The following is a 53,161-nucleotide window of genomic DNA, read 5'->3' on the forward strand; positions in this document are numbered from 1 at the left end:
CCGGCAATGTGCAGCCCCAGCGGCTTTTCGGCGGGCGACGCGGCTAGGCGCAGAAAATACTCATCCTGCTCCTCGCCTTGACGCGGTCTGCTTCCCGTTTCGGGAACATGCCTGGGCGTACCGGTGAGTCCTCGCCCGCCCTAGAAAAGCTGCTTCATCGCTTCGATGGTCCAACTCCACTCGCGACCCGTCGGAGCCTGCGGTCCTGCGATGCGGCCATTGCGATCGGCAAGACGGTGTCAGGGCCGGCTTGCCCCTTCCTCCGGAACCACCTCGAACAGATCGCCATGGTCGTCCAGCTCGATCTCCACGATCCAGCAATCCGGATCGAAGCGGATTTCGCCTGCGAGCGCCGCATCGACCCGCTCAGTATCGCTGTCGCGCAGCCTCACTTCGAACTTGCGGCCGAGCGCGACTTCGTCGTCGAAGAAATTCTGCGGCGCCGGGGCAAAGAGCGTCTCCGTGCCGAGCCGCGTCCGCTGGCGGATGAAGATCGCACCGGCCTCCTCCGCTCCCTTGCGCAGCACGGCCGCATAGCCGCCGAGCGAAAACGCGCGGCGCAAGAGGGACGAGACGAAGATGTGAGACTTCAGGCGCATGAAAGGCTGATACACGCGCTGGACGGCGCAGGCAAATCGGCGGCGCGGTCAAACCCCACTGGCAATCAGAGTGCGCCGATTTCCTTGAGCTTTTTCAAGACCTGGGCATTCGGTTCACCGGTCTGCGGCAGGCGGTAATGTTTCTCGAAATGGCGGATCGCCGCCCGCGTCTGCGCTCCGGCGACGCCATCGACCGTCACATCCGCATAGGCGAGGTTGCTCAGCCCCTTCTGGATGTTCAGCACCAAGGCGCTCGAAACCGGGATTTCGGCACGCGGAACGAAATTGCTCTCCTTCTCGGAGGAACGAATGGCGGCAGCGACCGGATCGATCTCAACGCCACTGCCCTTGGCCTCGGCGAGAGGTCTTCCCGCCGGCATGACCTGAGCAGCCTGATCGCCAGGTGCCGCCCGAAGTGCCTGCAGCAACTCCGTACTGGCCGAACCCGTCTCGGCGCGGCCGGCCTGCGCTTCGAAGCGCAGGATCGCGGCCGCCGTCCGTGGGCCGCTGCGCCCGTCCGGCGCGCCGTCATAAAGGCCGACGCGGTTCAGTTCCTTCTGGATGTCGGCAACGAGCTTCGAGGTCGCGCCACCGGGCACGCTTGCCACGCGCTCAGGCGACGGTTTTTCCGTCGGCAGATCCGCGGAAGCCACAGCTATCACGTCCTCGACATTGTCCGCCTTGGCCTCGCCCTCGCGCTCGATGACGAAGGTGGTCACGTTGCGCGGCTCGATCTCTTCGCCCTTGGCGATGGCGATCCGCTGCGCGGTTTCGGCGCTGACGAGCGGCACGCGGGTGCGCATCAGCGGTGACGGGTGCACACCGTGCTGGTACCACATGGCATTGGCGGCAACGAAGGAAAACACGACCAGGAAGGCGGCCGAGCCGCCAGAGACCAGGGGATGGCGCGCCATCAGCCGGCCGGCAAGCCCAACACCCTGTCCGGCAAGAGCCAGCCCGCGCACGGCCAGGCCAGGCGCACGCCGCGCGGCCTTCTTCCGTTCAGGCTGTTTTCGCTTGCGCGGCGCCATATCCCCGTTCCTCGTTCAAACCAACGTCTTCGGACCGCCCTCCTTCGGCGGCCGGCCTCGCCTCTCCGTCGCGTAGGCGCGGCGGAAATTCCACCGTCACCGACGAACGCTGCTCTTCTTGCTCGGCAACGGCGATGCCGGAGCCGTCGCGCGGTATCGTCACGACGATGACGGTCCCCTCACCCTCGCGGCTGCGAATCGTGAGGTCGCCACCATGAAGGGCAACGAGGCCCTTGACCAGCGAAAGGCCAAGACCCGTGCCTTCGTAGCGGCGTGTATAGTCGTTCTGGATCTGGACAAAAGGTTGACCGAGCAGCTCCAGCTTGTCGGCGGCAATACCGATGCCGGTGTCGCTGACCGAGAGCTTCAGCATCGCACCGTCCACTTCAGCGTCGATCGTCACGACGCCGCCATGGTCGGTGAACTTCACGGCGTTGCCGACCAGGTTGATGAGAACCTGCTGGAAGGCGCGCTGGTCGGCATTGACTTCGCCAATGCCGCGGGTGACGCGGCTGACGAGCTTGACGCCCTTTTCCGCGGCCTGGTGCGACAGCATCGCCTCGCAGGCGGCAACCGCCTCGGCGACGCGGAACGGCTCGGGCATGAGCTCGTAGCGTCCCGCCTCGATCTTGCTCATATCGAGCATGGTATTGACGACGGAGAGCAGATGTTCGCCCGACTTGTGGATGAGGCTCACATACTCGCGCTGGCGATCGTTCTCGAGCTTGCCGAAATACTCGCCGCCCAGCACGTCGGAAAAGCCGAGGATCGCATTGAGCGGCGTGCGCAGCTCGTGGCTGACGGCGGCGAGGAAACGGGTCTTGGCATCGTTCGCAGACTCCGCTTCGGCGGTCCGGGCCGCCGCCTCGGCGCGCAGGCCTGCCTCCTGAGAGACATCGCGCGACTGCGCAAGGATCGCCGTCAAGTTGCCATCGCGATCGCGCAAGGGCGCCAAGTCGCAGGACATGTAGACGAACTGTTCGCCTTCGATCGGCAAGGTCCGCCGTTCGATACGGATATCGACCGTCGCCCGATCGCCGCCCTGGCGAAGGATGTCGATCGCGCTCAGGAACGTAATGCGGTCGGAGACGTGAATCTGCTCGATGAAGCCGCGGCCCGCCGGGTCGCGCATCAGCGTCAGGTGCTCGGCGGCATCGCGCCCATGCACGGAAAGGACATTGCCGCGCAGGTCATGCACGGTCACGAGGCCCGCAAACAGGTCATAGGCTGCCGAGAGGTCCCGGAGAACGGGATCGGACGGAGCCGGCGCAGCAGTTTCCGGCGCTCGGCCGCGAGCGATCGCCACGGCTGCCGCCAGTAGCGAAGCGGAAGCCCAAAGAGCGGTTCCGAGCGGTAGGGCCGAGGACACGGGCATGGCGAGCGACAGGGCGAGCGGCGCCACCGGCAGTGTCGTCAAAGACACGGCCGCAACAGTGCGCAAACGTTTCGTGTCGCGGCGCCCGGCGGGCGAAGAAGCCTCACGACGGGGCAGCCACAGGGCCGCGATCTCGTCCACGCGGGACGCCCATCTGCCAGCCATGTTACGCAATACGCTCACGCTTTACCCTGCTACATTTGTTGTTCTTGCGAGGCTGGCGCGACCGATTTCCCCTATTTGGAAACCGCGATTCAGACCGCCTCGTGACATGTCGGAATCTCGCATCCCCGGCTTAATGAAAGAATAAACGCGCCCGTGCCGGAACGGTGCGAAACGGCCGAAAAATCCCGTTTTGGAGCAAATTGAGCGACCTTCATTTCTTGTGGTTAACGGGGCGTAAGCAACGGATTTCTGTGCATTTTCTGCACAGCGTTAACGATTGTGGCGAGCCCGCCGGCACGCCATTGCCGACGCTTCCGGGCTTCGCACACAGGGTCCCGCCACGAACCTTAACGGCGAAAGCTAAAATGCGACACAAATGCGCGGCAAAGCACTCGACGGCGGCATTTCATTAAAATTTGAAGCAAATGCCGCTCGTTTTGGAAAAGCCGTCTTGTGAATCCCGTCCTAATGTCGGTGTCAACAAAGGGACGGACGCTGCCTCGAAGGCAGCAGCTCCCCGAGGAAACGACGGCAGCGTGAACGGGTATCAGGGGATACGACGGCGCTGCGGGATGCCGAAGGCACAAAAGCCGGCTAGAAGACTGGCGAGCTCAGGCAGCTGAACGAAGGATGGGCAGAACATGTGGTTTCTCATCAAGGCGACATTCTGGTTTTCGCTGGTGCTGGTGCTGCTGCCATTCCTCGATCCGTCGAGCTCGCAGAAGCTGGAGCACGCTCCCAAGGTCGAGCTTGGCGACACCTTCGCCGCCGCCAATGAGGCCTTCCAATACATCAGCGCCATCTGCATCCAGAAGCCTGAGATTTGCGAGAAAGGGGCAGAGACCTTCGTCGCCCTCGGCCACAGGGCCCGCGAAGGCGCTCGTATCGCCTATGAGTTCCTGGATACCCAGTTTGCCGAAACCGATGCGGCCCAACCCGATGCCAAGGTGATGACCGGAACGGTCACACCGGTCATGACCGGCACGGTCAAGCCCGCTGCCGATGTGGCAGCACCCGCCACCGAGGTCAGCACCATCGATGCAGAGCCTGTCTTCAAGCGCACGCCGGTTCCGGAAAAGCGCCTCGATCCCAAGGCCGCGATCATCCAGTAGTCATGCCAAGCCCTCGGTCGAGACCGGCGGGCCACCCATTCGCAACTTAACTGCCTGACTTGCCGCCCTGTCGTGGCCGCCGCGAGGATCCCATCCCCTCGCGGCGTTTTCTTTTCAGGCGCAACCTTTGATCGCCAAGAGCCAGCCACGCACAAGTCGTGGCTGCTTAGGTCCGCCGCACGGCAAGCGGAGGCACCCAATGCAGATCTACGGGCTTTTTTCGAATGCGGGCGTGACGCGGCCAGCGACAGCCGGCACATCGACCGCCGTCGAAGGCAAGAGCCCGGCATCGGCCGCATTGCTCCTCGGCACCGACGAAGACACTGCCGACCGCGCCGCCGCAGCAAAGAAGAAGCTCGACGACATCAAGGAACAGCTTCGCATGCTCCGGTTCTTTGCATCGGATCCGGAAACGCTCGCAAGGCTCGCCAAGCAACTCGCTCAGCAACTCGGCAGGGCAGCCCAGCAGTTGGCCGGCGCAGACGGTGCCGGAGCGATAAACGGTGTTGCCTCCGCTGCGGCCGTGGCCGCCTTGGCAGATGCCGGCAGTGCGCAAGTGGAAGGTGCTATCCCCGGAAACGATGCAGCCACGTCCGCAGAGCCGACAAGCTTCGCGGAGCGCGCCTATCGCGAATTCAGCGACGATGACGGTGAGTCCGGCGCCACCGCGAAAGTGGCCGCCGAACTCAAATCGCTTGCCGAGCAGATAAAGCAGCTGTTGCGAAAGGCCGAGCAGGAGTTGCGCACCGAGGGATCTGCCCGTAACGCTGACGATGCGCGCGCGGCCGGCCATGCCTTGTCGGCGGCCGTCGGCAAACTCGGCGGGATCGATGCAGGCGCCGGAAATGCCTTCATCTTCCCAACAAGCGTTTCGATCTGACCGCGCCGGCGAAATGCCGCCGATGCCCAAGGTAACTGTTATTGACGGTTCTCAATGGGCTTGCCATCCCCTATATGAGGGCTGAAAACCTGCATGCCTGATGGGAAAGGGCATGAACAGGGACGAACCTCGTTCGCGGCAAGGACCGGCGGGCGTATAATCTCCTGATAACTGGACCCGGACCATGACGACGCTTGACCAGATCATCGACGATTTCGCCTTCCTCGACGAGTGGGAGGATCGCTATCGCTATGTGATCGAACTCGGCAAAGCTCTGCCGGACATGCCGGAAGCCAAGCGGACCCAGGAAAACAAGGTTCAGGGTTGCGCCAGCCAGGTCTGGCTCGTCACCCAGGCGGCCGGCAATCCGGAGGACCCTGTCCTGACTTTCGAAGGTGAATCGGATGCGCATATCGTGCGCGGCCTGGTCGCAATCGTGCTCGCCATCTATTCCGGCAAACATGCCTCGGAGATCGCCAAGACCGATGCGATCGATACCTTCGGCAAGATCGGCCTGATCGAGCACCTGTCGACGCAGCGCGCCAATGGCCTGCGCTCGATGATCCGCCGCATCAAGAACGAAGCCGAGCTTCGGCTGGCCGCCTAAAGCGCGTCGCGATCTCTCAGGTTCGCGCCTTGCGCTTTAAGTTTTATGATATTTCGCATGTCGTTATCGCAAAACCGCTGCGCACGTTTGCGCGAAAGGCTTCAAGGCGCCGTCAGGACCTGCCGCAGCGACCGCGCTGCTGACAGTACAAAACACAAGAGCCGGACGCTCAGGCCCGGCCCTTGTGTTCAAACCAAATGCCGTCAGGCAAATTGCAGCAACCAGCCGCAAGGCTTCACCAGACGGTTGAAGTCTTATTTGCCACGGCGCTTGCGGCGCTGGCCGAGGCCCATTTCCTTGGCGAGACGCGAGCGTGCTTCCGCATAGGCGGGCGCGACCATCGGGTAGTCGGTCGGCAGGTCCCATTTCTCGCGATATTCTTCCGGCGACAGATTGTGGTGAGTCATCAAGTGGCGCTTCAGCGACTTGAAGGTGCCGCCACATTCGAGGCAGGTGATCTGGTCGTCCTGGACGGACTTGCGAACCGACACGGCCGGCTTCGGCTTTTCAACGGGGATGACGACCGGTGCCGGCGCCGCGGTGTTGTTGAGCGCCGAGTGCACATCTGCGATCAGCGTGGAAAGCTCGGCGACGGGAACCACGTGATTGCTGACGTAGGCGGCAACGATTTCCGCCGTCAGCTCAACCAGAAGTTCATGGCTCGCGCCAAGCGCTGTTTCAGTCATTTCTTTCTCCTATCGGACTTCAGCACAACCCGAAACGGCGTCTCGGGGGAGGAACGCTTGCAAGAGCCGCCAGGAAGCCTTCGCTGCCTTGGGATGGACCATCAAACGCGGCAAGGACAAACGCCGGCCACGATATCAAGAGTAGGAATTTTGATTACGAAACCTGCTGCCGAGTCACCGGGACGACCGAACTCTCAAAGCAACAACCAACATTCACAACTCAAGCTGGAATTTCAGATCAAAGTATTTCCACGACGACACTTTACATTTACTCGATTAACATCGATGCGTGAAATGTCCAAACATAAATTTGCCGACAGTTAGCAACTTTATCTCCGAATTGCTAAAATGGCCACACTGCATCGCAAAGTTCTGAAATACAGATTCAGAAATGTCATCGATCAGCGATGACGTGGCTCTACTTTTGTGGAAGCTGATCTACAACTGACAGCTTCGTAAGTTTGTAACCGGCCTGATGTGCGGCTTTTGCCAAGAGATGAGCCGAGATTGGTGCAGTCAGAACGAAGAAGAAGAAGCCTGCAAGCGCCCGAATCAGTATCGCCGCATCCAGAGAATGAACGCCCGCAGCCAGCAGCAACAGGCCTGAACCTACGGTGCCGGCCTTAGACGCTGCATGCATACGGGTGTAGAGATCGGGAAAACGCAAGATGCCAATTGCCGCAAGCAGCGAAAAGATCGCGCCGACGATCAACAGAGCGGCAACCAATACAGCAACGGCCATGTCCAGGACGGGGTTCATCGGCGCCCTCCCTTATACTTGCGACGGACCGCATTGGATCTCGGTGCGGACGCGCGCTTTGATTCCGGCGAGCTACGCTCAACGTTGGCCGTCTCTGGCGAAAGCCCGCGAGCCAGGATGAAGCGGGCAAAGGCGACGGTCGCGAGGAAGCCGACCAAGCCAAGGGCAATGGCAATATCGATGTAGAGGTTGAAACCGGTGCGGATCGCGACGACGGCAATCAGGCCAATGGCGATCGCCACCAACATGTCGAGGCCGAGCACGCGGTCCGGTAAGGTCGGGCCGCGGATGATGCGCCAGACAGTAATCAGAAGGGCAACAGACAGCGCGATAAGTGCGAAGCCCGTAGCGAGGGCTTCGATCTGGTCTGGCAGGCTCATTCGAAAGCCTCCTTTATCCGCCGTTCAAAGCCGTTGGCGATATCGCGCCTGAGGCCGCCGGGATCGGCGCAATCGAGCGCATGGACGTAGAGCGTCCGGCGGTCGTCGGAAACGTCGACCGACAAGGTCCCAGGCGTCAGCGTGATGAGATTGGCGAGCAACGCGATTTCGAAATCGCTCCTGACCGTCAAGGGATAGGCAAAGATGCCGGGCTTCAGCTTCATCTTCGGCTGGATGACCATGAGCGCGACCTTTGTGGCCGAGATTGCGAGTTCCTTGAAAAAGAGAGCGGTCAACAACAACAGTCTGAGCGGACGCACCGGATAGGTGATGGGCTGGAGCTCGCGGCGGATCAGCCATAGAGACAGCGCTCCAACGGCGAAGCCGAGGATCAGATTGGCCAGCGAGAAACTGGCGCTGATCGCACCCCAGATCGCCGTGAACACCAGGTTGATGGTTAGGAACTTGGTCACGGGGCACCTCCCGGGAAAACCGAGTTCAGATAGGCCGAGGGCTCAGCGAGCGAGGCAGCAGCGCTTTGAATGGTCGAAAGCAGTGGCTCCGGGTAGAGACCAATCGCCAAAGCCAGGATGACCAGTACGGTGAGCGGCAGCAGCGCCGCCGGCGAGATCGTCGCGGAAGCGGTCGTGACCTCCCCGGCTGCCGCATCGCGCCAATAGGCCAGCAGGAAGAAACGCCCGGTGACAACAGTCGTCAGGAAGCCGGTGAAAAGCAGGGCCGCGGCCAGCCACCAGGCGCCGATATCGAGCGCCGCCTTGACCAGCATGACCTTCGGCCAGAAGCCGGAGAATGGCGGCAGACCGGAAACGGCGAAGGCCAGCATGAGCGTCAGCGCCGCGAAACCGGCGTGGCGACGATAAAGGCCTGCCAGCGACGAAAGCGAGAAGCTGCCACCGAGCTTGGCCGCAACGCCGGATGCGAAATAAAGCGCAGTCATGACGAGCATCGAGTGCAGCGCGTAGAAGATCGCGCCGCCAATGCCGCCCGGCCCGCCGACCGCAATCCCGGCGAGGATCGAGCCGATGCCGGAGACCACGAGATAGCCGAGCATGCGGCGGAAATCCGATTGCGCCAGCGCCCCGAAGGCACCGACGAGCATGGTGAGCGCGCCGGCAAGGGCAATGACGAAGCTCAGTTCCTCGCGCTGGAGCGGCAGCAGCATGACGGTGACGCGGATCAGGGCGTAAATGCCGACCTTGGTGAGCAGGCCGGCGAAGAGCGCCGACACCACGACGCGCGGCGTATGGTAGGAGGCCGGCAGCCAGAAATTGACCGGGAACGCCGCCGCCTTCATGCCGAAGGCCAGCACGAAGAGCGCCGTCAGCGTCATCAGCGGCGCCGTGCCGGCAAGGCCTCCTGCCTTGCGGGCGATATCGGCCATATTGAGCGTGCCAAAGCTCGCATAGAGATAGCCTGTCGTGATCAGAAACAGGGTGGTCGCGACCAGATTGAGGAAACCATACTTCACCGCTCCGTCGATCTGCTCGCGCTCGGAGCCGAGCACGATGAGGCCGAACGACGAGATCAGCAGCACCTCGAACCAGACGTAGAGGTTGAAGATGTCACCCGTCAGAAATGCACCCGAAACGCCGGCCATCAGCAGCATCAGGAACGGGTAGAAGCCGTAGCGCCGACCGCTGTCGTTGATATCCGCGAGCGAATAGATCCCGCCGGCGAGTGCCACCACCGAGGCGGTCAACGCAAAGAGAGCGCCCGTCAGATCAACGGTGAAGGCAATGCCGAAGGGCGGCAGCCAGCGTCCCATGACCATTGTCACCGGACCGCTCGCAAGCACATGCCGAAGCAGGAGAATGTCTATCAACACGAGACCGGCCAGTCCGAGGACAGCGATGTAAGGGTGCCAATCGATCTTTCGGCGCAGCATGACAAGCAGTGCGCCGATCGCCAGGCACCAGGCGACCGGCAGGATCACCAGCCAATCGGCAGAAGCGACCGGCTCGAGAACGAGTGCGGCGGAAAGATCTGCGTGGGGAGAAGTTGAAGCGGCCATGGGTCGGTCAGTATCCAAGCGGCGGAGCCGGCTCGTCCTTCGGCTCGGCGACGCGCATCTCGTCGGTATTGTCGGTCTGCAGCACCTCGTAGGCGCGCCACGCGAGAACCAGCAAGAAAGCGAAGAAGGAGAAGGAGATCACGATCGCTGTCAAGATCAGTGCCTGCGGCAGAGCGTTTGCCGCCGGTCCCGTGAGCGCGTCCTGGTGGCCGGGGACGACCGGCGGCACGCCGCGCGTCAGCCGCCCTCCGGTGAAGATCAGCAGATTGACGGCATTGCCGAGAATGGCAACACCAAGCAACACCCGGATGATGGATTTCGACAGCAGCAGGTAGACGGCAACCGTGAAGAAGATACTGACGAGCAGCGCGAACCAGGCTTCCATCACTCGCCTCCCCGCTCTTCGAGCGAAAGCGCAATCGAGCTGATCGCCCCGACGACGACGAGATAGACGCCGCAATCAAACAGCATCACCGTCGAGAACGGGACTTCCAGGCCGAGAACCGAAGGATAGATCCAGAGACCGGTCATGAAGGGGACGCGTGCCGCAATCGAGATCAGGCCGGCGACCGTCGCTGCGAACAGCCCCGCGCCGGCAATCGTCATCGGGTGAAAATAGATTGCACGGCGCACCGTCTCGACGCCGCAGGCGATGCCGTAGATCGCCAGCGCCGAAACCGCGATCAACCCGCCAATGAAGCCGCCGCCGGGCTCGTTGTGGCCTCGCAGCAGCACGAAGATCGAAAACAGCACCATCAGGCTGGTGAGAAAAGGGGCGACGGCCCGGAAGATCACCGACATCATGCGCGTTCCTCCGCATCCGGATCATTGTCGGCGATGCGGCGGAGAGAACCAGCCCTCAAGCGGACCAGCGACAGGATGGCAAGACCGGTGACCATCACCACGGCGATCTCACCCAGCGTGTCCGTACCGCGGAAATCGACGATGATGACGTTCACCACATTGGCGCCGTGCGCGATCGATTTCGAATAGAGATTGAAGAATTCCGTCAGCGCGGAGTCAAAGGGAACGCCCGTCGTCTTCAGTAGCATCAGGCCGAAACCCAAGCCGCAGGCGAGTGCAATGGCAAAATCCGGGACCTTCTGGGCAAGCGGCCGATGGTCGGACGGCGAGAGCCTGAGGCGCGTCATCACCAGTGCCAGGACGACGACCGACAGCGTCTCGATCATGAACTGGGTGAAGGCAAGATCCGGCGCACCATAGAGCAGGAAGATGACGGCAACGGCAAAGCCCTGGATGCCGAGCGAGACGATCGCTGTCAGCCGATCCGGAGCGAGCACGACGGCAACGAGACCGATGACCGCGATGGCCATGATCGCAAGCTCGTGCAGTGGCACGTCGGGTGCAAAGAACGGCGCGCGCGGCAGTTCGCCGTAGGTGAGCGGAACGACCAGCAGCACGCAGGCAACCAGGATGAAGGTCGCCGTCATGTAGACGTCGAGGCGGCCGGATTGCAGCCGGCGCGTCAGCCCGACGGAAAAACGAACGAGCCCGCGGATGAGCTGGTCGAAACCACGGTCCGGCCCCCAGCCGATATCGGCAAGGATTGCGGCGATGAAACCACGCAAACGATCGAGCTTCAGGTAGAAAACGATCCCGATCAACGCGGTCGCGGTCGACATGGCCAGCGGCACCCCGACATGCGGAACGACGGACATCGTGACCGCACGCGGTTCGCCTGATATCGCCGATGCCATCGGCGTCGACACGAGTTCGTGGGTCAACCCCGAGAGCAAGGCGGCGGAAAGCCCCTTGGCGGCAAGCAGCGCCGGCCCGAGCCAGAGCAGCACCGGCGCCTCGTGCGCCGCCTTCGGCGTCTCCACCTTCGCACCGATGAAAGGCTTGAGGGCGACGGCAAAGGCCACCGCGAACATCAGAGCATTGCCAAGGATCGCGATTGCCGCAAAGACCACGGAGCGCCGGTCGAAGCCGGAGAGCGCGTAGTAGATTTCCTCCTTGGCGATGAAGCCGAAGAAGGGGAACAGGCCGCCCATCGAAAATGCGGCTGCAAGCGCAATGACGAACGTAAGCGGCATGGCGGAGCGCAAGCCCCCGAGCCTGGTCACGTCACGCGCGCCGGTCTCATGATCGATGATGCCAGCAACCATGAACAGGGCACCCTTGAACAGGGAGTGTGCGACAAGATAGAGCGCCGCCGCCTCGATCGCGTGCGGGAAGCCGAGACCGGTCAGCATGACCAGCAGCCCGAGCGAGGCCATGGTCGTATAGGCGAGCATCAGCTTCAGATCGGTCTGGCGGCAAGCAAGAGCTGCGCCGATGACGAGCGTGGCGCCGCCGAAGAGCGGCAGCAGGATCTGCCATTCGGGCGTGCCGCCGAGCACGGGATTGAGCCGCATCAACAGATAGACGCCGGCCTTCACCATTGTCGCGGAATGCAGGTAGGCCGAAACGGGAGTCGGTGCTTCCATCGCGTTCGGCAGCCAGAAATGGAACGGAAACTGCGCCGACTTGGTGAAGGCTCCACCGAGGACGAGAATGAGCGCGGCCAGATAGAACGGGCTCTCGCGCATCTCCGTACCAAAGGCCATGAGCAGCGAAAGCTGGGTGACTCCGCTGACGTTCCAGATGATCAGAAGTCCTGCGAGCAGGAACAGGCCCCCTCCTCCGGTCACGATCAGCGCCTGAAGGGCTGCGCGCCTTGCCGCTTCGCGCGAATGATCGAAACCGATCAGCAGGAACGACGTGATCGAGGTCAGTTCCCAGAAGACGAAGAGCATCAGGAAGCTGTCGGACACGACAAGCCCGAGCATCGATCCCATGAACATCAGGATGAACGAGAAGAACCGTCCCTGCTGTGGATGGCCTTTCAGGTAACCGCCTGAATAGAGCACGATCAGCATGCCGATGCCGGCGATCAGCAGGACGAAAGTCAGCGACAGGCCATCGATCAACCAGGAAAAGCTGACATTGAACGACGGGATCCAGGCATAGCCGCCGGTGACCACCTCGCCTTTGGCCACGTCCGGCCAGAAGCGGGTGAAATGCAGGACAATGGCCGCCGGGAAGAGTGCCAGAACCCAGGCCGCATTGTGCCCGAGGAGGCGCGTGAGCAGCGGCGCGACCAAAGCTCCCACGAAAGGGAGTGCGAGAGCCAGAAATGTCAGGGCCGCAACATCCATCGTCCTGGCCTGCTCCTTTATGTTTTCACGATACAATCAATCGAAGACCCGACATAAAAGAAGGGTTGTGGCGCCTCAAGCCTTATCCAGATAAAATCGACGTTATGTGCCGTTAAGTCGCTTCGGAGATCGGACGCAGCAGTCCAAACACTATCAGATTCGTTCGTTTCGTGCGGAGGCGGCCGACAACAATTAAAATGCTGTTAGCATAATATTCAGTTGTCGTCGCAGCAGGATCGAACGTCCTAGAATCGGGACAATAAGACGTGGTAGTTGTACGTAAAGGCTTCTTCAATTCAAAATAATACGAAGCCTGGATCCGCCTGCCGGCGGAAACCAACGGCTGCTCGGAACGTCTGCCTTCGACGATATCTGTGAACCGCAAGGCGCCGGCTCATCGACCGTCTTTCTGCCGCAAGCAGCATGAAACGGAACAACACAACGATCACGGGCGAGGCCTGCTTGGAACGATCTCGCATAGTCGTCATCGCCAGTATCCTGGCTGCACTCGGCGCGATCCTGCCGATGATGGCGGCCTATTATCTTTCCTGGTCGATCGCGGTGCGCAGCGAGCAGACACGGCTTTCCCATCTTGCCGACTACGCCATCATGCGCGCCGATGCGGCGCTCGAGGAAGCCTCCCGGGCGCTGAAAGCCGCCGACCGGTTTGACATGCCGCCCTGTATGGCAACACATATCGCAGCGCTGCGCTCCCTCGTCGTCAATACGACCTCCATCGAAGACATCGGCTATTTCGAAAACGGGCTGCTCAGGTGCACGTCGTGGGGCTATCCGCCGCGCCGTCTCACCCGCTCTCCGCCCGCCGATTTCTTCGCGAGCAACGGCGTCGAAGTCATCCCGCGGATGTACCCGACGATCAGTACCGGCGCCCCCATGACGGCGTTTCGCTATCGTTCCTACACCGTACTGACCAACCCGGCTCGATTTGTCGACGTGATTGCGGAGCCCGGCACCCGGCTTGCAGTCGCCACGAAAAACGGCGTCCTGATCGGCACTCTGAACAATCCTGACGCGTCGCTTACGGCCCGGCTCGCCGAACTTCCCGAAACCGGCAGCAACGCCGACGATCTGTTCGCAACCTCCCATGGCGCAAACTGGATCGCCGTCGCGAGCGCCCCCAACATCGCCATTTTTAAGGACATGGACCGGGAGCGCCTGCTGCTTCTGCCGGTCGGCGCCCTGGTCGCAGCGCTTATGGTCGGCCTCGTCGTCTGGCTGTCGCGGCGCCGCCTTTCGCCGCTCGGAGAGCTCTCCATCGCCGTTCAGCGGCGCGAATTCATCGTCCACTATCAACCGCTCATCGAACTGAAGACCGGCATCTGCGTCGGTGCCGAAGCGCTCGTACGCTGGCGGCGGCCCGACGGGCAAATGGTCCGCCCCGATCTCTTCATACCGCTGGCGGAAGAGAACGGCCTGATCGAAGAAATCACCGACCAGGTCATCTATGCCACGATTGCCGAGCTGAAAACGGTCCTCCTTGCGGATCGCTCGCTGCACATTGCCGTCAATCTTGCCGCCGACGACATCAAATCGGGGCGCATCCTGCCGGTGATCCAGGCGGTGCTGGAAAACACCGGCATACTGACCCAGCAGATCTGGCTGGAAGCGACCGAACGGGGCTTCATGGATGTGAAATCGGCCCGCGCAACGATCGAGGAGGCCCGCCGGCGCGGCCACTCGGTGGCGATCGACGACTTCGGCACCGGCTACTCAAGCCTGCAATACCTGCAGGAGCTTCCGCTCGACGCACTGAAGATCGACAAATCCTTCATCGACACGATCGGAACGGACTCTGCCACCAGTTCGATTACGCCGCATATCATCGACATTGCCAAGTCGCTCGATCTCTACATCGTCGCCGAGGGCATCGAGCGGCAGGAGCAGGCCGACTATCTCATCGAACGCGGTGTCCAGTATGGCCAGGGCTGGCTGTTCTCCAAGGCGTTGCCCGCAGCGGAATTCATCGCCTTCTACAACAACAGCAAGCGCCGGCGCGGCGCCGGCCCGACCGTAATCCGCCGCGAGATCGCCTGACGCCACGCCGTCGACCGCAATGCCGGGCCGCGACGTGAATTGCGCGCTTCCGGCGGCATTCCTATATAGTCGCCGCAACGACAGGAGATCTTTCATGACGACCGTTAAGACGCCCAAGGTGGTGAAGACCGATGCGGAATGGCGGGCCATACTCTCGTCGGAACAATACCGCGTCACCCGACAGCAGGGTACCGAGCGTCCGTTCACCGGCCCTTTCCTCAACAACAAGCAGACTGGCACCTATGAATGCGTCTGTTGCGGCCGGGCCCTCTTCCGCTCGGACACCAAGTTCGATTCCGGCTGCGGCTGGCCGAGCTATTTCGCTGCGATCGACGACCAGGCGATCCGCGAGATCGAGGACCGCTCGCACTTCATGGTGCGCACGGAGATCCGCTGTGCCGACTGTGACGCCCATCTCGGTCACGTGTTCCCGGACGGCCCGCCGCCGACGGGGCTTCGCTATTGCCTCAACGGCCATGCGATGACGTTTACCGAGGATTGACACCGGCGCGCGGAAGGAGTGGCATGGGGGCTGCTGTTCCATTAGGAACAGGCCCTGCACCGAAGCCGCGCTATCTAGACTTTGGGTCGAGCAAGCGAGAGGAGGTCCCGCATGCTGCGCATCCTGACAGCACTCACGCTCCTGCTTTCGTCTGCCGTGGCAACCTCGGCCGCCGACGATTGGCTACCCTATGCCAATGCGCGTTTCGGCTATGTGCTCGACATTCCGCCTGGCTTCGAACTGCAGAGCCAGGGCGACAATGGCGACGGCGCCAGCTTTCATGCCAACGACAATGGTGCGACCCTTTCGGTCTTTGGCAGCACATTGCTGGATGGCGACTTCGAGACCGACGTCAACGACCGCATCGGGATCGAGCGCGAGGGCGACTGGCGGATCGCCTATGCGCGGGTGACGGCAGCCTGGGCAAGCTTTTCGGGCGTCCGTGGCGAAGAAGTGTTTTATACCCGTGCCATCGCGCTCTGCGACGGCAGCGCCGCCTATTTCCGCCTTCAGTACCGCAAGAGCCGGCTCACCAGTTTCGACGGCGTGATCTCGCGGATGGCGGAGGCCCTCAGGCCATCGGAAGGCTGTCAGCACCCGCCTGTCGCTGCGGTTGCGGGCGAAGCGCCGAACTGACCGCCGCTCAGGCTGCGGCGCTGAAGCAGCTCAGCACGGCCGAATAGTGAACGGCCGCACCGGTCACAACGAAACCGTGCCAGATCGCGTTCTGGAAGCGCAGCCTTTCCCAGACATGGAAAATCACGCCGGCGGAATAGATGATGCCGCCGATCAGGATCAGCACCAGTGTCGTTGCCGTCAGCGCCGACAAGAGCGGCCCGACAGCGAGCACGCCGCTCCAGCCCATGGCGAGATAGAGCAGGATCGCCAGCCGGTCGAACCGGCCGGGGAAAAGACATTTGATCGCAACGCCAAGGGCCGCAATCGCCCAGATGCCAATCAGCATCACGAACAGGAACGGGTCTTCCAACCCGCGCTGCAGGAACGGTGTATAGGTCGCGGCGATCAGGATGAAGATCGAGGAATGGTCGAAGCGGCGCAGGAACCATTTGGTCCGCGAGATCGGATAGAGATTGTAGAGAAACGAGATCGACAGCGTCGCGAGCAGCCCTGCCCCGTAGACGGCGGCGGCAGCGAGTTGGCCGCTGGTGCTCCAAAGCGTCGCATAGAAGATCAGTGCGGTGACACCGACGAGCGCGGCGGCAAGACCGATGCCGTGCACGATGCCGTCGGCAATCAATTCCGAGCGGTCATAGTTCCATTTGACGCCAGCGAATTCCACGCGATCCCTCTCCCGGGTCTCTGTCTTTTTCTCGGGCACGCTCGTAGCTGTCGCGCCATCATCGCCATCCTGCCACAGCCCTGGGCCGCCGCAAAGATATGGTGGCGTGGCGAAAGCATCAACTTTTGCAACGCATTACAACAATCGCATGACATATCTGCTGAGTGCGCGGGACCTTGTTCGCAGGCGCGGCGATGACCACATGCGCTCACAAGATTACGCCGATCGGGAGGAGAACCATGTCGAAGTTGCGCACCCCTCAGCCGGAACTGGCGGCCGCGCTCAGCGACCTTTGCCTGCGATCGAAAGCGGTATGGGGATACGACGCCGCCTTCCTGGAGGCCTGCCGTCCGGCGCTGACGCTGACGGCCGAGGACTGGAAGGATTCGGACCTGCAGATCGCCGTCGATGGCGAGCGGATCCTCGGTCTGGCGCAGGTTCGCTCCGATGGCCAGATCGCCGAACTCGACAAGCTCTTCATCGATCCGGACGCGCGCGCCACTGGCATTGGCCGCAGCCTTTTCGCCTGGTGTGTCAAAGCAGCGCTCAACCGCGGCGCCACGGTCATGACGATCGATGCCGATCCGGGCGCTGCCGATTTCTATCGCCGCATGGGCGCGGTCGATGACGGCGTCATCGCATCGACCGTAATCCCGGGGCGCTTTCTGCCGAGACTGAAGCTGGAACTAAGATAACCATCCGAAGATCGCCGCTGCGGGCACGGCGGCGATCGCTCGATGGTTCATCTTCCGCCCCGGGCAACCTCCGCCGCACATTCCTGACAGAGCGGCGCATGGGGAACAGCTTGCAGGCGCGCTGACGAAATCGGCAGGCCGCAGCGGACGCAGGTGCCGAAGGTGCCGGCGGCGATCCGGTCGAGTGCCGCGTCGATCGCGCGGATCTCTTCCTGCCCGGCAAGCCCGAGGCCTTCCAGAACCTCGTCGCCTTCCCGCTCGGTCACGCGATCCGGCACATCGGCGTTCATGGGCTCATCGAGATCGTGCTCGATCTTGACCAGCCGCCCCTGCAGCTCCTCCTTGCGGTGGGTGAGGCGGCTGCGAAAATCGTCAAGCGCAAACTTGTCCATCTGAAGACTCCTCGGCGGTGGCGGCGCAGGATCGCGCCGCAGCCGCTCTTATTGTTGGTGGGTTACCGGTCGACGAGTACGGCGCAGGGGCAATGGCTGACCACGCGGCTCGCGGTCGATCCGATGAAGTAATCGATCAGGCCCGGCCGGTGGGAGGCGATGATCACCAGATCGGCATTCTCTTCGCTCGCGCAGGCGTTGATGGTGCCGGCAGCACCGCCGGTGCGAATTTCAACACGGCCGTTGATCCCGTGCTTGGTCTTCATGTCCTCGAGCGTCTTTTTTGCCTGCTTGCGGGATTCCTCGACCATCTCCAACGGGAAATCGACGATCATGTAGCCCTGCGCATAGGCATTCAGATCTTCGACAACGTTGAGCAGGACAATCTCGCCCCCTTCGTCGATCAGCTTCTCGGCGATGCCCAGCACAGATTCGCCGTGCTCGAGCTGATCCATGGCAATCGGGACGATGATCTTCTTGTACATGCTGTACTCCTTCTGTTGCCCTCATGGATCGCCGCGCCAGATGTGGCGGGCCAATCCCTCGTCTGGAGATTGCGCCTCGACCGCTTTCCCGGCTTTGATTGAAATCAAATCGAAAGCGCCGCGCTCGCGTGACCCTACTCAAATGGAGGTAGGGCGACGGCAACCACTGTCAACGCTCATCGAACACAACATCAAGCGACTGACGGGCTTCCGTGAACGGGCGAGCCGGCCCATATTCCGGGTAACAGTTTCAACGAAACTGGGCCGGCAGACCAGCCACAGTTTCGACGCCCAAGGAGGCAGACATGACGGATACCCCGACCGAACACGCCCTCGCCATGCCTGCGCATGTCGACCACGCACATCTGGTCGTCCAGGATCTGCCCGTTGTTTCGGCCTGGTACCAGAGAATCATGGGCTTGAAGCCGATCGAAACGAGCAAGAGCGGCGAAACGCTCGGTGTTGCCGGCCGCCCGCTCCTCAGCCTGACAACCGAGGGCAACGCTGCCAGGGCACCCCGCAATGCGCCGGGTCTCTTCCACAACGCCTTTCTCGTGCCGAACCGTGGGGAGCTCGGCCGTTGGCTGGCCCACGCCGCCCACAACAACATTAGGCTACAGGGCGCTTCCGACCATCTGGTCAGCGAAGCAATCTACCTCGCCGATCCCGAAGGTAACGGTATCGAGGTCTATCGTGACCGGCCGCGCTCCGAATGGAGCTTCAAGCCCGACGGCACCGTCGGCATGGACACGCTGCCGCTCAATCTCCAGGCGCTCTATGACGAAGCACCCAAGGACAATTGGGACGGCATGGCTGATGGAACCGCCATCGGCCATATCCATCTGCAGGTCTCCAACATCCCCGAAGCCGACGCGTTCTTCCGCGACGTGCTGGGGCTCGGGCTGATGGCACGCTATCCGGGCGCGAGCTTCTTCGGTTCGGGCAAGTACCACCACCATGTCGCCGCCAACATCTGGAATTCGCGTGGCGCACCGAAGCGCGAAGGCCATATGACCGGGCTTTCGGACTATACGATCCAGTACAAGGACCCGGCCGAACGCGCCGCGGCGCTTGCCAAGCTCGATGCGCTGGAAATTCCGGTCAACCGCGCCGGCGATGGCTACAGCCTCATCGACCCCTGGGGCATCGGCCTCAAGCTGGTCGCCTGACCCCTTTTCTCCCTGGCTGCAGACGAATGATGTCTGCGGCAACTCGTCGGCCGCAGCCGCCTCAGGCGCTGCGGTCGTATTTTTGCTGCGCCTCCAGCACCGCCTCGATGTTGTCTTCGGCCCAGCGCGTCAGGGCGGCGACGGTCGACGTCAGCGTGCGGCCAAGCGGCGTGATCGCATATTCAACGGTCACTGGCACGGTGGCATAGACGCTGCGGCTAACGAGACCGTCGCGTTCCAGCTTCTTTAGAACCTGCGACAGCACCTTCTGCGAAATGCCATCGATCTCGCGCTTCAGCTGATTGAAGCGCACCGGCTGTTCGTCAAGCTTGCCGAGCACCAGGACCGCCCATTTGTCGGCAAGCCGGTCCAGCACCAAGCGGGTCGGGCAAGTCTGGATATAAACGTCGTATTCCATCAGGCACGCCCCCACGGCGGTTTCCGGCCGGAAACCATGTCACCAAAAACTGCCTCCTTTACAGCATTTTTCTGGGTTTATATCTAGTATCCATCCGCAATATGGTTTCATTTTGATACTAAGGAGCATGACGATGGCAGGCAAGATTCTGGTTCTCGGGGCAAATGGAACGATCGGGAGCAAGGTGGTGCGCGCGTTGATCGCAGCCGGGGAAACGGTCAAGGCAGCATCCCGCAAAGCGACGCCGGTCGAAGGCGCCGAAGCCGTCGCCTTCGACTACCAGGACGCCGCGACCTTTGGGCCTGCGCTAAATGGCGTCGACCGCATCTTTGTATTGACGCCGGGAGGTTACCTCGACCCGGTGAGCCTGCTCGGCCCGATCGTCACCGCTGCTGCCGCACGCGGCATCAAGATCGTGCTGATGACCGTCATCGGCGTCGACGCGGATGACAAGATCCCCTACCGCCAGCTCGAACTGCTTGTCGAAAAGACCGGCGCGCCCTTCGTCATCCTTCGCCCCAACTGGTTCTCCGACAACTTCCAGACCTACTGGATCGAGGGCATCCGCCATGGCGCGATCGCCGTGCCGGCAGCCGAGGGCAAGACGAGCTTCATCGATACGCGCGACATCGCCGAATGTGCGGCAGCCGCCCTCACGAGCGACGCCTTCAACGGTCGCGCCTACAATCTCACCGGCCCGGAAGCGCTGAGCTACGACGAAGCCGCCGCGATCCTGTCGCGCGTCACCGGCAAAGCGATCGCCTATGCACCGGTCGACGACGATACCTTCGTTGGCATTCTGACAGGGGCCGGCGTGCCGGCGGACTATGCCCGCTTCCTCGCCTCCATCTTCTATCCGGTGCGCGAGGGCTGGGTTGCCAAACCGACCGGCGACGTGAAGACGATGACGGGACATGAGCCGCGCAGCGTGGAGACTTACGCCAAGGACAACATCGCGGCGCTCAAAGGCTAACCACTATCTGATCGGTCCCGCCCGCCGACTGGCGGGCGGCATGCCGACAGAGAACTATATATTCCTAAAGTTGCGGATGAAGCTTTTTGAAGTCCTGCGTCAACACGTCGCTGGATAGCCGCTGCTTCGTCGATCAATAAACTTGAGTAGTTTACTCACATATCTTAACCGCATGTCCAAGTGGCCTCGCCCAAGGCCACATACATGCGGAGTTAATGATATGAAAAATAAGAATATTTTTATAGCTGCCCTGGCAAGCAGCACCCTGCTTTCAAGCCCTGCCCTGGCCGTTGACTTCCGCCCCCAGGCGGAGATCGAAGGCGGCTTCTTCAGCGGTGGTTCGGGTGCCAGTGGCGGCTTTTTCCTGCCCTTCGTGCTCGATTCGGGCAATGCGATTTTCATCGATACACGCGGCGCGATTGAAAATGACTCCGTCCGTCAGGGCTCGATCGGTGCGGGCTATCGCTTCCGCGCCAACGATCAATGGGTGATCGGCGCCTTTGGCTACTACGACTATCTGAAGAGCAGCTACGGTAACTCCTTCAGCCAGCTGTCCTTCGGCCTCGAAGCGTTGAGCGGCGACCTTGAAATGCGCAGCAACTTCTATCTGCCGCTGACGGGTGCCAAATCACTCAGCGCGTTCAATACGGCCTATGTGCGCGATCATGTACTCGTCTTCCAGGAAGGCAGGGAACGGGCGCGGCGCGGCATCGATGCCGAAATCGGCGGCCGGCTGCCGGTGTTCGAGGACGACTCCAAGGTGCAGCTCAAGGTCTTCGGCGGCAGCTACTGGTATGGCGGCCGCAACCTCGACGACATGTTCGGCGCCAAGCTGCGTGCGGAGCTGACCTTCGCCGACCTGCCCGGCCTCTCCGAAGGCTCGACGGTTTCGCTCGGCGTCACCGGCACCTATGACAACGAGGACAAGCTCAAGGGCGCCGTCATGGCCCGGCTGCGCATCCCGTTCGGCGCGACCGGTTCGACAGCTGATGCTTTCGACCCGATGTCCCAGCGCGTCGAACGCTCGACCCGGATCCGCACTCATGCCGGCGCCACCGGCGACGTCGAGGCGGCGCTGTTCGCCGACAGCGGCCGCAACGCCGGCAGGGTCGTCAGCGTTTCCTCGGCCTCCGGCAATGCCGATGCCATCAATACGCTGATCGGTTCGGCGGGGACGAGCGCGCTGATCCTTGCCGACGGCGACCTCGGCCTCGACCGGACGCTGGCCCTTCAGAACGGCCAGACACTTCTCGGCGGCGGCGGTGCGCTTGCCGTGCGCGGCGCACGAAGCGGCGCGACGGCCACCTTCGTCAATGACGGCGCGGCCACGACGATCACCGGCTACAATCCGGCCCAGGACGTGATCGCCATGGCCAGCGGCAGCACGGTCTCGTCGCTTGCGGTCCGCGGCGGTCTCGCCGGTATCTCGGCGACCGATGCAGCGAACGTGACGATCGACAACGTCGATATTTCCGCTACCAATCACGACGGCATTCGCTTTACGCGGGTCAATGGCGCGCTGGTTCAGGACAGCCGTATCCACGATCTCTTCATCTGCGAAAACAACACGACCTGCGAATTCTCGATCTACAATCCGAACAAGGCGCCCTTTGCCGCCGTCAGCTCCGTCGGCAGCCGCGACGTGACAGTACGCGACACCTCGATCGACAAGGTGACCTACGGCGTCTTTGCCGGCGGCGAATTCAGGAAGGTCGGCCGGACAGACTATGAGCTGGTCACCGGCACGGAAAACGTCACGATCGACAACGTGACGATCAGCAACTCCCGCCGCGAAGGCGTGCTGCTCGTCGCAGGCAAGGATGTCAAACTCGATCGTGTCTCGGTCGACAATTCCAAGCAGGATCGCGACATGGATCTCGTGGTGCTCCAAGGCACTTCGAATGTCGCCATCAACGACATGCGGCTCATGGGCGGCATCAACGGCCTGATGCTCGTTTCCAGCCCGAACCTCGATGCGACGACCACCGACGTCAACGTAAAGGGCCTGACGGTCGACGGCACGCGCAATGCCGGCATTTTCTTCAACCCGGTCTCGGGCATCTCGCTTCAGGACGTTGCCGTTACCAATGCCGGCACCTATGGCGCCTATATCTACGGTAACGAGTACGAGTTCCTGGGAGGACCGGTGCGCGACATCGTGTTGAAGAACATGACGGTCGACAAGGCCGGCAAGGCGGGCCTCTACTTCTCCGGTCCGACCGAGGACATCACGGGCAATGTCAGCGTGACCAGCGCGCCGAAGGATTGCCTGCTCGACAACGGCTGGTCGGCCGGAACGATCACCCAGTCGCCGGGCTCCTTGCTGACAGTCAACAGCACCAAGCTCGACCAGGGCAACGCCGCGGCCCGTTGCCACTAAAGCGCAAGCCACGCCCGGACAGCTGGGCGTGGCTTCTCTTTCCTCCGATCGGGTGCCTATTCCGGTCGGCGGCACTCGAAGGTGACCACGTGGTCACCGGCGATGCAGGGGACCGCCGTCCCGGTTTTCCGGGACGGTGCCCTGTCAGGCCGGCAGGCGGCAGACTGCGCCGACGAGCCTGGCAACCAGCGGTCGCACGAGAAGCACGCAGATGAAGGCGACGGGCATCGCGAGCCCGTAGGAGCTGAGTACGCGGGCCGGATAGCCGGCATCGATGCCTGTGTTGGCGCCGACGATGACGCAGCACATCAGAAACGCCATGATCGCCGACATGAAGAAGGCAAAGGCGATGGGCGCCGCTCGGGGCGGCAACTTGCGGCGACGCGCGATCCGCGGAGCCGATAGGGTGTCTTCCATCAGAAGCTCTCCTGAGATGACCGAGGGGACCACCCCCTCGCTTCGGACCGAACTATACGGATCGCGCTGCGGCGATGTAGGCCATTGCAGCCTCCTTCAGAAATAGGCAAAACCATCGAATAGATACCAATATTCGATGGATGGGATTATGGACACGCTGCGCGGGGTGGAGAGTTTCGTCAGAAGCGTCGAAGAGGGCAGCATCGCCGCGGCCGCGCGAAAGCTGGGGATCACCCCCGCATCGGCAAGCCAGAACATTGCGCGGCTTGAACGTACGCTCGGCAGTCGGCTGCTCAGCCGGACAACCCGCCAGCTCGGGCTCACCGAGAGCGGCAGGATCTATTACGAGCGGGTACGCGGTGTCGTTCATGAACTGGAGCTTGCAGCCGCTGCCGTCTCGGCGCTCAACGCCGAACCGCGCGGACCGCTCAAGATCGCTTCATCTGTCGCCTTCGGCCGCCATGTCGTGGCACCCCTGGTGCCGTCCTTCGCTGCCAAATATCCTGATGTCTCGATCGAACTCGTCGTCACCGATCGGGAGATCGACCATATCGGCGAAGGGATCGACATCAGTGTGCGCTTCGGTCTGCAACTGGAACAGGGCTTGATCGCCCGCAAGCTTGCTTCCGTGCCGATGATCATCTGCGCCGCGCCATCCTATCTGGAGCGGCGCGGCCGTCCGCAACGGCCAGAAGACCTCATCCACCACGATTGCCTCGTCTATCGCTATGCCGGGCACGGCCGCATCTTTCGCTGGGCATTCACCCGCGACGGCCTGCGCTTCGAGCCGGAACTGAAGGCGACGATCGTCAGTAACGACATCGACACGCTCGCCGAAATGGCGATCGCCGGCGCCGGCATCACCCGCCTCGGAGCCTTTATCGCAGCGCCGCTGATGGAGCGCGGCCTGGTCGTGCCGCTGTTTGGCGGCGCACCTCGCGAAGGCGTTGCCAACACCGACCACGAGCCCTTCGACTTCTATGCCTGCTTTGCCGATCGCCAGGCGGAAACACCGAAGGTTCGGGCCTTCATCGACCATGCGGTGCAGTCGCTCAAGGGCCGGTGGTAGCCGTCACAATCGCCCGGTAGCCACGCTATAAGGCGGGCACCGCCTGCGGGACATTCTGCCGGTCGGCTTCCTCCGCGAGCTTTGCCTCACGGCGAAGCTTGAGTTTATTGCCGACTTCGACGATCGCATGGATCGCCGGCACGAATTCCTCACCGAGGTCGCTGAGCCTGTATTCGACCGAAGGCGGTGACGTTGGCACGATCCGCCGTTCGATCGCGCCTTTCTCCTCCATCTCCTTCAGTCGCGTGCTCAGGACCTTCGCCGATATCCCGGGGATATCAATCTTGAGCTCACTGAAGCGACGCGGACCGCCGCTCAGATACCAGATGATGTTGGGCGCCCAGGCGCCGCCGAGCATGACCATGCACTCGCCGACCGGGCAGGTAGGCGGCAAGGGGGCGGCCCTATTCTTTCGAATTTTCAAGCTCATGGGCAAAATTCTCCAGTTACCGCGGGGAAACCGGAAACATCGGTAACATAAAGTTATCTCATATACAAAAGTTATCGCCTGAGGTTAGGTTCCGCCCGTCTTCGACAGAGACCACCATTGCACCCCGGCGCCTGCTCGCTCTCGCCCCATATCAGCCTGCGCGAGGCCGGCGTCGATTTTGAGATCGTCAAGGTCGACACCACGACCCACCTCACCGAAGGCGGCGCCGATTTCAAGGCGATCAATCCCAAAGGCTATGTGCCGGCGCTGGTGCTGGAAACCGGCGACGTCGTCACTGAGGGTGCGGCCGTCGTGCAATATATTGCCGACCGTCTTCCTGAGGCCGGGCTGGCGCCCGCCAACGGTACGCTGGAGCGCACTTGCCTGCAGGAGCAACTGAACTTCATCGCTTCCGAATTGCACAAGGCGTTCTCGCCACTGTTCAGCAAGACGGCGAGCGCCGACGCAAAGGAAGCCGCCGCAGCGCAGGTCGGCAAACGCCTCGGCAACGTCGAGACGCTGCTATCCGATGGGCGCGCCCATCTGCTCGGAGACGCTTTTTCCGTAGCCGACGCCTATCTCTTCACCGTCGTCAATTGGACGAGCGTCACGGGTATTTCGCTTGGCCCTTGGCCCCACCTGACAGCCTATATGCAACGGGTCGGCCAGCGCCCGTCCGTGCAGGCGGCAATGCAAGCCGAAGGGCTGATCGCGGCATGAGCGGCTCATCGAACGATCCGCGCTTCGGCGCCGTCATCGAGGTGCTGCAAGGCTACTTCGATGGGCTCTACCGGAGCGACACCGGCCTCCTCAGGCAGGTCTTCCATCCGAAAGCGCTCTACGCCACGGCGACGGATGGTTCCCTGTTCGAGCTCGACATGGAGCGATATTTTCCTGTTGTCGACAAGCGCCCCTCGCCCGCCAGTCGTGGTGAGGTGCGTGCAGACCGGATCCTTTCCATCGAATTTGCGGGACCGGTGGCGGCACTTGCGAAGGTTCAATGCGCTATCGGCGAAAAGGCCTTCACCGATCTTCTGTCTCTTGTCTTCGTCGAAGGACGCTGGCAGATCATCGCCAAGGTCTTCCACTACGACATCAAACCCGCGAAGTAAGGAGGGGCATATGCCTTACGTGAACATCAAGATTACCCGCGAGGGCGCGACCGCCGAGCAGAAGGCCGCCCTGATCAAGGGCGTGTCCGATCTGCTTCAGACCGTACTCAACAAGGATCCCGCCACCACCTTCGTCGTCGTAGACGAGGTAGCGCTCGAAGACTGGGGTGTCGGCGGACTGCCGGTTGAGGAATACCGGCGGCAGGCGAAGACGAAAACGTAAGAATGGCAGGGCCTTCCCCCATCTCAAGGGGGAAGGCCGCCTCCAGAGAACGGCGAACGCTCGGCCGCTGCCAGCCTTTGCGCTTGATCCCCATCAGCAGGCTCTCTATCTCATTGTCTCCCGCCGCATTGATCCCGGAGACGCATCTTGTCCGTATTCAGCAACCTCCCCAAAGCTCCCGTCGCCGCAAAAAAGCCGGTGAGCGACACGCGCCACGGCATCACCCGTACCGATGACTATGCCTGGCTGCGCGCCGACAATTGGCAGGCGATGTTCCGCGATCCCTCGATCCTCGATCCGGAAATCCGCAAGCACCTGGAAGCGGAAAACGCCTATATGAACGCGGCCATGGACGACACGAAGGCGCTGCAAAAGGCGTTGTTTGCCGAGATGCGCGGCCGGATCAAGGAAGACGACAGCTCGATACCGGTCAAGGACGGCCCGTTTGCCTATGGCCACGCCTATGTCACCGGCGGCGAGCAGCCGCGTTACTTCCGCATTCCGCGCAAAGGCGACCACAAGGACGAGGCGATCCGCCAACTGCTGCTCGACGGCGACAAGGAGGCCGAGGGCAAGGCCTATTTCCGCCTCGCGGGTCTCGACCACTCGACCGACCACAGCCTTGGAATCTGGGGCTATGACGACAAGGGCTCGGAATATTTCACGCTGAGGGTTCGCGATCTCGCCACCGGCGAGGACCTGACCGATATCATCGAGAACACCGGCGGTGGCGGCGCCTGGGCGCCGGACGGCAAAAGCTTCTTCTATACCGTGCTCGACGACAACCACCGGCCTTCGAAGATTTTCCATCACGTGCTCGGCACCAACCAGGCGGACGACCGGCTGGTCTATGAGGAAGCGGATCCGGGGTTCTTCATGTCGGTCGGCGGCTCGCTGCTCGACGACTTCATCTACATCGACATCCATGACCACGAGACGAGCGAATATCGGCTGCTTTCGACCAGCGACCTGACGGCAGAACCGAAGCTCGTCGCCGAGCGCGTCACAGGGCTCGAATACTCGATGACCGAGGGCGGCGACGTCTTCTACATCCTCACCAACGCCGACGGCGCCAAGGACTTCAAGATCTTGGAAGCGCCGGTAAATGCACCGGGCAAAGAGAGCTGGCGCGAGGTGGTGCCGCACAAGCCCGGCACGCTAATCCTCAGCCACATGGCCTATGCCCGTCATCTCGTCTGGCTGCAGCGGCGCGAAGGTCTGCCGGAAATCGTCATCCGCGACCGAAAGACCGGAGAGGAACATGCGATCGCCTTTGCCGAAGAGGCCTATTCGCTCGGCCTATCGGGTGCCGCCGAATACGATACCGACGTCATCCGCTTCTCCTACTCTTCGATGACGACGCCGTCGCAGCTCTTCGACTACGACATGGCGACGCGTCAACGCACGCTGCTGAAGACCCAGGAGGTGCCTTCCGGCCACAACCCGGACGACTATGTCACCCGGCGCGTCTTCGCCCCCTCCTGGGACGGCACTGAAGTGCCGGTGACGCTGCTCTATCGCAAGGACACGCCGCTCGACGGCTCCGCCCCCTGCCTGCTCTATGGCTATGGCGCCTACGGCATCACCATTCCGGCCGGCTTCAACACCAATTGCCTGTCGCTCGCCGATCGCGGCTTCGTCTACGCCATTGCCCACATTCGCGGCGGCAAGGATCGCGGCTTTGCCTGGTACGAAGACGGCAAGATGGCCAAGAAGACCAATACCTTCAAGGATTTCATCGCCGCCGCTGACTATCTGAATCAGCAGAAGTTCACATCCTACGCAAAGATCGTTGCCGAGGGCGGCTCGGCCGGCGGCATGCTGATGGGCGCTATCGCCAACATGGCTCCGGAGAAGTTCACCGGGATCATCGCCGCCGTGCCCTTCGTCGACGTGCTCAACACCATGCTCGACGACACGCTGCCGCTGACCCCGCCGGAATGGCCGGAATGGGGCAACCCGATCGAAAGCCGCGAATTCTACGACATCATCGCCGGCTACTCGCCCTACGACAATGTCGGCGCAAAGTCCTACCCGGCGATCCTCGCGCTCGGTGGCCTCACCGATCCGCGCGTCACCTATTGGGAGCCGGCAAAGTGGGTCGCGCGGCTGCGCGAGAAGACCACCGGCAGCGAACCGATCCTGATGAAGACCAACATGGATGCCGGCCATGGCGGCGCGTCCGGGCGCTTCCAGCGGCTCGAAGAGATCGCCTTCGAGTATGCCTTTGCGATCAAGGTCGCCGGCAGGATGTAACCAGTGCGGGATGAGGAAAAGTGTATGCGGTTTTCCGCCCGCATCCCGCTCTAGCTTATGGAATCGATCACGATGGATTTGGGGTCGATCCGACCCAAAATCATCGTGATCTAGGAGGCACTGCCATGCCCGTCCATGTCGCCCTGCTCCGTGCCGTCAATGTCGGCGGCACGACTTCGCTCGCCATGGCAGACCTGAAGGCAATCTGCGAGGGGCTCGGCTTTGCCGACGTCAAGACCTACATCCAGAGCGGCAACGTCCTGTTCTGCTCGGATCTGCCGGCAGCCAAAGCAGCAGCAATGCTGGACGGCGCCCTTCTCGAAAAGTTCGGGAAGGCGCCGGGCGTGATGGTCCGGACCGGCGCACAATTGCAGGCGATCGCCGATCGCGCCCCTTTCCCGGACGCCAAACCCAACCTGCTGCACATCGTGTTCCTCTCGGAGCCCGCACCCGCGGACGCGCTCGACAAGCTTGTCGCCCCGGATGATGAGGAAGTGCGGTTGGCTGGACACGAAATCTACATTCATTTCCCCAATGGCTCGGGACGTTCGAAGCTCAAGCTGCCGGCGGCAAAGGCCGGCACCGCGCGCAACCTCAATACGGTGCGCAAGCTCGCCGCTTTGGCGCTTGAGATGGAAGGTTAGGCGGCGGCCGGCTGGAACAGCAGCCGGACCAGGGATCGGAGTACGAGCAACTGCTGCGGCAGGCTTTCGGGCTGCTTCAGCGCTTTCGACAGGATGATGCCGCCTTCGAGCACGGTCGAAACCATGTCGGCCAATTGATCGACATCCAGCGGTTCGCGGGGCCGATAGACGCGCATGATCTCCGCGAACATCGCGCCGAAGCGTCGACGCCACGCCAACGCCGCCTGCCGGTTGATTTCCTGAATCTCGCGATCGAAGGCGCGCTCCTGGGTACACATCACCGCAACCAGACATCCGGGGTGGCCGTTCGGCAGGTCGGACAGAGTTTCGGACAGCAGTTTCAAACCGAGCAGGAACGCCTGCAGCGGGTCGTCGGCCAACTGATGGGCTCGACCGAAGATCTCATCGTAGATGCGCTCGTCGTTCTCGATGTAGCGTTCGAGCAGCGCCCGGGCGAGTTCGTTCTTGTCACGGAAATGGTAGAAGAACCCGCTCTTGGTAATGCCGATCTCGGCGATCAGTTCGTCGATCGAGGTCGCGCCGAAACCCTTCGCCAGCACCGCCGCCTCCGCGGTGTCGAGGATTCTCGCTCGCGTTTCCTCACCCTTTCGCATTAGCGGCTGCCCTACCATTGGTGCGGTTTCCGACAACGAAGGGGCCATCAGCCGACGACGCCGTGACGGAACCAACGCAGTAAGTGACTGATTTCGCTACAATATGCGGATATATTAGCAATAGTATACCTTAAGTCGTCTAGTTTAGAAGACGATAAAAAGGCAGTAATTTACGTGGTTCTGCGGGATTGGAGGCGTCCCCGAGCCCCATCAGCAAGACTGAACCGGTGGAGACCGACATGGCCAAATACCGACGGAGCCTGCCACTCTTGAAGGGTGGGCTGTTCCTGAGCGACGGCGGCATGGAGACGACGCTGATTTTCCACGAAGGCGTCACGCTTCCACACTTCGCAGCCTTCGTGTTGCTTTCGACCGCCGATGGGCGGCGTCGGTTGCTGAGCTACTACGCGCGCTACCTCGCGATCGCTCAGCAACATGGCACCGGCTTCGTGCTCGATACGCCCACATGGCGGGCAAGCTCGGACTGGGGCGTAAAACTTGGCTACAATGACGAGGCCCTGGCCGTCACAAACCAGAATGCCGTCTACATGCTTGCGGAACTGCGCGCCGAATACGAGCGCCCGCAGGCACCGATCGTGCTCAGCGGGGCGATCGGGCCGCGTGGCGACGGCTACCGCCTGGGCCGTATGAGCCCTGACGAGGCCGAAGACTACCATTCGCCGCAAATCTCGGCCTTTGCCGTCAGCGATGCGGACATGGTGAGCGCCTATACGCTGACCAGCATCGACGAAGCGACCGGCATTGCCCGTGCGGCCCAGAGCCACGGCATGCCCTGCGCCATCTCCTTCACGGTGGAGACCGATGGCCGGCTACCGGACGGCCGCAGCCTTCAGGCCGCAATCGAGACCGTCGACGCTGCGACCGGCGGCTATCCGCACTACTACATGATCAACTGCGCCCATCCGAGCCACTTCGAAACAATCCTCGACGCCGAAGGCACCTGGACGCAACGCATTGCCGGCATCCGGGCCAACGCCTCGATGATGAGCCATGCTGAACTCGACAATAGCGAAACGCTCGATGCCGGCGATCCCGCCGACCTCGGGCAGCGGTACAGAACACTGACAGCGCATTTGCCACGATTGCGCATCCTCGGTGGCTGCTGCGGCACCGATCATCGCCATATCGCGGCAATCTGCGAGGCCTGCCTTCCACCGACGGCGCTGAGCGCCTGAGGCACGGGGCCTCGCCCTCCCGGCCCTCTCGCGAGTAATCGCGGGAGGGCGCCGCGTTTTTGGGCTCCCGCAAAGCCATAGTGTTAGGGATGAGGAATGCGTGCGCGGCTTTCCGCCCGCATCCCGCTCACTTCCAAGAATCGATCACGATGATTTTTGGCCGCGCCGACCCACAATCATCGTGATCTCGTGTAGACTTGGGCGGAAAGGACGGCCCCGGGTTATCCCGGCAGACGCCGTTGACCGCTTGATCATGAACTACGCTCCCCCCTCACCGACCGGAAATGCTGAAGCCTTTGTCTTCGACAACAGCTATGCGCGGCTGCCGCAGCAGTTCTTCGCCCGCGTCGAGCCGACCCCTGTCGCAGAACCCTGGCTGATCAAGCTCAACAAGTCCCTGGCCGAGGAGCTCGGGCTCGACGTCGCCGCGCTCGAGCGCGAAGGTGCGCTGATCTTCTCCGGCAACCGTGTGCCTGTTGGCGCCGAACCTCTCGCCATGGCCTATGCCGGCCACCAGTTCGGCACCTTCGTGCCACAGCTTGGCGACGGCCGGGCGATCCTGCTCGGCGAAGTGATCGATCGCAACGGAACGCGGCGCGACATTCAGTTGAAGGGACCGGGCCAGACGCCGTTTTCACGCCGTGGCGACGGGCGCGCGGCGCTCGGGCCGGTGCTGCGCGAGTATATCGTCAGCGAGGCGATGTTTGCGCTCGGCATCCCGACGACACGGGCGCTGGCGGCCGTGGTCACCGGCCAACCGGTCTATCGCGAACAGATCCTGCCCGGCGCCATCGTTACGCGCGTTGCAGCCAGCCACATGCGCGTCGGCACCTTCCAGTTCTTCGCTGCGCGCGGCGACATGGCTTCGGTGAAGATCCTCGCCGATTACGCGATCGACCGGCACTATCCCGACATCAAGGACAAGGACCGGCCGTATCTCGCCTTCTTCAAGGCGGTGACCGCGCGCCAGGCGGAGCTGATCGCCCGCTGGCTGCATGTCGGCTTCATCCATGGCGTGATGAACACCGACAACATGACGATATCCGGCGAGACGATCGACTTCGGCCCCTGTGCCTTCATGGACGCCTACGACCCCAGGAAGGTGTTCTCCTCGATCGACCAGATCGGCCGCTATGCCTATGCGAGCCAACCCGGCATCAGCCAATGGAACCTCGCCCGCCTGGCCGAGACCCTGGTGCCGCTCTTCGACGAAAACGCGGACACAGCGGTCGAACTGGCCAACGATGCGCTCGGCGAATACGGCGCAACCTTCCAGCGCCATTGGCTCGACGGCATGCGGACCAAGATCGGGCTCGTCACGAGCGAAGAGAGCGATCTCGATCTCGTGCAATCACTGCTGAGCGCCATGCACAAGGGCGAGGCCGATTTCACTCTCACCTTCCGGCGGCTGTGCGACAGTGCCCGCGATCCGGCAGGCGATGCGATGTTCAGCGCTACCTTTGCCTCGGCCGAGGCAATCCAGCCATGGCTTCAGGACTGGCGCCAACGGCTTTCCCGCGAAACGGCAACGCCCGAAGCGCGCTCGGCGGCGATGAAGGCCGTGAACCCCGCCTACATCCCCCGCAATCACCGCATCGAACAGGCGATCGCGGCGGCAACCGACGACGCGGACTTTTCGCTGTTCGAAGCGCTGGTTGACGTCACCGCGAAGCCCTATGAGGATCAACCGCAATTTGCCGCCTACCAGGAGCCGCCAAAGCCCGAAGAGGAAGTGCAGCGAACCTTCTGCGGCACGTGACCTCCGCCTGAAGCGAGCCGCATAGTTCCTCCGGTCTTGATTCACCGAAATACTCTATCTTCTTGTTTTTGCGCGCTGCGAAGGCCGTGCCGCTTCTCTGGCAGCGGGTTGAGCCGAAGCGCATGTCAGCCTTGCCTTCAGCTACCTCGGCGCCTTGAGCACAACCCCATCGCATACCTCTAAATTTCCGCGCTGCGAAATTGTGGCTATTGAAAGGCAGGTGCGGCGCGTTAGGTGCTACCGGTAAGGGTGCCAAACGCGCCATTCCACGCCAGGCTGCCGCGACGTTGCTTGCGACCGCCAACTCCGAAACCGACCTGTCTCACGCGGCCCCGAACGGGGACCGGCGTTATGGAAAAAACCGTGCCGCGGCACCGTTCTTCAATGCGGGAGTTTCCATCATGCTCATCCTGACGGCCATCGTCTTCGCTCTCATCGGCCTCGTGCTCGGTGGCGGCGGGGCCAAGCTGCTGATACTCGGCGGCAGCCCCTACTACCTCGTCGTCGGTATCGGCTTCCTGCTGACGGCCGTGCTCCTGTTCATGCGGAAATCGGCGGCGATCTGGCTCTATGCGTTCATTATCGTCGGCTCGCTCGGCTGGGCGATCTCGGAAGTCGGCTTCGACTGGTGGCAGCTTGGCCCGCGCGGCGGCGTCATCGTGCTTCTGGGGCTCTGGCTGCTGCTGCCGGCCGTCCGTCAGCCACTCGGCTTCCAGAGCCCTACGGGCGAGCGCTATGCGGTGAGCGCCTGGCCGCTGGCGATCGCCGTACTCATCTCGATCGGCGTGGCGGGCTATGCCCTGATGCTGGATCCGCACGATATCCGAGGCGATCTGCCAAGCGATATCGTTGCCGCCAACCCGCCGCTGGGAGGCTCGGTGCCTCCGGGCGAATGGCATCAATACGGGCGCACGCCGTTCGGTCAAAGGTATTCGCCCCTCAACCAGATCACGCCGGACAATGTCGGCAATCTGAGGGTTGCCTGGCAGTACCAGACAGGCGACGTCAAACGGCCCGACGACGTTGGGGAGACGACCTATCAGGTCACGCCGCTCAAGATCAAAGACACGCTCTATGCCTGCACGCCGCACAATTGGGCGATCGCGCTCGATGCCGCAACCGGTGAGGAAAAATGGAAGTATGATTCCAACTCGGGCATGAACCCCGACCGCCAGCATCAGACCTGCCGCGGCGTCACCTATTGGGCCGACCCGGTTGCCGCGCCGGGCAGCCCCTGCGCCGAGCGGGTCTACCTGCCGACCTCCGATGCGCGCCTGATCGCGCTCGACGCCGCGACCGGCTCCGTCTGCACCAGCTTTGCCGATAACGGCGTGCTGCATCTCGAAACGGGCATGAAGTACAATCCGGCCGGCTACTATTATTCGACGTCACCGCCAGTGGCCGTTGCCGGCAAGCTCATCATCGGCGGCGCCGTCAACGACAACTACTCGACCCAGGAACAATCCGGCGTCATCCGCGCCTTCGATACCAACACCGGCGCACTGATCTGGAACTGGGATAGCGGCAATCCGGATGTGACGACGCCCCTTCCCGAGGGCCAAACCTACACGACCAACTCGCCAAACAGCTGGTCGGTGTTCAGCTATGACGAGGGCCTCGGCCTCGTCTACATCCCCATGGGCAACCAGGTGCCGGACCAACTGGGCATGGGCCGCAGCGAGCACGTCGAGAAATACTCGTCCTCGATCGTTGCACTCGACATCAACTCCGGCGCCGTGCGCTGGGTGCGCCAGACCGTGCATCACGACCTCTGGGACATGGACGTGCCGGCGCAGCCGGCCCTGCTCGACATCACCAAGGAAGACGGCACCGTGGTGCCGGCGCTGGTCGGGCCGACGAAACAGGGCGATATCTACGTGCTCGACCGCAGGAGCGGCGAGCCGATCATCCCGGTTGAGGAGGTTCAGGCGCCGGGCGGAGCGATCGCTGAGGATTTCACCGCGCCGACGCAGCCGGTCTCCGGCCTCACCTTCATGCCTGCGCCGTTGCAGGAGAAGGACATGTGGGGCGTCACGCTCTTCGACCAGCTTGCCTGCCGCATCGAGTTCCGGTCGCTGAAATACGAGGGGCGCTACACGCCGCCGTCAATCGAAGGGACGCTCGTCTATCCCGGCAACTTCGGCACCTTCAATTGGGGCTCCGTCGCCATCGATCCGGAACGGCAGGTGATGTTCGGCATGCCGACCTACCTTGCCTTCACCTCGCGTTTGGTGCCCCGCGCCCAGGTTCCGCCCAAGGGGCAGGACGAGAAGGGGTCGGAACAGGGCCTCAACCGCAACGACGGCGCGCCCTATGGTGTCTTCATGGGCCCCTTCCTCGGGCCGCTTGGCATTCCCTGCCAGGCGCCGCCATGGGGTTATGTCGCCGGCGCGGATCTTCGAACCGGCAAGATCGCCTACAAGCACAAGAATGGCACCGTCGAGGACATGACGCCGCTGCCATTGCCGTTCAAGGTGGGTGTGCCGGGTATCGGCGGACCAATGATCACCAAGGGCGGCCTCGCCTTCCTCGGCGCCGCGGTCGACGACTATTTGCGCGCCTATGACCTGACGACCGGCCGTCAGCTCTGGGAAGCACGCCTGCCCGCCGGCGGCCAGTCGACACCGATGAGCTATGCGGTCGGCGACAAGCAATATGTGCTGATCGTCGCCGGGGGCCACGGCTCGGTCGGCACCAGGCCCGGCGATTACATCATCGCCTACACCCTGCCCTGAAAGGCGAGAAGGTATCGACTGCATGTTTCCTTTGGCCGTAGCCGATTAAAGGACAAAAACATGCAGCAATTCAAAGTGCTACGGCGACCTTTGCGCGTCCTACAGTACGCGCGGCGCTGTCGCTCTCGCCAGAAGGTTGCAGCGGCAAGCTCCGCGCAAGCCGACAATAGCAGCTTCCCCCGGACGACAGATTCCGGGGGATTCCCATGAAGATCGACAACAGCATCTCGAACTACTATTTCTCCCAGCGCCGCCAGCAGATGGGTACGGTTTCGCCGATCGAAGAGACCGGCACCGACGCGCGCCCGCGCCAAGCCCCGACGATCGCGCCGCCGTCGACGTCGAACGCGCTCTCCAACGCCTTGTGGGCAACCGCAACCCGCGACGAAGCCGGCACGGCCTCAATCACGGACAAGGAAGGGGCGGCTCCATCAGGCAACTCGGTCAGCGACGATTTCCTGAAGCGCGCGAAGATGAGCCTGGCGGAACAGATCCGTGCGCAGATCCTGGAATCGCTTGGTCTTGGCGAAGAAGACCTCAAGGCGATGGATCCCGAGCAGCGGAAGGCTGTCGAGGACGAAGTCCGCCAGGCGATCGAACGGGCGATGGGTGTCGAAAAGCAACGTGATGACGCCGTTACGGGCATCGCGAATGCCGGCGACGACATCCTCTGAGCAATCGGCGCGAAGAGTGGCATCAGCCGGAATTCGACGCCGCCACGCCGCTTTGGCTGGACGTCACCGTCTACAACGCGGTTTTCGATCACCTCTGGCGTGAGGTTCTTGGCGACGGGTTGAACACACTGGCGGCCACTGTACTGCCCACCGGTCGTTTGTGCTCCCCTAGCGTTGAAGAACACTCCCCGAGCTTGTAGCCTCAAGCTTCAGAGGAACCGTGCATGAAGGCGACCGTACTCATTCAATCGATTTACTTGCTCGGGCTGAACAATCATCCGGAGGCAGCGAAGAAATGGGTCAGCGTAATGCACAGCTTGGGAGCAATGACCGGCGTCGCGCATAGCCTTTCCATCTCTACGGCTAGCAAGCTGGATTTGATTTTGCGTCAACTTGAGAGCGAGCACTGGGACGATATCAACACATCTCAGGGCGATCGACTGAGCTTCGCTACCGACCTGATCAGCGCCTTGTCAGACAGTTGGATCCTTGCGAGCTATGAGCCGATACGCGCGGCCTGCGAGCAACTTCGCGATCGAGACGAGCAAAACAGCAAACTCTCTGATCTTCACTATCGCCTTGCTCTCGTGCGGATGCCCATAGCCAAAGCGGAGATCAAAGACGCCAAGAGACAGAAACCGGAAATGCTGCTGCATCCGGTTGGAGAAGGTGATCCCAGTCCGAAGAGTTATGCGGCTGACGGTTCCTACATTGTCCCCAAGGCGGTATGCGGTGCGACCGGGGCAACCGTTTGGTATCCCATCGACTTGAAGGTGCGCCAGACGGTAGCCATTTGCAGGCGCGACCTTTCTGACGAGTTTCTGGCGCTGTTCGAGTAGGTCAGGCCAGGATTTGCCGGCGCCACAGTCTCTACATTCGGGAAGGGCCCAGCCGGCCCCTTCCCTCCCACTGCCATTGACACAAGGCAGCGTGTCATTATCTATCGCTCCAGAAGCTATAGGTTTGAGGCGAGCATGTATTCCATCGGCGATCTCTCACGGCGCACCGGCGTCAAAATTCCTACGATCCGCTATTACGAGCAGATGGGGCTGATCGCGGCACCCGAACGGTCCGAAGGCAACCAGCGGCGCTATGTGAAAAGCGAGCTCGAGCGGCTGGCCTTCATCCGCCATGCGCGCGACCTCGGCCTGTCGATCGATTCCATCCGCGACTTGCTCGCCCTCAGCCAACACCCGGAGCGCCCGTGCGGCGAGGCCGACCGGATCGCCAGCGAGCATCTGGCGACCGTTCGCGAGAAGATCGCCCGGCTGAAGAAGCTGGAGCAGGAACTGGAACGCATCGTCGCCTGCGACGGCAACCACACGGTGGGTGACTGCTATGTGATCCGGGCCCTGGCCGACCACTCGATGTGCGAGAACGAGCACTGAGACTGCCGCGCCACGGTCGCTCGCGCGAAAAAATTCCCGTTGACAAAATCGCGAAAACGAACAATCTAGCGCCCATGATCAAGAACGCACCCATTTGCCGCGTGTATTTTTGGCTGTTCCGATAGGAGCGGCCTGCTGATCATATTCAACAAGGCCGCCATCAGGCGGCTTTTGTTTTTCCGGCTCCTGATGGCGAGAAAACCCGAGGAGCCAAGACATGCTACAGACCGCCATCCCTACCCTACATTCGACACCGGCAACGCGACCGCCGATGATCACCATCCGCTGCGCCAAGCAGCGCGACCTGCCGGAACTGCGCGACATGATCGCGGAACTTTCCGCCCATCACGGCGACGCGGCGCCGATCACGCCCGAACAGCTTGAACGCGATCTCTTCGGCCGCACGCCCTGGATCACGGCACTCGTCGCCGAGGCCGGCAACCGCCTGATCGGTTACGCGATCCTTGTGCCGATCTACCGGGCTGCCGAAGGCGCACGCGGCATGGAACTGCATCACCTTTTCGTTCGCCCTGAAAGCCGCGGCACCGGCATCGGCCGTCACCTCGTTGCCAAGGCGCGCGAGCAGGCGAAGATGGCCGGCTGCGACTTCCTTTCGGTCAGCGCCGCCACGGGCAATTTCCAGGCGCATCATTTCTACGAATCCGAACGCTTCGTGCCTCGTCCGGTGACCGGCATGCGCTATATGCAAAAGCTTGGATGAGGACGGACCGATGCGTCTTGCAATCGTGCTCTGTGAAGGCTTCGCCGATTGGGAATGTGCGCTGTTGATGGCGGCGGCGCGCACCCATCTCGGTATCGATGTCGAGGTCGCCACCGCCGACGGCGCACGCGTGACGTCGATGGGCGGGCTCGACGTCTCGGCGCATCTGTCGATCGACGCGCTCGATCCTGCGGGCTTCGATGGCTTGGTGATCTGCGGCGGATCGATCTGGGACACGAATGAGGCTCCTGATCTCTCAGCAACGATCCGCGCTTTCGATCGCGACAGGCGCGTGGTCGCGGCCATTTGCGGTGGTGTCAATGCGCTCGCCACAAGCGGTCTTCTCAACGGCATCGACCACACCGGCAATAGCGCCGAAAGCCTTGCAGCGCTGCCCGGCTATCGCGGTGGGCCGCACTATCGCGATCAGTCGCAGGCACTGTGCAGCGGCCACGTCGTCACTGCCGCCGGAACCGCGCCGATCAGTTTTGCCGGCGAGATCCTGCACGGACTTGGCCTTGGCTCGACGGAACTCGACGGCTTTCTCGCGCTCTACGGACACGAGCATCGGACGAATGAAAGCGGCAGCGTCGGCTGAGACTTGCGCTAGAGCGCCGTGCGTTCTTATGAACGCACAAAGGTCGCTCTAGCATTTTGATTCTAGAGCATCTTTCTGCCCACAGCGATTCCACTTGAGGGCAGGATGCTCTAGAGCCAGTTCGAGATCTGATTGAGCGGTTTCTTCACCTTGCCGGCGACCGGAACGGTCGCATCCGGGGCGGGATAACCGACAACCAGGATCAGGAACGGCTTTTCACTTTCCGGTCGGCCGCAGATCTCATTGAGGAAATTCATTGGCGCCGGTGTATGGGTGAGTGTCGCGAGCCCGGCATGATGCAGCGCCGTGATCAGGATACCCGTGGCGATGCCGACACTTTCGTTGATGTAGTAGTTCTTCTTCAGGTCGCCCGGATTGGGGCCGCCGCGCTTCTGCGAGAATATGACGATCAGGTAGGGAGCGGTCTCAAGAAAAGGTTTGTCCTCGTCCGTGCCCAGTGGCGCCAATGCGTCGAGCCATTCCTGCGGTGCCTTATCCCGATAAAAGATGCGCTCTTCCTCTTCCGCCGCGCGGCGCACCTCGGCCTTGATCGCGGCGCTCTCGATGACCGTGAAATGCCAGGGCTGATGATTGGCACCACTCGGCGCCGTGCCGGCCGCCTTCAGACAGGTTTCGATCACCTCCCGCGGCACGGCGCGATCGCTGAAATAGCGTGTGGTGCGCCGACGGTTGATCTCGTCGTAGAAGTCAGCGGCACGCGTCGCCATCTCCTCGGGGCTGCGCTCGATCCACTGGTCATAGGGCACGGTTTCGTGTGGGCGCATTCAGTCTCCTCCTCGTTGTCCTGCAGCAACGCGCGCGCCTCTCGACGCACAACGGTCGCTGCAGCACTTTGAATGCCTGCATGTTTTCCCCTCAACCGGTGACGATCGGGGAAAGCATGCAGAAGGAATTGAGCGCGCCTCTACGCGAAGATCAAGGGTCAGAGCGCCGGGACCGCCTTGAGATAGGCGGCAATCGCCTCCCGGTCGGCCGGCGTCAGTTTCGCCATGTTCTTCTGCACCTCGACCATCGAGCCGCCGACGGAATCGAATTCCGGCGTGAAGCCGGTTTCCAGATAGGAGGCGATATCCGATGCACTCCAGCCGCCGATGCTCTTGGAACCGGGCGTGATGTCGGGGATGCGGCCCTGGCCCTCCGGATTCGGCGCGCCGGCCAGCCACTGATTGGGCTCGAAACCGCCAATCGCATTACGGGGCGTATGGCACTCGCCGCAATGGCCCGGCCCCTCGACGAGATACTGGCCGCGGGCAAGCTTTGGATCGTTGGCGTCCACCGCGACACGTGGCTTGTCTGTCAGGAACAGCAGCTTCCAGCCGCCCAATGCCACCCGCATGTTGTAGGGGAACGGCAGTTCGTGCGGCGGCGCCACGTCCGCGCTCTTCGGCAGGGTCTTCATGAAACCCCAGAGATCGTTGACGTCCTTGGTCGTCATGCGCGTATAGGAGCCATAGGGGAAGGACGGATAGAGATGCTCGCCGTTGCGTCCCACGCCGCGGGTCATCGCATTGCCGAAGTCCGCAAGCGTCCACCCGCCGATGCCGGCGGTCTCGTCAGGCGAGATGTTCGGCGCATGGAAGGTTCCGAACGGGCTCTTCAACGGGGCGCCGCCGGAAAGAACGAGACGAGCGTCACCTTCGGCGCCCCGCTTGGCGTGACAGCTCACGCAGCCGCCGGCCCAGAAAACCTGTTCGCCGTTGGCAAGATCCGGTTCCCCGAGCCCCTCCCAATGAGACGCACTCCACGGCGCCGGCTTCGTCAGCCACCAGAAGGCTGCTCCACCCACGACGCCCAGCACCACAAGACCCGAAATCAGCTTTCTCGTGCGACGCCCCATTGTCACCCCTCATGCCTAGCCGCAGGCGGGCCGGCTCTAAATGCAGATAGAGGCACGCGGCTCGAAGTCGCGTGCCTCCCTAGTCAACATGATGCGACGTCGCCGCCCCTTAATCCTTCTTCAGGCGATAGCTCTCATGACAGCTGCCGCAGTCCTTGCCGATGCCGCCAAGGGCCGCGCCGACTCCGGCCTGGTCAGCCGGGAGCTGTGCCAGAACCGTCGCGGTATCCGTGCCGAGCTTGGCGGCCTTGGCCTTGAAGTCATCCATGTTTACCCAGATCTTCGGGCTCGCCTCGGTCTCATGCCCCGTCTCCGAACCGGCCGGGAAATGGTCAGGGAAGGTCTTTATCGTTTCGCTGATCGTCGTCAGCGACGCTTTGACGACCTCGGCGTCATAGGGTTTCTCACCTTTGGCGATGCCGGCAAGCGCGCCGGTCGCCGCACCCACCTTTTTCATCAGCTGCTGACGAACCACCTGCGGCTCGTCGGCTGCCGTGACGGCAGTAACCCCCAGGCCCGCAAGAGCGGCAGCCAACATCAGTGCGCGTATTTTCATCAGGTTCTCCCGGTCAATCAAATCTGTTTGGCGAATCTGCCTGGCAAGCCTTCATGTCCAATGCGCCGGCATGATGTCATCTTGATTATTCTGCGGAAGTAACATTTTTTTGATGTGCTTGTTACGACAGCAGAATTTCCAATGATCGCCTCGTATTTCCGGGATTTCGACCGGTCAGAAGTATAAATATGACATTTATAATCATGTTTATACTTCACTCGCGGCCACGATGGACATCAGTTCGCCCAGCCCTGCCAGATGGTGAACGCCGCGACCAGAATGAGCACCACGCCGGCGGCGCGGCCGATCCACATCGTTGCGCCGGGGCTGCCAACCAGGAAATCACGACCGCGGCCGGCGGCAAGCGCCAGGCCGCCATAGATCGCGAGCTGCGTTGTCGCGATCATTGCGGCCATGACCAGAGCCTGCGACCAGATCGGCCCAAACTGGGGTTTGAGGAACTGCGGATAGACCGCCAGCATGAAGAGATAGGCCTTGGGGTTCATCAGGCTCGTCAGCGCACCCTGCCGGAAACTCGCCCAGCGCGAGAGCTTCCCCGAGCCTTCGATGCCGCCGATGGTGATCGAACTCCTGACGAGCGAAAAGCCGATCCAGGCGATATAGGCAGCACCGGCGACGAGCAGCACGTTGAAGAGACCAGGCACCAGATGCAGGATGACGCTGACCCCGAGCGCCGCATAGAGCGTGTGCAGCACGCCGCCCGCCATGATGCCGGCCGTCGCCGACAGGCCGGAGGCCCGGCCGCCGGTCAGCGAGTTCGCCAGAACGAAGACCATGTCCATGCCCGGCACGATGATGATGCCGAACAGCAAGGTGAAGAAGAGCCAGAGATTTTCCGTGTAGGTCATGTCAGTTGTCCGTCGCCTGATTTTTCATTTCTCTATACGAATTGCTGTTTTTTCAATTCGTTGGCTGATGGTATAAATCCGGGCAACTGACAAGGTATTGTCAGGAGCGTTGACGACGGGAGCGGTTTTCGATGCGCAAGGCGGCACGGCTTTTCGAGATCATCCAGATCCTCAGGCTTGCGCGAAAGCCCGTGACCGGCGCGGCGATGGCCGAGACGCTGGAGGTGACGGTGCGCTCGATCTACCGCGATATCGCAGCACTTCAGGCGATGCGGGTGCCGATCGAGGGCGGCCGCGGCATCGGCTATATCCTCAGGCCCGGTTTCGACCTGCCGCCGCTGATGTTCTCGATCGAAGAAACGGAAGCGATCGCCGTGGCGCTGGCGCTGCTGTCGCGGACCGGCGACGAAGAACTGAAGGCGGCAGCCGGCCGCGTCAACAAGAAGATCACAGCCGCGGTGCCCGAGCCGCTCCGGCTCGCCTTCCGTTCCCAGGCGCTGCATGCCTGGGGAACGATCGCCCCTTCGCCCGCCGGCATCGATCTCGCTTTGGTGCGCCGGGCGATCCGCGACGAGCAGAAGCTCGAACTCAACTATCGCGACGAACTCGGCCGCGCGACGGAGCGGATGATCCGGCCGGTGGCGCTGATCTACTATTCCGAAACTGCCAACATCGTTGCCTGGTGCGAATTGCGGCAGGCTATCCGCAATTTCCGCGCCGACCGCGTCGAACATTGCGAGGCGGCGGGCGCATATTTTCCGGGCGAAGGCAACCGCCTGAGGGAACTCTGGGTCAGCGGCTGGAAAACGCCACCGACCGCGGCCTGACGCATCTATTGCCGGAGCGCAGCCCAAATGAAAAGACCCGGCGCAAGCGCCGGGTCCAAACGTCATGCACGGAAAACGAGCGACTTACTTGGCCGCGGCTTCGTACATTTCGAGCACGTAGTCCCAATTGATCAGGCTGTCGACGAAGGCTTCGAGATACTTCGGACGGGCGTTGCGGTAGTCGATATAATAGGAGTGTTCCCAGACATCGACGCCGAGGATCGGCGAAGCACCGTGAACGAGCGGGTTTTCGCCGTTCGGGGTCTTGGAGATCTCAAGCTTGCCGTTCTTGACCGAGAGCCAGGCCCAGCCCGAACCGAACTGGCCGGTGCCGGCAGCGATGAAGTCGGCGCGGAACTTGTCGTAGCCGCCGAGATCGGACTTGATGGCCGCGTCGAGCTTGGCCGGCAGGCTGGTGCCGCCGCCGCCCTTCTTCATCCACTTCCAGAAGTGGATGTGGTTGTAGTGCTGGCCGGCATTGTTGAACAGCGGCTGGTTGGTGCCATAGGACTTCTTGACGACTTCCTCGAGCGACAGGTCGGCAAGGCCGGCTTCTTCAGCAAGCTTGTTGCCGTTGGTCACGTAAGCGAGGTGATGCTTGTCGTGGTGGTATTCGAGCGTCTCGCGCGACATGTAGGGCGCCAGCGCATCGTAATCGTAGGGAAGGTTCGGCAATTCGAAAGCCATGTGGGCATCTCCTCTTGGCATGGGATTTCGTCAGGTAAATCTGTGAGCGGGAACATAGGCACCGGCCCCCATGGAGGCAACCGATGCAATGCCAATTTTTCCTCAACCCACGGAATATACTTTCAACATCATTTTGAAAGCATGACACTTTCGAGCACATTGACGCCACGGTTTGCCTGCAGCCTCGCCACTCTTGCAATCATGCACTAAGGATCACCCATGCCACAGCGCTTGCTCCCCGCTCTCGTTCTCTCCACTGCTGCGGCCTTCACCGCATCCGGTGCCGCGGCCTCTTCCGGCGATGCGTGGGAGACGTTCCGGGCAGAGGTTTCGAAGAAGTGCCTGGCGGCCGCCACCTCCCTGCAAAAGGCCAGCGCCGTCGTCGATCCCTTCGGCTCCGAGAGCTTCGGTCTGGCGCTGGTGATCGGTACGCCAAAGGGCTCCAAGGCCGCGGTCACGCAGATCTGCGTCTTCGACAAGAAAAAGAAGACGGTCGAACTCGGCGGCGAGCTTACGCCCGACGCGGTGAAGGTGGGCGTGCCGACAAAGAAGAAATAGCCGCGAGCCGACCTGGACCACGAACTGCCTGCCGTTTGCAGCCAGCTGCCGCCCGCCACAATGAGCTGCGAATCGACGGCCGCTCGTCGCTTGAGCTTCAACCGACCCGTTGATAAGTCTTGGTCATGGTGAGCGATACCTATGAGAGGATCCTGGACTCAGCCGAACACCTCGTGGTGTCGCGGGGCTACAATGCGTTCAGCTATGCCGACATCTCGGGCGAACTGGGCGTCGGCAAGGCGACCATCCACCATCACTTCCCGACCAAGGCTGACCTTGCAGCTATGGTGCTTGCTCGCTACCGCAAGAGCAATCGGCGCCACGTCGAGGGATTGTTTGCCGCCGTCAGCGATCCGGTCGCGCGGCTTGAAGCCTATGTCGGCTACTGGGAAGACTGTATCGCCAGGCAGGATTTGCCCTTCTGCATAGGCGCCCTGCTCGCCTCGGAGTTACCCTCGCTGCCGGACGCTGTCGTTCAGCAGGTACGCGGTCATTTTGCCGACCTTTCAGGCTGGCTCGGCGCAGTGATCGAGGACGGCGTGGTCAGCGGCCATCTGAAGGCGGTGCGAGGGCCGAAGGCAGAGGCCGAGACCCTGATGGCCACGGTCCATGGTGCGATGCTTGCCGCGCGCGTCGCCGGTTCCGATCCGGCCGTTTTCTCCGCGATCGCCCGGCCCGCATTGGACCGGCTCAAGCCGACAGTCGAAGCTTGATCGCCGACCCGAAAGCGCCGGCGATGGAACGAGCATGTGCAGGGCGCTGTTCCCGCGGGAACGGTGGACTGTGCAGACCCGGGCTAAAGATCAAAACCAACGGACGCGATGGGCAGCTAAATCCATCGCGTCTCCTTTTCGCCAAGTTGCCGACCAACTAGTCGGTCGAAATCCGAAGGAGCAAGCTCATGGCAAATCCGCTTTCCACGCTCGGCATCATTCATACCGCAATCAGTCTCGCGCCCGTCGTTGCCGGCCTCTACGGCTTTGCCCGTTACGGCGCGATCGTGCCCGCCACCCGATCCGGCAAGATCTACCTCGCCACACTCGTCCTGGCGGTCCTGACCGCTGCCGGGCTTTCAAGCACCGGCGGCTTCAACGAGGGTCATGCGCTTGGCATCGTGACGCTGGCGGTCATCGCCGGCAGCTTGGCGATCGAACGGTTGGCCTTCGTTGGCCACCTGAAACCCTACCTGACGACGTTGGGCTTCTCCTTCAGCTATTTCCTGCTGATCGTGCCGGCAATCGCCGAGACTCTGAAGCGCCTGCCCGCCTCGCAACCGCTTGCCAGCGGGCCGGAATCGCCGATCGTGCAGACCACGCTGCTCGCCTGGCTGGTCATCTTCCTGGCAGGCCTGTCAGTCCAGGCCTACCTGATCCACAAGCGCGCCTTGGTCAGGGCGCGCGCTCCCCGCTCGTACTGAGTGCCCGAACCGACAGCCATTTTGCCCCAGCGCCGAGCGCCGGGGCATTGCATGTGAGCGTGCGTCAGACGTCGCGTGCTGCGTGCGCCCAATCCATGTAGAGATCGCGCGCCTTGGCGGCGACCGGGCCGGCCTGCAGGTCTCGGCTTTCGAGGCGCGTGACCGGCAGCACCTTGGAATAGTTGCCTGTGGTGAAGATCTCGTCGGCCGTTTCGAAGTCGGCCATGGTCAGTGTCGCCTCGACCACTTCGAAACCGGCTTCACGCAGCAGCGTCATCACGCGGAAGCGGGTGATGCCGGCGAGGAAGGTGCGGTTGGCGGCCGGCGTATAGACGACGCCGTCCTTGACCAGGAAGACGTTGGAAGAGCCGGTCTCGGCGATGTTGCCGAGCATGTCGCGCACCAGCGCATTGTCGAAGCCCCGCGAGCGGGCTTCGGTCAGGACGCGCGCATTGTTTGGATAGAGGCAGCCGGCCTTGGCATCGGTCGGCATCGATTCCAGCGTCGGTCGGCGGAAGGGCGAGAGCGTCAGCGACGAGCCGCCATGGCCGTTGCCCATCGGCGCCTCGAACAGGCAGAGCGCGAAACGGGTCGATTCCGGGTCGATGGCGACGACCCCGGCAGCGCCGTGCTCGGCCCAATACATCGGCTTCACATAGAGCGCTGTCTTGCCGTCGAACTTCTTGGCACCCTCCCAGGTCAGCGCTTCGATCTCTTCCGCTGCCATCGTCGGCTTCAGACCAAGCGCCGTCGCCGAGCGGTTGACGCGCTGGCAATGCAGATCAAGGTCGGGCGCAACGCCGTCGAAGACGCGGGCGCCGTCAAACACCGTCGAACCCAGCCACATCGCGTGCGAGGTCGGGCCGATCAGCGGCGGGTTGCCCGAGAGCCATTCGCCATCGACATAGGTCCAGGTCACTGAGCGGGGGGATGTATCGACGGCCATCGGCGTCTCCTTCAGGTTTTTTGTTCTGCTTGTTCGGCATAACCCGAAAAAACAGCATCGTGGTGAATGGGTATATCAAAAAATGTCATGGCGGCCATTCTGGTACCCGGACGGCCTCTCGCTTAGTCTCATGCGCAAAGGAAAGGGAAAGCCGTGCGCATCAAGCATCTGGACGAGGACGACGTGGATATCTTCCGCCGCATACGGCTGGAAGCGCTCAACCGCGAGCCACAAGCATTCGCCTCGACTACGGCAGACTGGGAGCGCCTTTCGACGGAGGAATGGCGGGCGCGGCTGACGACCAACGCCGTCTTTGCCGCTCTCGACGGGGACCAGCCTGTCGGCATCATGGGGCTGATGCGCGAACGCGCGAGCCGGCTGGCGCACCGCGCCACGATCATCATGGTTTATGTGCGCGACGAAGCCCGCGGATCCGGCGTGGCGCGGCACCTTCTCACCCATCTGACCGACCATGCCCGCGCGTCCGGCATCCGCCTGCTGGAACTGGTCGTACGCGCCGACAACCCGACGGCCATCCGCTTCTACGCGCGCGAGGGTTTTCACGAAATCGGCCGTGTCCCCGGCGGCATGCTCGACGGAGACGTAGAGGTCGACGAAATTCTGATGGCGCGACACATCGACGGCCGCGCCGCACCCGCGTTGCAAGGAGCGCCCCGATGAAAGCCATGTATTACGACGCGTTCGAGAAGACGCCCGAAATCCGGACCCTTCCCGATCCGACCCCGACCGAAAACGGCGTCGTCATCAAGGTCGAGGCCACGGGACTTTGCCGGTCCGACTGGCACGGTTGGATGGGCCATGACGCCGATATCCGGTTGCCCCACGTACCGGGCCACGAGCTGGCGGGGGTTGTCACCGCCGCCGGCCGCGGCGTGATGCGATACAAGGTCGGCGACCGGGTCACCGTGCCCTTCGTTTCCGGCTGCGGCCGCTGCGGCGAATGCCGCTCCGGCAACCAGCAGGTCTGTGAGGCACAGTTCCAGCCGGGCTTTACCCATTGGGGTTCTTTTGCCGAATATGTCGCGCTCGACTTTGCCGACCAGAACCTCGTGCATCTGCCCGAAAGCATGGACTTCACCACGGCCGCGAGCCTCGGTTGCCGCTTTGCCACCTCGTTTCGCGCCATCGCCGACCAGGCGAAGGTGAAGGGCGGCGAATGGGTCGCTGTACACGGCTGTGGCGGTGTGGGCCTGTCGGCGATCATGATCGCAGCCGCGCTCGGCGCCCAGCCGATCGCGATCGACATTGCCGAGGACAAGCTCGCCTTCGCGAAGACGCTCGGCGCGGTCGCGACGATCAACGGCCGAGAAGTGCAGGATGTGGCTGCGGCGGTGAAAGACATCACCGGCGGCGGCGCGCACGTCTCGATCGACGCGCTCGGCAACCCGGTCACCTGCTTCAACTCGATCAAGAACCTGCGCCGGCGTGGCCGCCACGTGCAGGTCGGGTTGATGCTCGGCGACCAGGCGACGCCGCAGATCCCGATGGCGCAGGTGATCGGCCATGAGCTCGAGATCTACGGCAGCCACGGCATGCAGGCCTGGCGCTACGACGCCATGCTGACGATGATCGCCGACGGCAAGCTGAGGCCGCAACAATTGATCGGCCGGGAGATCTCGCTTTCAGAGGCGATCCCTGCGCTGACCGCCATGGACCGCGCAACCGACCTCGGCATCAGCGTCATCACGCGGTTCTGATAGCGCCATGGGCGGCCGGAAAAGCGCCGTCTACGAGAGGGTGCCGGCAATGCCCATTCCGACTCACGGCCTCAATGCGCTAAACCTTGTTCCGGATCGGGGGCAAGGCAGATGACCATTGGGAGACGGCGAAGGTTGATCAAACGTCAGCGCACCGGCACGGCGCTTGCCATTGCCGCGACGATCTCTTTCCTCGCCGGCATGACCGACGCGATCGGGCTCTTGAGCATTGGCGACTTCGTCTCCTTCATGAGCGGCAACACGACCCGGGCAGCGATCGCCCTCGGCGATGGCGATTTTATCGGCGCCTTGCTGCTCGTCGGCGCGCTCGGGGCGTTCATCATCGGCAACGCACTTGGCGTGATCGTGGCCGCGCGCCTCGGCGTCGTCGGCGTGCTCTCGACGGTCAGCCTCGTGCTGATGCTCTGCGCCGGTTTCGGGGCCTTTATGCCGCGGCCCTGCTATTTCTACGGCGTCGTGCTCGCCATGGGCCTGGTCAATGCGGCGGTCGAACATATCGAGGGGTTGCCGATCGGGCTTACGTACGTGACGGGGGCACTTTCCCGTTTTGGGCGCGGTCTCGGCCGCTGGCTGCTCGGCAACAAGAACCGTCAGTGGGTGGTGCAGATCGTGCCCTGGCTCGGCATGTTCTCCGGCGCGGTCGCCGGCGCTCTCTTGCAGCGCCACTTCGGCGCGGCCTCGCTCTGGGCGTCCTTTGCGCTCGCCGCTGGGCTTGCGCTTGCCACTGTTCTCGTGCCGTCTCGCTGGTCGCGGCGCTATATCCATTCGGGGTGAGCCTCAGCTCCAACGGCAGCTTTTCACCCCTCCCAAGATTTTGCCCTTAAGCCCGGCCGGGTTTCAGGGCAAAATCTGCAAAGAAGAATCACGAGCGAGGTCCTGCCATGGCGCTTGCGGCAGCCGTCACCACGGATGAACTCTATCATCCCATCCTCAAGACCAATCCGGCGCATCCGGCCGGATGGCCGATCCGGGCAATCGTCAGCTCACAGACCGAAGCGCGACACAATCGCGCGCTCTGGGCGCCAACGCACCTGATCTCGATCCGCGCTCCCGGCAGCCGACTGCTCTCGATGATCGAGCTGCCGCCGGAAAAGCATCTGGAACTCTTTTTCGGCGACACCACCGATCCGGACGAGCCGGATGCGGCGCGCCCGCAAGCCATCGAAGCCACCTTCGCCTTTGTCGACCACCTGCCCGAAGACGCCCATCTGCTCGTCCATTGCCTTCGGGGCATTGGGCGCGCGACCGCGCTCACCCTCGGCATTCTGGCGCGCTACATGCCACCGGAGGACGCCGCCGCCGCACTCCATGCGCTGCGCCCGGAGGCCAAGCCGAACAGGCATGTCGTCAACCTTTGCGACACGGCGCTCGGGCTCAAGGGCAAGCTCGCCAAGCAGGCACTGCGCTTCCCGGCGAAAGTCTGGAAACCAGCCAAAAGCTGAAGCTACTGCATGTCTCCTTAAATCGACTTCGATTAAGGACAAAGACATGCAGAAAATCAAAGTGCTACAGCGACCTTTGCGCGTCTGATAAGACGCGCGGCGCTGTAGAAATCTGCAGCTTTGCCGCCAGCCGTTGTGCATCGCACAAAGATCTGACATGATCCCACGAAAGAACAGTGACAGCTCGCTGCCTGATCAGGCATGATGCTGTAAGCCTTTGTTTTCGGACGGGCTTTGACGGGAAGATTCGACCTTGCCCCGCCAGCACCGAAGACAAAAGACGGGAGGAAAAGATGTCCCACGCGGCCTATGTGTTTGACGCCTACGGCACGCTCTTCGACGTGCATGCGGCTGTCAGGCGCCACGCGCAGGAGATCGGCCCGGATGGGCAGGCTTTTTCCGAACTCTGGCGGGCCAAGCAACTCGAATATTCCTGGGTGCGCTCGCTGATGGGCAGCTATCAGGATTTCTGGCAACTGACCGAACAGTCGCTCGACTACGCCTTCGCACGGTTTCCCTCCGCCGACCCGAAACTTCGCAAGCGATTGCTCGACGCCTATTGGACGCTCGACTGCTATCCGGAAGTGCCGGCGGTTCTGAAGGGGCTGAAGGAGCGCGGCGCCCGCATCGCAATCCTCTCCAACGGTTCACCGGCCATGCTCGCCTCTGCGGTCCGCAACGCCGCACTCGACATCGTCATCGACGACGTGTTTTCCGTCGACGCGGTGAAGGCCTTCAAGACCGCGCCTGCCGTCTACGACATCGTCACAACCGGCTACCGGCTTTACCCGCATGCCGTTTCCTTCCAGTCGTCGAACCGCTGGGATATCGCCGGGGCGACGAAATTCGGGTTCCGCACCGTATGGATCAACCGGGCGGACATGCCGGACGAATATCGTGATCACGGGCCGGCGCTGATCTTGCCCTCCCTCGAAAGTCTGCAATTCGGTATCTGAAGGATCTCCCCATGGTCTGGTCGCCTGCGCAGTATCTGAAGTTCGAAGACGAACGCACGCGCCCAGCCAGAGATCTCCTCGCCCAAGTGCCCGAGCTGCCCGAAGGCATCGCCTTCGACCTCGGTTGCGGCCCGGGCAACTCCACCGAGCTCATCCGCGACCGGTTTCCCGAGGCCACACTTTCAGGCCTCGACAGCGACGAGAACATGCTCGTTGCGGCGGCGAAGCGGCTGCCGGGCATCACCTTCGAAAAGGCGGATCTCGCAAACTGGGTCCCCCCTGCCGGCGCTTCGCTGTTTTACGGCAACGCTGTCTTTCAATGGCTGCCGAACCACCTCACGATCTTCGAAAGACTGATGGGAGCGCTCGCATCAGGCGGCACGCTTGCGGTCCAGATGCCGGACAATCTCGGGGAGCCGAGCCATTTGCTGATGGAGGAGACAACTCGCAGCCCGGCTTTCACTGACGCCTTTGCCGGCAAGACCGTCCGCCGCAATCCCATGCCGGGACCGGCAACCTATGTCGAATGCCTGGCGCCACAGGCCGCCAGCATCGAGGTCTGGCACACGATCTACTACCACCGGCTCGCCAATGCCGAAGCGATCGTCGAATGGGTGAAGGGGACCGGCCTCAGACCCTATCTTGATGCGTTGCCGGAAGATAAACGCGACGCCTTTGCTGCCGACTACACGGACCGGATCCGCGCTGCCTATCCGGCCATGAGCGACGGCAAGGTCCTTCTGCGCTTCCCGAGATTTTTCATCGTCGCGGTGAAGGCGTAGCGCCGGGCGACGCTACATGCGGTCGACCAGGAAATCGATGAAGGCACGGATACGGGCGGCGAGATGCTCGTGTCCGGCATAGACGGCGTAGACCGTCTCGATCTCGCCCGACTGATAATCTTCGAGCAGCGGCACGAGCGTTCCGGCTTCGAAGTCCGGCTCGACGTGGAAACGGCCGATGCGGCCAACGCCAATGCCGGCAAGGCAAAGCTGGCGGACGATCGAACCGCTCGAGACCTGCATGTTGCCGAAGACCGAGCGCAGTTCTGCAGCCGGCTGCCCCGGCATGCGGAACGCCCATTCGTCGACGCTGCGACGGAAATTGAAACGAATGCAATTGTGACCGTCGAGTTCATCGGGCGTATTCGGTGTCCCGTGCCTTTCCAGATAGGCGGGCGATGCGATTACGACCGGACGGCTTTCCATGAGCTTGCGTGCCTTTAGGGATGAATCGCGCAGCGGGCCGGTGCGGATTGCCACGTCGGCGCGCTCGCCGACGACGTCGATCATGCTGTCGGTCAGCGTCAGATCAAGCTGCACCTCCGGATAGCGGGCGAGGAACTCTGGCGCGAGCGGCATGATGTAGCGCTCGCCAAAGCCGACTGCGGCGTTCACCCGCAACAGCCCGCGCGGCGTCATGCGGCCGCCGGCAGCGACCAGTTGCTCGGTCTCGACGATTTCCGTGAGGATCCGCTGGGCGCGTTGCAGATAGACTTCCCCCTCCGGCGTCAGCTGCAGGGTCCTGGTCGAGCGCACGAGCAGGCGCGTGCCCAACCGGTCCTCGATACGGGTCACCAGTTTGCTGACGGCAGATGGTGACAGCTTCAGGCGCCGCGCAGCGGCCGAAAAGCTGCGGGTCTCCGAAACGGCAACGAAGACCTCCATTTCACCCGCCCGATTGTCCATGCATCACCTTTGAATCAAATTCACAGTCCTTTGTACCATTATGCTGATTATCATGATGAGTGCCAAGGCTCATATTCCGCCCGACTTCAACAACAACCAACGCGCCCGGTTCCTCCCAGCCGGGTGGGAAAGGTCTCGTCGTGCCTATTGCTATCCTTGCGCTGACGATCGCGGCCTATGCGATCGGAACAACGGAATTCGTGATCGTCGGTCTGCTGCCGACGGTCGCCACCGACCTCAATGTCACCCTGCCGCTCGCCGGCCTGATCGTCAGCGTCTATGCGCTCGGCGTCACCTTCGGCGCGCCGGTGCTGACGGCGCTCACCGGCCGGATCGAGCGCAAGCCGCTCCTGATCGGCCTGATGGCGCTGTTCATCGTCGGCAATGCTGCGGCCGCCCTGTCGCCGAGCTACGAACCGCTTCTCATTGCGCGGGTCATCTCCGCCTTTGCCCATGGCGTGTTCTTCTCGGTCGGCTCGACCATCGCTGCCGACCTCGTTCCGGAAGACCGGCGCGCATCGGCCATCGCCATGATGTTCATGGGCCTCACCGTCGCGATCGTCACCGGCGTGCCGCTCGGTACCTGGATCGGCCAGACCTTCGGCTGGCGCGCCACCTTCTGGGC

61 protein-coding genes (2 of these 61 only partly in view) are annotated in these 53,161 nt (G+C 62.4%); 36 read left to right on the forward strand and 25 right to left on the reverse strand.

What is annotated here, in order from left to right:
• Positions 1-47 carry the end of a DUF2336 domain-containing protein gene (locus ACTJKM_RS00255; protein ID WP_113514566.1) on the forward strand. The gene continues 1,027 nt to the left of window position 1, outside the view, so the window shows 47 of its 1,074 coding nt (coding positions 1,028-1,074); the start codon falls outside the window, past its left edge; the stop codon is at positions 45-47.
• Between the two features lie 192 nt (positions 48-239).
• Here ACTJKM_RS00255 and ACTJKM_RS00260 read toward each other — a convergent pair whose 3' ends face one another.
• The 3 genes from ACTJKM_RS00260 to ACTJKM_RS00270 all read right to left on the reverse strand — a co-directional run bounded on the left by ACTJKM_RS00260 (position 240) and on the right by ACTJKM_RS00270 (position 3,170).
• Entirely contained in the window at positions 240-599 is a 360-nt protein-coding gene (locus tag ACTJKM_RS00260) for a DUF1491 family protein (RefSeq protein WP_057250408.1), read from the reverse strand.
• A 65-nt stretch (positions 600-664) separates the two neighbouring features.
• Positions 665-1,630: a peptidoglycan-binding domain-containing protein gene (locus ACTJKM_RS00265; RefSeq protein WP_058325570.1), complete on the reverse strand. Its 966-nt coding sequence runs from the start codon at positions 1,628-1,630 to the stop codon at positions 665-667.
• Positions 1,602-3,170, reverse strand: a complete 1,569-nt coding sequence (locus ACTJKM_RS00270; RefSeq protein WP_058325569.1) for a sensor histidine kinase — start codon at positions 3,168-3,170, stop codon at positions 1,602-1,604. Before ACTJKM_RS00270 ends, ACTJKM_RS00265 begins: the two co-directional genes overlap by 29 nt.
• 641 nt (positions 3,171-3,811) lie before the next feature.
• Between ACTJKM_RS00270 and ACTJKM_RS00275 the strand changes: the two genes are divergently transcribed.
• From ACTJKM_RS00275 to ACTJKM_RS00285, 3 genes are all read left to right on the forward strand, one after another.
• A complete protein-coding gene (locus ACTJKM_RS00275) occupies positions 3,812-4,282 on the forward strand; it encodes a DUF5330 domain-containing protein (protein ID WP_057250413.1) in 471 nt (156 codons plus the stop codon).
• Positions 4,283-4,481: 199 nt separating this feature from the next.
• On the forward strand, positions 4,482-5,162 hold the full coding sequence (locus tag ACTJKM_RS00280; RefSeq protein WP_113514564.1) for a hypothetical protein: 681 nt from the start codon (positions 4,482-4,484) through the stop codon (positions 5,160-5,162).
• A 184-nt stretch (positions 5,163-5,346) separates the two neighbouring features.
• Positions 5,347-5,769: a SufE family protein gene (locus tag ACTJKM_RS00285; RefSeq protein WP_058325567.1), complete on the forward strand. Its 423-nt coding sequence runs from the start codon at positions 5,347-5,349 to the stop codon at positions 5,767-5,769.
• A gap of 254 nt (positions 5,770-6,023) precedes the next feature.
• Here the strand turns inward: ACTJKM_RS00285 and mucR are convergent, their stop codons facing one another.
• The 8 genes from mucR to ACTJKM_RS00325 all read right to left on the reverse strand — a co-directional run bounded on the left by mucR (position 6,024) and on the right by ACTJKM_RS00325 (position 12,788).
• Positions 6,024-6,455 carry an exopolysaccharide biosynthesis transcriptional regulator MucR gene (gene mucR / locus ACTJKM_RS00290; protein WP_034789336.1) on the reverse strand — a complete coding sequence of 144 codons (432 nt, stop codon included), beginning with the start codon at positions 6,453-6,455 and terminating at the stop codon, positions 6,024-6,026.
• 418 nt (positions 6,456-6,873) lie between these two features.
• Complete coding sequence (mnhG, locus tag ACTJKM_RS00295; RefSeq protein ID WP_057251077.1) at positions 6,874-7,197, reverse strand: monovalent cation/H(+) antiporter subunit G; 324 nt, start codon at positions 7,195-7,197, stop codon at positions 6,874-6,876.
• A gap of 14 nt (positions 7,198-7,211) precedes the next feature.
• On the reverse strand, positions 7,212-7,595 hold the full coding sequence (locus tag ACTJKM_RS00300; RefSeq protein ID WP_057250419.1) for a cation:proton antiporter: 384 nt from the start codon (positions 7,593-7,595) through the stop codon (positions 7,212-7,214).
• Complete coding sequence (locus ACTJKM_RS00305) at positions 7,592-8,068, reverse strand: Na+/H+ antiporter subunit E (protein ID WP_058325566.1); 477 nt, start codon at positions 8,066-8,068, stop codon at positions 7,592-7,594. Before ACTJKM_RS00305 ends, ACTJKM_RS00300 begins: the two co-directional genes overlap by 4 nt.
• Positions 8,065-9,627, reverse strand: coding sequence for a Na+/H+ antiporter subunit D (locus ACTJKM_RS00310; RefSeq protein WP_058320308.1), 1,563 nt, complete (start codon positions 9,625-9,627; stop codon positions 8,065-8,067). Before ACTJKM_RS00310 ends, ACTJKM_RS00305 begins: the two co-directional genes overlap by 4 nt.
• A gap of 7 nt (positions 9,628-9,634) precedes the next feature.
• The gene (locus ACTJKM_RS00315) at positions 9,635-10,012 is read right to left on the reverse strand and encodes a Na+/H+ antiporter subunit C (protein ID WP_057250425.1); all 378 of its coding nucleotides are present in this window, start codon (positions 10,010-10,012) and stop codon (positions 9,635-9,637) included.
• The gene (locus tag ACTJKM_RS00320; RefSeq protein WP_058325565.1) at positions 10,012-10,431 is read right to left on the reverse strand and encodes a Na(+)/H(+) antiporter subunit B; all 420 of its coding nucleotides are present in this window, start codon (positions 10,429-10,431) and stop codon (positions 10,012-10,014) included. The genes ACTJKM_RS00315 and ACTJKM_RS00320 overlap by 1 nt, the downstream gene beginning before the upstream one ends.
• Complete coding sequence (locus tag ACTJKM_RS00325; RefSeq protein WP_113514562.1) at positions 10,428-12,788, reverse strand: putative monovalent cation/H+ antiporter subunit A; 2,361 nt, start codon at positions 12,786-12,788, stop codon at positions 10,428-10,430. Before ACTJKM_RS00325 ends, ACTJKM_RS00320 begins: the two co-directional genes overlap by 4 nt.
• A gap of 462 nt (positions 12,789-13,250) precedes the next feature.
• Here ACTJKM_RS00325 and ACTJKM_RS00330 point away from each other — a divergent pair, with 462 nt between their 5' ends.
• The 3 genes from ACTJKM_RS00330 (at position 13,251) to ACTJKM_RS00340 (ending at position 15,981) form a co-directional block, all read left to right on the forward strand.
• Positions 13,251-14,843, forward strand: a complete 1,593-nt coding sequence (locus ACTJKM_RS00330) for an EAL domain-containing protein (RefSeq protein WP_082640666.1) — start codon at positions 13,251-13,253, stop codon at positions 14,841-14,843.
• A 94-nt stretch (positions 14,844-14,937) separates the two neighbouring features.
• A complete protein-coding gene (gene msrB, locus ACTJKM_RS00335) occupies positions 14,938-15,345 on the forward strand; it encodes a peptide-methionine (R)-S-oxide reductase MsrB (RefSeq protein ID WP_058325563.1) in 408 nt (135 codons plus the stop codon).
• Between the two features lie 111 nt (positions 15,346-15,456).
• Positions 15,457-15,981: a hypothetical protein gene (locus ACTJKM_RS00340; RefSeq protein WP_058325562.1), complete on the forward strand. Its 525-nt coding sequence runs from the start codon at positions 15,457-15,459 to the stop codon at positions 15,979-15,981.
• 7 nt (positions 15,982-15,988) lie between these two features.
• On the opposite strand, the gene trhA is transcribed toward ACTJKM_RS00340, so the two are convergent.
• Positions 15,989-16,645: a PAQR family membrane homeostasis protein TrhA gene (trhA, locus tag ACTJKM_RS00345; protein WP_058325561.1), complete on the reverse strand. Its 657-nt coding sequence runs from the start codon at positions 16,643-16,645 to the stop codon at positions 15,989-15,991.
• A 239-nt stretch (positions 16,646-16,884) separates the two neighbouring features.
• Between trhA and ACTJKM_RS00350 the strand changes: the two genes are divergently transcribed.
• The gene (locus ACTJKM_RS00350) at positions 16,885-17,340 is read left to right on the forward strand and encodes a GNAT family N-acetyltransferase (protein ID WP_058325560.1); all 456 of its coding nucleotides are present in this window, start codon (positions 16,885-16,887) and stop codon (positions 17,338-17,340) included.
• A gap of 47 nt (positions 17,341-17,387) precedes the next feature.
• Here the strand turns inward: ACTJKM_RS00350 and ACTJKM_RS00355 are convergent, their stop codons facing one another.
• Both ACTJKM_RS00355 and ACTJKM_RS00360 read right to left on the reverse strand, forming a co-directional pair.
• Positions 17,388-17,732 carry a TraR/DksA family transcriptional regulator gene (locus ACTJKM_RS00355; protein WP_057250441.1) on the reverse strand — a complete coding sequence of 115 codons (345 nt, stop codon included), beginning with the start codon at positions 17,730-17,732 and terminating at the stop codon, positions 17,388-17,390.
• Between the two features lie 62 nt (positions 17,733-17,794).
• Complete coding sequence (locus ACTJKM_RS00360) at positions 17,795-18,217, reverse strand: universal stress protein (protein WP_057250443.1); 423 nt, start codon at positions 18,215-18,217, stop codon at positions 17,795-17,797.
• A 305-nt stretch (positions 18,218-18,522) separates the two neighbouring features.
• Here ACTJKM_RS00360 and ACTJKM_RS00365 point away from each other — a divergent pair, with 305 nt between their 5' ends.
• Positions 18,523-19,386 carry a VOC family protein gene (locus tag ACTJKM_RS00365; protein WP_058320314.1) on the forward strand — a complete coding sequence of 288 codons (864 nt, stop codon included), beginning with the start codon at positions 18,523-18,525 and terminating at the stop codon, positions 19,384-19,386.
• 61 nt (positions 19,387-19,447) lie between these two features.
• Here the strand turns inward: ACTJKM_RS00365 and ACTJKM_RS00370 are convergent, their stop codons facing one another.
• A complete protein-coding gene (locus ACTJKM_RS00370) occupies positions 19,448-19,804 on the reverse strand; it encodes a winged helix-turn-helix transcriptional regulator (protein WP_057250447.1) in 357 nt (118 codons plus the stop codon).
• Positions 19,805-19,937: 133 nt separating this feature from the next.
• Here ACTJKM_RS00370 and ACTJKM_RS00375 point away from each other — a divergent pair, with 133 nt between their 5' ends.
• Positions 19,938-20,777 (forward strand): SDR family oxidoreductase, encoded by an 840-nt coding sequence (locus ACTJKM_RS00375; protein WP_112995382.1) that lies wholly within the window; start codon positions 19,938-19,940, stop codon positions 20,775-20,777.
• Positions 20,778-20,997: 220 nt separating this feature from the next.
• Positions 20,998-23,157 carry an inverse autotransporter beta domain-containing protein gene (locus ACTJKM_RS00380; RefSeq protein ID WP_440659808.1) on the forward strand — a complete coding sequence of 720 codons (2,160 nt, stop codon included), beginning with the start codon at positions 20,998-21,000 and terminating at the stop codon, positions 23,155-23,157.
• Positions 23,158-23,301: 144 nt separating this feature from the next.
• Here the strand turns inward: ACTJKM_RS00380 and ACTJKM_RS00385 are convergent, their stop codons facing one another.
• Complete coding sequence (locus ACTJKM_RS00385) at positions 23,302-23,574, reverse strand: DUF2798 domain-containing protein (protein ID WP_058325557.1); 273 nt, start codon at positions 23,572-23,574, stop codon at positions 23,302-23,304.
• A gap of 148 nt (positions 23,575-23,722) precedes the next feature.
• Here ACTJKM_RS00385 and ACTJKM_RS00390 point away from each other — a divergent pair, with 148 nt between their 5' ends.
• Positions 23,723-24,643, forward strand: coding sequence for a LysR family transcriptional regulator (locus ACTJKM_RS00390; protein WP_057250456.1), 921 nt, complete (start codon positions 23,723-23,725; stop codon positions 24,641-24,643).
• A 25-nt stretch (positions 24,644-24,668) separates the two neighbouring features.
• Here ACTJKM_RS00390 and ACTJKM_RS00395 read toward each other — a convergent pair whose 3' ends face one another.
• Entirely contained in the window at positions 24,669-25,073 is a 405-nt protein-coding gene (locus ACTJKM_RS00395) for a winged helix-turn-helix transcriptional regulator (RefSeq protein ID WP_058320317.1), read from the reverse strand.
• Positions 25,074-25,190: 117 nt separating this feature from the next.
• Between ACTJKM_RS00395 and gstA the strand changes: the two genes are divergently transcribed.
• From gstA to ACTJKM_RS00420, 5 genes are all read left to right on the forward strand, one after another.
• Complete coding sequence (gene gstA, locus ACTJKM_RS00400; protein ID WP_440635505.1) at positions 25,191-25,793, forward strand: glutathione transferase GstA; 603 nt, start codon at positions 25,191-25,193, stop codon at positions 25,791-25,793.
• Positions 25,790-26,185, forward strand: coding sequence for a nuclear transport factor 2 family protein (locus tag ACTJKM_RS00405; RefSeq protein ID WP_058320319.1), 396 nt, complete (start codon positions 25,790-25,792; stop codon positions 26,183-26,185). The genes gstA and ACTJKM_RS00405 overlap by 4 nt, the downstream gene beginning before the upstream one ends.
• Positions 26,186-26,195: 10 nt before the next feature.
• A complete protein-coding gene (locus tag ACTJKM_RS00410) occupies positions 26,196-26,408 on the forward strand; it encodes a tautomerase family protein (protein ID WP_440635506.1) in 213 nt (70 codons plus the stop codon).
• Positions 26,409-26,555: 147 nt separating this feature from the next.
• Entirely contained in the window at positions 26,556-28,664 is a 2,109-nt protein-coding gene (locus ACTJKM_RS00415) for a S9 family peptidase (RefSeq protein WP_440635507.1), read from the forward strand.
• Between the two features lie 125 nt (positions 28,665-28,789).
• Positions 28,790-29,308: a DUF1697 domain-containing protein gene (locus ACTJKM_RS00420; RefSeq protein ID WP_440659810.1), complete on the forward strand. Its 519-nt coding sequence runs from the start codon at positions 28,790-28,792 to the stop codon at positions 29,306-29,308.
• On the opposite strand, the gene ACTJKM_RS00425 is transcribed toward ACTJKM_RS00420, so the two are convergent.
• Positions 29,305-29,922, reverse strand: a complete 618-nt coding sequence (locus ACTJKM_RS00425) for a TetR/AcrR family transcriptional regulator (RefSeq protein WP_057250469.1) — start codon at positions 29,920-29,922, stop codon at positions 29,305-29,307. The two genes, ACTJKM_RS00420 and ACTJKM_RS00425, sit on opposite strands and share 4 nt — an antisense overlap.
• Positions 29,923-30,161: 239 nt before the next feature.
• On the opposite strand from ACTJKM_RS00425, the gene ACTJKM_RS00430 reads away from it, so the two are divergent.
• The 8 genes from ACTJKM_RS00430 to ACTJKM_RS00465 all read left to right on the forward strand — a co-directional run bounded on the left by ACTJKM_RS00430 (position 30,162) and on the right by ACTJKM_RS00465 (position 38,993).
• On the forward strand, positions 30,162-31,118 hold the full coding sequence (locus ACTJKM_RS00430; protein ID WP_440635508.1) for a homocysteine S-methyltransferase family protein: 957 nt from the start codon (positions 30,162-30,164) through the stop codon (positions 31,116-31,118).
• A 253-nt stretch (positions 31,119-31,371) separates the two neighbouring features.
• Positions 31,372-32,877, forward strand: a complete 1,506-nt coding sequence (locus ACTJKM_RS00435) for a protein adenylyltransferase SelO (protein ID WP_440635509.1) — start codon at positions 31,372-31,374, stop codon at positions 32,875-32,877.
• A 401-nt stretch (positions 32,878-33,278) separates the two neighbouring features.
• Positions 33,279-35,612: a glucose/quinate/shikimate family membrane-bound PQQ-dependent dehydrogenase gene (locus ACTJKM_RS00440; protein WP_440635510.1), complete on the forward strand. Its 2,334-nt coding sequence runs from the start codon at positions 33,279-33,281 to the stop codon at positions 35,610-35,612.
• Positions 35,613-35,818: 206 nt separating this feature from the next.
• Positions 35,819-36,286 (forward strand): hypothetical protein, encoded by a 468-nt coding sequence (locus tag ACTJKM_RS00445; RefSeq protein ID WP_058325553.1) that lies wholly within the window; start codon positions 35,819-35,821, stop codon positions 36,284-36,286.
• Positions 36,287-36,510: 224 nt separating this feature from the next.
• Positions 36,511-37,125: a hypothetical protein gene (locus ACTJKM_RS00450; protein WP_058325552.1), complete on the forward strand. Its 615-nt coding sequence runs from the start codon at positions 36,511-36,513 to the stop codon at positions 37,123-37,125.
• A 135-nt stretch (positions 37,126-37,260) separates the two neighbouring features.
• Positions 37,261-37,674, forward strand: coding sequence for a MerR family transcriptional regulator (locus ACTJKM_RS00455; protein ID WP_113132809.1), 414 nt, complete (start codon positions 37,261-37,263; stop codon positions 37,672-37,674).
• A 217-nt stretch (positions 37,675-37,891) separates the two neighbouring features.
• Positions 37,892-38,395: a GNAT family N-acetyltransferase gene (locus tag ACTJKM_RS00460; protein WP_113132810.1), complete on the forward strand. Its 504-nt coding sequence runs from the start codon at positions 37,892-37,894 to the stop codon at positions 38,393-38,395.
• Between the two features lie 10 nt (positions 38,396-38,405).
• Positions 38,406-38,993, forward strand: coding sequence for a DJ-1/PfpI family protein (locus ACTJKM_RS00465; RefSeq protein ID WP_440635511.1), 588 nt, complete (start codon positions 38,406-38,408; stop codon positions 38,991-38,993).
• Positions 38,994-39,103: 110 nt separating this feature from the next.
• Here the strand turns inward: ACTJKM_RS00465 and ACTJKM_RS00470 are convergent, their stop codons facing one another.
• The 4 genes from ACTJKM_RS00470 to ACTJKM_RS00485 all read right to left on the reverse strand — a co-directional run bounded on the left by ACTJKM_RS00470 (position 39,104) and on the right by ACTJKM_RS00485 (position 42,276).
• On the reverse strand, positions 39,104-39,778 hold the full coding sequence (locus ACTJKM_RS00470; protein ID WP_440635512.1) for a nitroreductase family protein: 675 nt from the start codon (positions 39,776-39,778) through the stop codon (positions 39,104-39,106).
• Between the two features lie 158 nt (positions 39,779-39,936).
• Positions 39,937-40,851 carry a cytochrome c gene (locus tag ACTJKM_RS00475; RefSeq protein WP_058320329.1) on the reverse strand — a complete coding sequence of 305 codons (915 nt, stop codon included), beginning with the start codon at positions 40,849-40,851 and terminating at the stop codon, positions 39,937-39,939.
• Between the two features lie 109 nt (positions 40,852-40,960).
• Positions 40,961-41,407, reverse strand: coding sequence for a c-type cytochrome (locus tag ACTJKM_RS00480; RefSeq protein ID WP_057250485.1), 447 nt, complete (start codon positions 41,405-41,407; stop codon positions 40,961-40,963).
• Between the two features lie 236 nt (positions 41,408-41,643).
• Positions 41,644-42,276, reverse strand: coding sequence for a LysE family translocator (locus tag ACTJKM_RS00485; RefSeq protein WP_057250487.1), 633 nt, complete (start codon positions 42,274-42,276; stop codon positions 41,644-41,646).
• 131 nt (positions 42,277-42,407) lie between these two features.
• Here ACTJKM_RS00485 and ACTJKM_RS00490 point away from each other — a divergent pair, with 131 nt between their 5' ends.
• Entirely contained in the window at positions 42,408-43,103 is a 696-nt protein-coding gene (locus tag ACTJKM_RS00490) for a helix-turn-helix transcriptional regulator (RefSeq protein ID WP_058325546.1), read from the forward strand.
• Between the two features lie 84 nt (positions 43,104-43,187).
• Here the strand turns inward: ACTJKM_RS00490 and ACTJKM_RS00495 are convergent, their stop codons facing one another.
• Complete coding sequence (locus ACTJKM_RS00495; protein WP_057250491.1) at positions 43,188-43,790, reverse strand: superoxide dismutase; 603 nt, start codon at positions 43,788-43,790, stop codon at positions 43,188-43,190.
• A gap of 219 nt (positions 43,791-44,009) precedes the next feature.
• On the opposite strand from ACTJKM_RS00495, the gene ACTJKM_RS00500 reads away from it, so the two are divergent.
• The 3 genes from ACTJKM_RS00500 to ACTJKM_RS00510 all read left to right on the forward strand — a co-directional run bounded on the left by ACTJKM_RS00500 (position 44,010) and on the right by ACTJKM_RS00510 (position 45,765).
• Positions 44,010-44,348 carry a hypothetical protein gene (locus ACTJKM_RS00500; RefSeq protein WP_058325545.1) on the forward strand — a complete coding sequence of 113 codons (339 nt, stop codon included), beginning with the start codon at positions 44,010-44,012 and terminating at the stop codon, positions 44,346-44,348.
• A gap of 125 nt (positions 44,349-44,473) precedes the next feature.
• Positions 44,474-45,061 carry a TetR/AcrR family transcriptional regulator gene (locus ACTJKM_RS00505; protein WP_440659811.1) on the forward strand — a complete coding sequence of 196 codons (588 nt, stop codon included), beginning with the start codon at positions 44,474-44,476 and terminating at the stop codon, positions 45,059-45,061.
• 188 nt (positions 45,062-45,249) lie between these two features.
• Positions 45,250-45,765 carry a hypothetical protein gene (locus ACTJKM_RS00510; RefSeq protein WP_112995373.1) on the forward strand — a complete coding sequence of 172 codons (516 nt, stop codon included), beginning with the start codon at positions 45,250-45,252 and terminating at the stop codon, positions 45,763-45,765.
• Between the two features lie 64 nt (positions 45,766-45,829).
• On the opposite strand, the gene ACTJKM_RS00515 is transcribed toward ACTJKM_RS00510, so the two are convergent.
• The gene (locus ACTJKM_RS00515) at positions 45,830-46,711 is read right to left on the reverse strand and encodes a branched-chain amino acid aminotransferase (RefSeq protein ID WP_058325542.1); all 882 of its coding nucleotides are present in this window, start codon (positions 46,709-46,711) and stop codon (positions 45,830-45,832) included.
• A gap of 153 nt (positions 46,712-46,864) precedes the next feature.
• Between ACTJKM_RS00515 and ACTJKM_RS00520 the strand changes: the two genes are divergently transcribed.
• The 6 genes from ACTJKM_RS00520 (at position 46,865) to tam (ending at position 51,630) form a co-directional block, all read left to right on the forward strand.
• Positions 46,865-47,392 (forward strand): GNAT family N-acetyltransferase, encoded by a 528-nt coding sequence (locus tag ACTJKM_RS00520; protein WP_058325541.1) that lies wholly within the window; start codon positions 46,865-46,867, stop codon positions 47,390-47,392.
• Positions 47,389-48,429, forward strand: coding sequence for a zinc-dependent alcohol dehydrogenase family protein (locus ACTJKM_RS00525; RefSeq protein WP_112995372.1), 1,041 nt, complete (start codon positions 47,389-47,391; stop codon positions 48,427-48,429). The genes ACTJKM_RS00520 and ACTJKM_RS00525 overlap by 4 nt, the downstream gene beginning before the upstream one ends.
• A gap of 111 nt (positions 48,430-48,540) precedes the next feature.
• Positions 48,541-49,224: a YoaK family protein gene (locus ACTJKM_RS00530; RefSeq protein ID WP_112995371.1), complete on the forward strand. Its 684-nt coding sequence runs from the start codon at positions 48,541-48,543 to the stop codon at positions 49,222-49,224.
• A gap of 107 nt (positions 49,225-49,331) precedes the next feature.
• The gene (locus ACTJKM_RS00535; RefSeq protein ID WP_112995370.1) at positions 49,332-49,892 is read left to right on the forward strand and encodes a phosphatase; all 561 of its coding nucleotides are present in this window, start codon (positions 49,332-49,334) and stop codon (positions 49,890-49,892) included.
• Between the two features lie 293 nt (positions 49,893-50,185).
• Positions 50,186-50,848 carry a haloacid dehalogenase type II gene (locus tag ACTJKM_RS00540; RefSeq protein WP_057250509.1) on the forward strand — a complete coding sequence of 221 codons (663 nt, stop codon included), beginning with the start codon at positions 50,186-50,188 and terminating at the stop codon, positions 50,846-50,848.
• An 11-nt stretch (positions 50,849-50,859) separates the two neighbouring features.
• Entirely contained in the window at positions 50,860-51,630 is a 771-nt protein-coding gene (tam, locus tag ACTJKM_RS00545; protein WP_112995369.1) for a trans-aconitate 2-methyltransferase, read from the forward strand.
• Positions 51,631-51,642: 12 nt separating this feature from the next.
• Here tam and ACTJKM_RS00550 read toward each other — a convergent pair whose 3' ends face one another.
• The gene (locus ACTJKM_RS00550) at positions 51,643-52,536 is read right to left on the reverse strand and encodes a LysR family transcriptional regulator (protein WP_112995368.1); all 894 of its coding nucleotides are present in this window, start codon (positions 52,534-52,536) and stop codon (positions 51,643-51,645) included.
• A 140-nt stretch (positions 52,537-52,676) separates the two neighbouring features.
• Here ACTJKM_RS00550 and ACTJKM_RS00555 point away from each other — a divergent pair, with 140 nt between their 5' ends.
• Positions 52,677-53,161, forward strand: partial view of an MFS transporter gene (locus tag ACTJKM_RS00555; RefSeq protein ID WP_058325535.1) — the beginning only. The gene runs 697 nt beyond the window's last position; 485 of the gene's 1,182 nt are visible here — the first part of the coding sequence; the start codon lies at positions 52,677-52,679; its stop codon lies beyond the right edge, outside the window.

Source organism: Ensifer sp. 22460 (assembly GCF_052044935.1).
Lineage (GTDB): Bacteria > Pseudomonadota > Alphaproteobacteria > Rhizobiales > Rhizobiaceae > Ensifer.

What these genes read in the sequence shown, in the direction of transcription:
- ACTJKM_RS00260 (WP_057250408.1), bottom strand. Translation starts at nt 599, where the DNA reads ATGCGCCTGAAGTCTCACATCTTCGTCTCGTCCCTCTTGCGCCGCGCG.
- ACTJKM_RS00265 (WP_058325570.1), bottom strand. Translation starts at nt 1,630, where the DNA reads ATGGCGCCGCGCAAGCGAAAACAGCCTGAACGGAAGAAGGCCGCGCGG.
- ACTJKM_RS00270 (WP_058325569.1), bottom strand. Translation starts at nt 3,170, where the DNA reads ATGGCTGGCAGATGGGCGTCCCGCGTGGACGAGATCGCGGCCCTGTGG.
- ACTJKM_RS00275 (WP_057250413.1), top strand. Translation starts at nt 3,812, where the DNA reads ATGTGGTTTCTCATCAAGGCGACATTCTGGTTTTCGCTGGTGCTGGTG.
- ACTJKM_RS00280 (WP_113514564.1), top strand. Translation starts at nt 4,482, where the DNA reads ATGCAGATCTACGGGCTTTTTTCGAATGCGGGCGTGACGCGGCCAGCG.
- ACTJKM_RS00285 (WP_058325567.1), top strand. Translation starts at nt 5,347, where the DNA reads ATGACGACGCTTGACCAGATCATCGACGATTTCGCCTTCCTCGACGAG.
- mucR (WP_034789336.1), bottom strand. Translation starts at nt 6,455, where the DNA reads ATGACTGAAACAGCGCTTGGCGCGAGCCATGAACTTCTGGTTGAGCTG.
- mnhG (WP_057251077.1), bottom strand. Translation starts at nt 7,197, where the DNA reads ATGGCCGTTGCTGTATTGGTTGCCGCTCTGTTGATCGTCGGCGCGATC.
- ACTJKM_RS00300 (WP_057250419.1), bottom strand. Translation starts at nt 7,595, where the DNA reads ATGAGCCTGCCAGACCAGATCGAAGCCCTCGCTACGGGCTTCGCACTT.
- ACTJKM_RS00310 (WP_058320308.1), bottom strand. Translation starts at nt 9,627, where the DNA reads ATGGCCGCTTCAACTTCTCCCCACGCAGATCTTTCCGCCGCACTCGTT.
- ACTJKM_RS00315 (WP_057250425.1), bottom strand. Translation starts at nt 10,012, where the DNA reads ATGGAAGCCTGGTTCGCGCTGCTCGTCAGTATCTTCTTCACGGTTGCC.
- ACTJKM_RS00320 (WP_058325565.1), bottom strand. Translation starts at nt 10,431, where the DNA reads ATGATGTCGGTGATCTTCCGGGCCGTCGCCCCTTTTCTCACCAGCCTG.
- ACTJKM_RS00325 (WP_113514562.1), bottom strand. Translation starts at nt 12,788, where the DNA reads ATGGATGTTGCGGCCCTGACATTTCTGGCTCTCGCACTCCCTTTCGTG.
- msrB (WP_058325563.1), top strand. Translation starts at nt 14,938, where the DNA reads ATGACGACCGTTAAGACGCCCAAGGTGGTGAAGACCGATGCGGAATGG.
- ACTJKM_RS00340 (WP_058325562.1), top strand. Translation starts at nt 15,457, where the DNA reads ATGCTGCGCATCCTGACAGCACTCACGCTCCTGCTTTCGTCTGCCGTG.
- ACTJKM_RS00350 (WP_058325560.1), top strand. Translation starts at nt 16,885, where the DNA reads ATGTCGAAGTTGCGCACCCCTCAGCCGGAACTGGCGGCCGCGCTCAGC.
- ACTJKM_RS00355 (WP_057250441.1), bottom strand. Translation starts at nt 17,732, where the DNA reads ATGGACAAGTTTGCGCTTGACGATTTTCGCAGCCGCCTCACCCACCGC.
- ACTJKM_RS00360 (WP_057250443.1), bottom strand. Translation starts at nt 18,217, where the DNA reads ATGTACAAGAAGATCATCGTCCCGATTGCCATGGATCAGCTCGAGCAC.
- ACTJKM_RS00365 (WP_058320314.1), top strand. Translation starts at nt 18,523, where the DNA reads ATGACGGATACCCCGACCGAACACGCCCTCGCCATGCCTGCGCATGTC.
- ACTJKM_RS00370 (WP_057250447.1), bottom strand. Translation starts at nt 19,804, where the DNA reads ATGGAATACGACGTTTATATCCAGACTTGCCCGACCCGCTTGGTGCTG.
- ACTJKM_RS00375 (WP_112995382.1), top strand. Translation starts at nt 19,938, where the DNA reads ATGGCAGGCAAGATTCTGGTTCTCGGGGCAAATGGAACGATCGGGAGC.
- ACTJKM_RS00380 (WP_440659808.1), top strand. Translation starts at nt 20,998, where the DNA reads ATGAAAAATAAGAATATTTTTATAGCTGCCCTGGCAAGCAGCACCCTG.
- ACTJKM_RS00385 (WP_058325557.1), bottom strand. Translation starts at nt 23,574, where the DNA reads ATGGAAGACACCCTATCGGCTCCGCGGATCGCGCGTCGCCGCAAGTTG.
- ACTJKM_RS00390 (WP_057250456.1), top strand. Translation starts at nt 23,723, where the DNA reads ATGGACACGCTGCGCGGGGTGGAGAGTTTCGTCAGAAGCGTCGAAGAG.
- ACTJKM_RS00395 (WP_058320317.1), bottom strand. Translation starts at nt 25,073, where the DNA reads ATGAGCTTGAAAATTCGAAAGAATAGGGCCGCCCCCTTGCCGCCTACC.
- ACTJKM_RS00405 (WP_058320319.1), top strand. Translation starts at nt 25,790, where the DNA reads ATGAGCGGCTCATCGAACGATCCGCGCTTCGGCGCCGTCATCGAGGTG.
- ACTJKM_RS00410 (WP_440635506.1), top strand. Translation starts at nt 26,196, where the DNA reads ATGCCTTACGTGAACATCAAGATTACCCGCGAGGGCGCGACCGCCGAG.
- ACTJKM_RS00420 (WP_440659810.1), top strand. Translation starts at nt 28,790, where the DNA reads ATGCCCGTCCATGTCGCCCTGCTCCGTGCCGTCAATGTCGGCGGCACG.
- ACTJKM_RS00425 (WP_057250469.1), bottom strand. Translation starts at nt 29,922, where the DNA reads ATGCGAAAGGGTGAGGAAACGCGAGCGAGAATCCTCGACACCGCGGAG.
- ACTJKM_RS00430 (WP_440635508.1), top strand. Translation starts at nt 30,162, where the DNA reads ATGGCCAAATACCGACGGAGCCTGCCACTCTTGAAGGGTGGGCTGTTC.
- ACTJKM_RS00435 (WP_440635509.1), top strand. Translation starts at nt 31,372, where the DNA reads ATGAACTACGCTCCCCCCTCACCGACCGGAAATGCTGAAGCCTTTGTC.
- ACTJKM_RS00440 (WP_440635510.1), top strand. Translation starts at nt 33,279, where the DNA reads ATGCTCATCCTGACGGCCATCGTCTTCGCTCTCATCGGCCTCGTGCTC.
- ACTJKM_RS00445 (WP_058325553.1), top strand. Translation starts at nt 35,819, where the DNA reads ATGAAGATCGACAACAGCATCTCGAACTACTATTTCTCCCAGCGCCGC.
- ACTJKM_RS00450 (WP_058325552.1), top strand. Translation starts at nt 36,511, where the DNA reads ATGAAGGCGACCGTACTCATTCAATCGATTTACTTGCTCGGGCTGAAC.
- ACTJKM_RS00455 (WP_113132809.1), top strand. Translation starts at nt 37,261, where the DNA reads ATGTATTCCATCGGCGATCTCTCACGGCGCACCGGCGTCAAAATTCCT.
- ACTJKM_RS00460 (WP_113132810.1), top strand. Translation starts at nt 37,892, where the DNA reads ATGCTACAGACCGCCATCCCTACCCTACATTCGACACCGGCAACGCGA.
- ACTJKM_RS00465 (WP_440635511.1), top strand. Translation starts at nt 38,406, where the DNA reads ATGCGTCTTGCAATCGTGCTCTGTGAAGGCTTCGCCGATTGGGAATGT.
- ACTJKM_RS00470 (WP_440635512.1), bottom strand. Translation starts at nt 39,778, where the DNA reads ATGCGCCCACACGAAACCGTGCCCTATGACCAGTGGATCGAGCGCAGC.
- ACTJKM_RS00475 (WP_058320329.1), bottom strand. Translation starts at nt 40,851, where the DNA reads ATGGGGCGTCGCACGAGAAAGCTGATTTCGGGTCTTGTGGTGCTGGGC.
- ACTJKM_RS00480 (WP_057250485.1), bottom strand. Translation starts at nt 41,407, where the DNA reads ATGAAAATACGCGCACTGATGTTGGCTGCCGCTCTTGCGGGCCTGGGG.
- ACTJKM_RS00485 (WP_057250487.1), bottom strand. Translation starts at nt 42,276, where the DNA reads ATGACCTACACGGAAAATCTCTGGCTCTTCTTCACCTTGCTGTTCGGC.
- ACTJKM_RS00490 (WP_058325546.1), top strand. Translation starts at nt 42,408, where the DNA reads ATGCGCAAGGCGGCACGGCTTTTCGAGATCATCCAGATCCTCAGGCTT.
- ACTJKM_RS00495 (WP_057250491.1), bottom strand. Translation starts at nt 43,790, where the DNA reads ATGGCTTTCGAATTGCCGAACCTTCCCTACGATTACGATGCGCTGGCG.
- ACTJKM_RS00500 (WP_058325545.1), top strand. Translation starts at nt 44,010, where the DNA reads ATGCCACAGCGCTTGCTCCCCGCTCTCGTTCTCTCCACTGCTGCGGCC.
- ACTJKM_RS00505 (WP_440659811.1), top strand. Translation starts at nt 44,474, where the DNA reads ATGGTGAGCGATACCTATGAGAGGATCCTGGACTCAGCCGAACACCTC.
- ACTJKM_RS00510 (WP_112995373.1), top strand. Translation starts at nt 45,250, where the DNA reads ATGGCAAATCCGCTTTCCACGCTCGGCATCATTCATACCGCAATCAGT.
- ACTJKM_RS00515 (WP_058325542.1), bottom strand. Translation starts at nt 46,711, where the DNA reads ATGGCCGTCGATACATCCCCCCGCTCAGTGACCTGGACCTATGTCGAT.
- ACTJKM_RS00525 (WP_112995372.1), top strand. Translation starts at nt 47,389, where the DNA reads ATGAAAGCCATGTATTACGACGCGTTCGAGAAGACGCCCGAAATCCGG.
- ACTJKM_RS00530 (WP_112995371.1), top strand. Translation starts at nt 48,541, where the DNA reads ATGACCATTGGGAGACGGCGAAGGTTGATCAAACGTCAGCGCACCGGC.
- ACTJKM_RS00535 (WP_112995370.1), top strand. Translation starts at nt 49,332, where the DNA reads ATGGCGCTTGCGGCAGCCGTCACCACGGATGAACTCTATCATCCCATC.
- ACTJKM_RS00540 (WP_057250509.1), top strand. Translation starts at nt 50,186, where the DNA reads ATGTCCCACGCGGCCTATGTGTTTGACGCCTACGGCACGCTCTTCGAC.
- tam (WP_112995369.1), top strand. Translation starts at nt 50,860, where the DNA reads ATGGTCTGGTCGCCTGCGCAGTATCTGAAGTTCGAAGACGAACGCACG.
- ACTJKM_RS00550 (WP_112995368.1), bottom strand. Translation starts at nt 52,536, where the DNA reads ATGGACAATCGGGCGGGTGAAATGGAGGTCTTCGTTGCCGTTTCGGAG.